At 50.4% G+C, this 48,756-nt stretch carries 33 protein-coding genes and 1 pseudogene; all 34 read left to right on the top strand.

Going from position 1 to position 48,756, the window contains the following annotated elements:
* Positions 1-184: 184 nt before the first annotated feature.
* The 34 genes and pseudogenes from spoIID (at position 185) to flgL (ending at position 48,725) form a co-directional block, all read left to right on the top strand.
* Positions 185-1,216, top strand: a complete 1,032-nt coding sequence (spoIID, locus tag M0651_RS18085; protein WP_248553130.1) for a stage II sporulation protein D — start codon at positions 185-187, stop codon at positions 1,214-1,216.
* A 101-nt stretch (positions 1,217-1,317) separates the two neighbouring features.
* Positions 1,318-2,064, top strand: coding sequence for a M23 family metallopeptidase (locus M0651_RS18080; protein WP_248553129.1), 747 nt, complete (start codon positions 1,318-1,320; stop codon positions 2,062-2,064).
* 569 nt (positions 2,065-2,633) lie between these two features.
* The gene (spoIIID, locus tag M0651_RS18075) at positions 2,634-2,918 is read left to right on the top strand and encodes a sporulation transcriptional regulator SpoIIID (RefSeq protein ID WP_248553128.1); all 285 of its coding nucleotides are present in this window, start codon (positions 2,634-2,636) and stop codon (positions 2,916-2,918) included.
* Positions 2,919-3,161: 243 nt separating this feature from the next.
* The gene (locus M0651_RS18070) at positions 3,162-4,160 is read left to right on the top strand and encodes a rod shape-determining protein (protein WP_248553127.1); all 999 of its coding nucleotides are present in this window, start codon (positions 3,162-3,164) and stop codon (positions 4,158-4,160) included.
* Between the two features lie 76 nt (positions 4,161-4,236).
* On the top strand, positions 4,237-5,136 hold the full coding sequence (locus tag M0651_RS18065; RefSeq protein ID WP_248553126.1) for a flagellar hook-basal body protein: 900 nt from the start codon (positions 4,237-4,239) through the stop codon (positions 5,134-5,136).
* A 31-nt stretch (positions 5,137-5,167) separates the two neighbouring features.
* On the top strand, positions 5,168-5,989 hold the full coding sequence (locus tag M0651_RS18060) for a flagellar hook-basal body protein (RefSeq protein WP_248553125.1): 822 nt from the start codon (positions 5,168-5,170) through the stop codon (positions 5,987-5,989).
* 12 nt (positions 5,990-6,001) lie between these two features.
* Entirely contained in the window at positions 6,002-6,205 is a 204-nt protein-coding gene (locus M0651_RS18055; RefSeq protein ID WP_248553124.1) for a DNA-directed RNA polymerase subunit beta, read from the top strand.
* A 307-nt stretch (positions 6,206-6,512) separates the two neighbouring features.
* Positions 6,513-6,935 (top strand): 3-hydroxyacyl-ACP dehydratase FabZ, encoded by a 423-nt coding sequence (gene fabZ / locus M0651_RS18050; protein WP_155607679.1) that lies wholly within the window; start codon positions 6,513-6,515, stop codon positions 6,933-6,935.
* Positions 6,936-6,972: 37 nt separating this feature from the next.
* Positions 6,973-8,691: a phospho-sugar mutase gene (locus M0651_RS18045; protein ID WP_248553123.1), complete on the top strand. Its 1,719-nt coding sequence runs from the start codon at positions 6,973-6,975 to the stop codon at positions 8,689-8,691.
* A gap of 62 nt (positions 8,692-8,753) precedes the next feature.
* A complete protein-coding gene (locus tag M0651_RS18040; protein ID WP_248553122.1) occupies positions 8,754-10,772 on the top strand; it encodes a DUF5693 family protein in 2,019 nt (672 codons plus the stop codon).
* On the top strand, positions 10,745-11,890 hold the full coding sequence (gene csaB, locus M0651_RS18035) for a polysaccharide pyruvyl transferase CsaB (RefSeq protein ID WP_248553121.1): 1,146 nt from the start codon (positions 10,745-10,747) through the stop codon (positions 11,888-11,890). The genes M0651_RS18040 and csaB overlap by 28 nt, the downstream gene beginning before the upstream one ends.
* Before the next feature lie 14 nt (positions 11,891-11,904).
* Entirely contained in the window at positions 11,905-12,666 is a 762-nt protein-coding gene (locus tag M0651_RS18030; RefSeq protein ID WP_248553120.1) for a WecB/TagA/CpsF family glycosyltransferase, read from the top strand.
* A 112-nt stretch (positions 12,667-12,778) separates the two neighbouring features.
* Positions 12,779-13,900, top strand: a complete 1,122-nt coding sequence (locus tag M0651_RS18025; RefSeq protein WP_248553119.1) for a glycosyltransferase family 4 protein — start codon at positions 12,779-12,781, stop codon at positions 13,898-13,900.
* Positions 13,901-14,460: 560 nt separating this feature from the next.
* Positions 14,461-18,420: an S-layer homology domain-containing protein gene (locus tag M0651_RS18020; RefSeq protein ID WP_248553118.1), complete on the top strand. Its 3,960-nt coding sequence runs from the start codon at positions 14,461-14,463 to the stop codon at positions 18,418-18,420.
* Between the two features lie 140 nt (positions 18,421-18,560).
* Positions 18,561-18,902: a hypothetical protein gene (locus M0651_RS18015; RefSeq protein ID WP_248553117.1), complete on the top strand. Its 342-nt coding sequence runs from the start codon at positions 18,561-18,563 to the stop codon at positions 18,900-18,902.
* A gap of 509 nt (positions 18,903-19,411) precedes the next feature.
* Positions 19,412-22,459 (top strand): S-layer homology domain-containing protein, encoded by a 3,048-nt coding sequence (locus M0651_RS18010; RefSeq protein ID WP_248553116.1) that lies wholly within the window; start codon positions 19,412-19,414, stop codon positions 22,457-22,459.
* A 467-nt stretch (positions 22,460-22,926) separates the two neighbouring features.
* Positions 22,927-24,317, top strand: a pseudogene (gene ltrA, locus M0651_RS18005) (group II intron reverse transcriptase/maturase).
* Between the two features lie 223 nt (positions 24,318-24,540).
* A complete protein-coding gene (tnpA, locus tag M0651_RS18000) occupies positions 24,541-25,014 on the top strand; it encodes an IS200/IS605 family transposase (protein ID WP_248553115.1) in 474 nt (157 codons plus the stop codon).
* 289 nt (positions 25,015-25,303) lie between these two features.
* Positions 25,304-27,829, top strand: coding sequence for a hypothetical protein (locus M0651_RS17995; protein WP_248553114.1), 2,526 nt, complete (start codon positions 25,304-25,306; stop codon positions 27,827-27,829).
* A 104-nt stretch (positions 27,830-27,933) separates the two neighbouring features.
* Positions 27,934-28,443 carry a hypothetical protein gene (locus M0651_RS17990; protein ID WP_248553113.1) on the top strand — a complete coding sequence of 170 codons (510 nt, stop codon included), beginning with the start codon at positions 27,934-27,936 and terminating at the stop codon, positions 28,441-28,443.
* Positions 28,444-28,560: 117 nt separating this feature from the next.
* Positions 28,561-28,830 (top strand): alpha/beta-type small acid-soluble spore protein, encoded by a 270-nt coding sequence (locus tag M0651_RS17985; RefSeq protein WP_248553112.1) that lies wholly within the window; start codon positions 28,561-28,563, stop codon positions 28,828-28,830.
* Between the two features lie 362 nt (positions 28,831-29,192).
* A complete protein-coding gene (metK, locus tag M0651_RS17980) occupies positions 29,193-30,395 on the top strand; it encodes a methionine adenosyltransferase (RefSeq protein WP_248553111.1) in 1,203 nt (400 codons plus the stop codon).
* A 173-nt stretch (positions 30,396-30,568) separates the two neighbouring features.
* The gene (locus M0651_RS17975) at positions 30,569-33,874 is read left to right on the top strand and encodes an S-layer homology domain-containing protein (protein ID WP_248553110.1); all 3,306 of its coding nucleotides are present in this window, start codon (positions 30,569-30,571) and stop codon (positions 33,872-33,874) included.
* Between the two features lie 338 nt (positions 33,875-34,212).
* Positions 34,213-36,978 (top strand): stalk domain-containing protein, encoded by a 2,766-nt coding sequence (locus M0651_RS17970; protein ID WP_248553109.1) that lies wholly within the window; start codon positions 34,213-34,215, stop codon positions 36,976-36,978.
* Between the two features lie 47 nt (positions 36,979-37,025).
* A complete protein-coding gene (locus tag M0651_RS17965) occupies positions 37,026-38,198 on the top strand; it encodes a sensor histidine kinase (RefSeq protein WP_248553108.1) in 1,173 nt (390 codons plus the stop codon).
* Complete coding sequence (locus M0651_RS17960) at positions 38,191-38,919, top strand: response regulator (RefSeq protein ID WP_059041692.1); 729 nt, start codon at positions 38,191-38,193, stop codon at positions 38,917-38,919. The genes M0651_RS17965 and M0651_RS17960 overlap by 8 nt, the downstream gene beginning before the upstream one ends.
* A gap of 922 nt (positions 38,920-39,841) precedes the next feature.
* Entirely contained in the window at positions 39,842-40,261 is a 420-nt protein-coding gene (locus M0651_RS17955) for a hypothetical protein (RefSeq protein ID WP_248553107.1), read from the top strand.
* Between the two features lie 968 nt (positions 40,262-41,229).
* Positions 41,230-43,482 (top strand): ATP-dependent helicase ComFA, encoded by a 2,253-nt coding sequence (locus M0651_RS17950; RefSeq protein WP_248553106.1) that lies wholly within the window; start codon positions 41,230-41,232, stop codon positions 43,480-43,482.
* Position 43,483: 1 nt separating this feature from the next.
* Complete coding sequence (locus M0651_RS17945) at positions 43,484-44,710, top strand: ComFC family protein (protein WP_248553105.1); 1,227 nt, start codon at positions 43,484-43,486, stop codon at positions 44,708-44,710.
* A 115-nt stretch (positions 44,711-44,825) separates the two neighbouring features.
* Complete coding sequence (locus M0651_RS17940) at positions 44,826-45,245, top strand: TIGR03826 family flagellar region protein (protein ID WP_248553131.1); 420 nt, start codon at positions 44,826-44,828, stop codon at positions 45,243-45,245.
* A 129-nt stretch (positions 45,246-45,374) separates the two neighbouring features.
* Positions 45,375-45,662 (top strand): flagellar biosynthesis anti-sigma factor FlgM, encoded by a 288-nt coding sequence (gene flgM / locus M0651_RS17935; protein WP_248553104.1) that lies wholly within the window; start codon positions 45,375-45,377, stop codon positions 45,660-45,662.
* Between the two features lie 9 nt (positions 45,663-45,671).
* Positions 45,672-46,172 carry a flagellar protein FlgN gene (locus M0651_RS17930; protein ID WP_248553103.1) on the top strand — a complete coding sequence of 167 codons (501 nt, stop codon included), beginning with the start codon at positions 45,672-45,674 and terminating at the stop codon, positions 46,170-46,172.
* Positions 46,173-46,196: 24 nt separating this feature from the next.
* Positions 46,197-47,753 (top strand): flagellar hook-associated protein FlgK, encoded by a 1,557-nt coding sequence (gene flgK / locus M0651_RS17925; protein WP_248553102.1) that lies wholly within the window; start codon positions 46,197-46,199, stop codon positions 47,751-47,753.
* 66 nt (positions 47,754-47,819) lie between these two features.
* Complete coding sequence (gene flgL, locus M0651_RS17920; RefSeq protein ID WP_248553101.1) at positions 47,820-48,725, top strand: flagellar hook-associated protein FlgL; 906 nt, start codon at positions 47,820-47,822, stop codon at positions 48,723-48,725.
* Positions 48,726-48,756: the final 31 nt, after the last annotated feature.

The following is a 48,756-nucleotide window of genomic DNA, read 5'->3' as shown; positions in this document are numbered from 1 at the left end:
GGGGGGGGGGGGGGGGGGGGGCCCCCCCGGGGGGGCGCCCCGCCCCCCCCCCGCCGCGGGGGGGGGGGCCGCCCCCCCCGGCGGCGCAGGCGCCGCCCCCGTGGTGGCGGCGCTGATCGCGCTGGCGCTGTTGCTGCCAGCGCTCATCGCGTGGCGCGCGGCGCAAGCGCCCGCCGCGCGCCGCGTGCCGGCGGCCACGGCGCAGACGCCAGCGTCTGCCGCCTTGCCGCCGGCGGCGGAGCCGCGCCCGCAGGACGCGGCTCGCGTCGAGGCGCCGCCCGCGTTGCCGGAGGCCGCGGGCGGGACGCCGGTGCGCGTCTACCTCACGCGCACCGGCGCGGTCGAGACCGTGCCGCTCGAGCAGTACGTCACCGGCGTCCTCGCCGCCGAGATGCCGGCGGACTTCGAGCTCGCGGCCCTGAAAGCACAGGCCATCGCGGCGCGCACATACATCGTCCGGCGGTTGGCGGCCGGAGATACCGGAGGCACCGCGGGCGGCAAAGCCGACGTGAACGATACGGTGGAGCATCAAGTCTATCTCTCCCGGGCAGATTTGGAAGAGTGGCCAAGCCGGGGCAAGTCCGCGCAGCTCGAGAAGCTGCGTCAGGCCGTCCGGCAGACGGAAGGGATCGTGATGATCTTCCGCGGACAGCCGATCACCGCTTCCTTCTTCTCCTCAAGCGGCGGATATACGGAGAACTCCGAAGAATATTGGTCGCTGAAAATCCCATACCTGCGGAGCGTGCCTAGCCCATGGGACGCGACGATCAACCCCAAAAACCGCGAGACCGTTGAGATGCCGCTAGCCCAGCTGTACAGCAAGCTCGGGCAGAAGGTACCAGAACCTGTGCAGACGGCATTGGCTGCCCTGAATCAAGGGGATAATCATGCAAAGGCAGCGACGAAGCTGAGCGCCGGCAAGCTGTTCAAGACGCTTTCCTGGACTTCCGGCCGTAGGGTAAAGGAGGTTCGCATTGGCGATCAGGTCTACACCGGCCGTGAAGTACGGGAGAAGCTGAATCTCCGCTCCAGCCAATTTACGTTGGCGGTGACCGGCGATACCGTCAAGATCACGACATACGGGTATGGCCACGGGGTTGGCATGAGCCAGTGGGGAGCGAATGGGATGGCGAAGGAAGGGTATACGGCGACCCAAATTCTCAAACACTACTATACGGGAATCTCGTTTCAGCAGGCCTCCCATTTTCTCAAGTAGCCGCGCGGAAAACGGACATTCTCTTTTTCTGAAAAAAAAGTATAGAGCCGAAGTATAAAAGAGTTCGCCCCGGTAACACTGGTTACTGAGGTGATGAGCAAATGAATGAAAATCAGAAAAAAACAGGACACGAGGAATCTCCTAAAATTGGATTGGGAGAGCCGGTTAAGCCGGTATCCGCGTGGAAGAGATTATTGTCGAAGAGATGGGTTTACCCGGCAGCATATGTGGCGGCAGCGGCAATTATACTAACCTTAGTGTGGGTCTACCAGGATGCGAGCAACAAGCCCATGGACTCGACCCCCGCCAGCGTGACCGACACCGTAAACCTATCCGGCGAAGAGGAAGCCGCAACTGGGGAGGGAACCAAAGAGGGAGAAGCGACCGAAGTGATCGCCTCCTCGGAAGATCTCACCTGGCCGGTGGCGAATGTCGCCGATGTGACCGTCGTGAAGCCGTTCTATGAGAAGGAAGGCACGGCCGAGGAACATCAGGCCGCCCTGGTGCAGTACAACGATACGTTTACGCCAAACACCGGGATCGACTTGGCTCGTGAAGACCGCAAGCCCTTCGAGGTAACGGCTGCTATGAGCGGGAAAGTAACGCGGGTTGAAGAAGTGCCGCTGCTCGGGTATGTCGTGGAAATTACCCACGCCAACAACCTGAAGACCGTGTACGAGAGCCTGGGCGAAGTGAAAGTGAAGAAGGATGCTGAAGTGAAGCAAGGCGACACGATTGGCAGTGCCGGTCGTAACGAAATGGAGAAGGACCTCGACAATCACGTCCATTTCACGATTTACGAAAACGGCGAGCTGGTTAACCCGGCAACCGTACTTCCGAAAAACTAACGGGTACCCATCTACCCAACTTATGGACTACCGAGCCGGTCCGGCGACCCGGATGGCTCTGGCAGACAAGCGGAGAGCGAAGAGCCCTCCGTTTTTTTTTGTTCAGGTGAGAATTAACGTTATTAAATCATCTTATTTCACAGAAACTCAAGGTAAACAAGGGAATAGGGTTATTTTTTAACGTTATTTCCCCAAAAGCAAGCCCAAAACAGCTCCTATGATCGGAATAAGGTGATCGAATAACGTTAATTCACGAAAGTAACGCAATTACGCCGCAATAAGGTGAATGCATAACGCTATTTCATCATATTGCGAACTTGTCCAATCCACTCCAAACTGCCCGTCCATCCCTTGTACGATTCGCCTTCCCTATCCCGAGTCCCATCCTCAACCTCCGTCGTTTCACCCAACAGACTCTGGCTTGTCCCGCCTTGATGCACCTTCCCTTTAGATGACCGGAGGTAAAATAAATGGCCTCGCCCAGGCTTGTCAGGCTTGGAAACAAAGAATATCTAGGCCCGCCCCTCATATAATGTACCAAACTATCTCGAGTTGAGGGAGGCGGGAGCGTGCACGATTACATCAAGGAACGGACGATAAAGATTGGGCGGTGCATCGTGGAGACACGGCATACCGTTCGAACGATCGCCAAGGAATTCGGCGTTTCCAAAAGCACGGTGCACAAGGATTTAACGGAACGTCTGCCGGAGATCAATCCGGATTTGGCGGATCAGGTTAAGCACATTCTCGAATATCACAAATCGATCAGACACCTGCGCGGCGGGGAAGCGACAAAGATCAAGTATAAGAAAAAAGGTCAATCCAAACGCGAGGTGATTAGCTCCGCCAATTAATGGGTAATTATTTAGTTCACCCATCGAACGATTATCATTGAATCATTCCCCTAAAGTATGGTATTTTTAAATATGGTATAGGATGATGTGGATTTTCATCCATTAATCCCGAAATTTTTCGATATTCATCGACTTTTGTCGATTCACAACATCTTAGTTAGCGGGACACTTCTGCCATGATCACATGGGATAAGGCCGCTACGTCCTTTCCGTGATTTACAAAAATACGCTTTGGGGGATCGAATGATGGGCAAGGATATTGGGATTGATTTAGGCACGGCCAATGTGCTGATTCATGTGAAAGGAAAGGGAGTCGTTCTTGACGAACCTTCCGTTGTCGCGATTGACAGCGACGGAAGACGGGTACTGGCCGTCGGTGAAGAAGCAAGACGGATGGTGGGCCGGACGCCCGGAAATATCACTGCAATTCGTCCCCTGAAGGACGGAGTCATTGCCGATTTTGAAATTACGGAAACGATGTTGAAATACTTCATTGATCGGGTGGGCGGCAGAAGCTGGTACAGCCACCCGAGAATACTGATCTGCGCGCCGACGAACATTACTTCGGTGGAGCAGAAGTCGATTCGCGAAGCCGCCGAACACAGCGGCGCCAAAGAAGTGTATCTGGAAGAAGAACCGAAAGCGGCTGCAATTGGGGCCGGTATGGATATTTTCGAACCGAGCGGCAACATGGTTGTCGATATCGGCGGCGGGACGACGGATGTGGCGGTGCTCTCCATGGGGGACATCGTCACGGCTTCGTCGCTTAAAGTCGCGGGGGACAAGTTTGATGCTGCCATTATTAAATATATTAAAACGAAGTACAAGCTGTTGATTGGCGAACGGACAGCGGAAGATATCAAGATCGGCATCGGGACGGTGTATCCGAACGGACGGGTGGCCGAGATGGATATCCGCGGCCGGGACATGGTATCCGGACTGCCGCTGACCGTGACGATTACGGCAAACGAGATTCAGGAGGCGCTGGCCGATCCGGTATCCTCCATCGTTGCTACCGCCAAATCGGTGCTGGAGCGCACTCCGCCGGAATTGTCCGCTGACATTATTGACCGCGGCGTGATTTTAACCGGGGGAGGCGCTCTGCTGAACGGACTGGACGAGCTTCTCGCCGAAGAGCTTCGCGTACCGGTGCTGATCGCCGAAGATCCGATGCACTGTGTGGTGAAGGGAACGGGCATCATGCTCGATAATTTGGACAAGGTGCTAAGAAGAAAGTTCTAATCGTCCGATATAATAAGAAGGAATGTGTTGCCCGGTGAGTTAGGGTATTGAATATATAGCGTTTGGAGGTAAGGCCATGCTAAGAGGTCTCTACACTGCGGCGTCCGGCATGATCGCCGAGCAGCGGCGGCATGATACGGTCACACAGAATATTGCCAATCTGAATACGCCGGGCTACAAATCGGTGAATACGGTGGCGCACTCTTTTCCTGAAATGTTAATTTCCCTGATGGGGGACAAGCAGGTGGGAGCCACTTCGCGTATCGGGAAGCTGGTGACCGGGGTGTTTGCGGAAGAGAGCTTGCCAGCGTTTACGCAAGGGGACTTGAAAGAGACGGGGAATGGGACCGATTTCGCCTTGATCTCGCAGCTTAGCTTGACCGACCCGGCGACGGGGCAACCTTATGCTTTTGATGCTTCAGGCAAATTCGTCACGGAAGACGGCGAAGTAATTTATCAGCCGCAGGCTTTCTTCGCCGTAGAAGATAACGAGGGTAATGTGCGTTATACGCGGGACGGCAGCTTCTCCGTGAACGCAGCGGGAGAATTGAGAACCTCCTCCGGTTATCGGGTATTGGATGATACCGGTACCGCGATTGTCCTCAACCCTGGTCTGGCCGTGGATACGCTGACCAGCGATGAAGCGGGGAATTTGACGGCGCTCGACAATACCGGTGCCCCGGTGAATCTCGGCGCTCTGGGAATTACAGTGGTCGAACAACCTTACCAGCTGGTTCGTGAGGGTAACGGTGTCTACCGTGTCGCTGATGAAGAGGCGGCGGGCGTACGAGCGTTGGTGCCGGGTGCGGATGTTGCGGGGGTACGTCAAGGCTACCTGGAGGTATCCAATGTGGATACCGCTCAATCGATGGTGGATTTGATGGCAGCTCAGCGGGCTTACGAGTCAAACCAAAAAATCATTCAATATTACGATCGTAGTTTAGATAAAGCGGTGAATGAAGTTGGCCGCGTGTAAGTAAGCGATTGGCTATAACAGGAGGTGCGGCATGAATAACACCATCATCAGCGCGATGGTTTCGATGAGCGGAATTCAACAACGTTTGGACTTGCTCGCCGACAATATTGCGAATGTGGATACGGCAGGGTACAAGCGCAAGCAAGCGAATTTCGAGGATACGCTGACTCGGGTCCAGCAGCAGACTTCCGATCTGAATCTGCCTGGCCGCGCGACGCCGTCCGGCTTCACTCTCGGTTTCGGTTCGAGAATGTCGCAGGTAACCGTGAATTACACCCAAGGCTCCATCAAGGAGACCGGCAATCCAACCGACCTGGCGATTGAAGGGAATGCAATGTTTAGCGTATTGACGCCGGATGGCGTTGTAGCTTATACCCGAGGCGGAGATTTCCACGTACAACCGGATCCGGATGATGCCGGTGCTGCCTTTTTAGTAAATAAGCAAGGTTATGTCGTCCTGAATGCCGATGGGGATCCGATTACGTTTCCGTCCGATGCTAAACTAAGTGTTGATACGGAAGGGAATCTCCTCGCTACGAACGGGGAAGGGACGATCGAGGCGGGACGAATCGCTTTGTTGACGGCTGAACGGCCGGATGTATTGGTTCAGAAGGACGGTAACTTGTTTGTCCTCGCAGCGGGTGTTGATCCGGCTCAGGCTATGGTCGATACGTTGACCCTTCCGCAGGAACAGCGGGCAAGCCTCCGTCAAGGTGCGCTGGAAGCCTCTAACGTGGATTTGACCGATGCGATGGCGGAAATGCTCCAAGTGCAGCGCGCATATCAATTGACTGCTCGTGCGCTGACGTCCGGCGAAACGATGATGGGCCTAGCCAACAACTTGCGCGGATAGGTGGGAGACTTCATGAGTGAAGAAGACAATCAACCGGTTGCCAAGCGGCCCGCCTGGATTGTGATCCTACGTGTTGTGCTTGTGTTGCTCGTTCTCGTTGTAGCACTGGCGGCAGGGACTGTCGTAGGTTACGTCGTTTTCGGCAAGCAGGACGCGTCGGATATCTGGAGCTGGTCGACCTGGCAGCATGTATTTGATTTAGTGTTTGCTTCGTAAATCACCATATATAATAGAAGAAACAGAACGAATTTAACAGAAATGTCCACAAACTCTCGGCTGACGGGAGTTTTCTTTTTGTAGGCGAAAAATGTATAATGATGGGGGACTCTACGGCAAAAACAAGTCAAAAGGGCTTTATCCGTAAGCGACCGAGAGGTCATTTGCGGATAAGCCCCTTATCTTAACCTTCGCTTCTGCAGAGGCGAAGGATAACTACAGTGTGACCGGATACCTACGCTTTTATTCAGGTTTGGTGAACTGCGCAGGGCCGGAACTCATCCGCTAAATGGAAAGGAGATTACATATGCTAAATACGAATGAAATCCAGGAGATTCTTCCACACCGTCCTCCATTCTTGCTGGTGGACCGCATTATCGAGCTCGAGGAAGGCAAACGGGCCGTCGGTATCAAGAACGTGACGATCAATGAGCCTTTCTTTACCGGACATTTTCCCGGTTATCCCGTGATGCCTGGTGTACTGATTACCGAAGCGTTGGCGCAGGTTGGGGCTGTGGCGATGTTGCATGTGGAGGCGAATCGCGGCAAAATCGGCTTCTTGGCGGGTTTGGATGAATTCCGCTTCCGCGGCCAAGTGGTACCAGGAGATACGCTGCGTCTGGAAGTCGAGATTACCCGTATGAAGGGTTCGATCGGCAAAGGCCACGCTATCGCCAAGGTTGACGATAAAATTGTCGCTGAGGGAGATATCATGTTCGCCTTGTCCTAAATGGGCTGCGAGAGAATACTGAGGAGGAGAAACAACCATGACTGAAATCAGCAAGGCTGTAAGAGAGAAGCTGGAGGGCTGGCTGCAAGATCCAACGATTGATGAAGCTACCAAACAAGAATTACGCGATTTGGCAAATAACCCGGCCGAACTCGAAGACCGATTCTATCGGGATCTGGAGTTTGGTACGGGTGGTTTGCGTGGCGTGATCGGCGCCGGGAGCAATCGCATGAACCTTTATACGGTTGGCCGTGCTTCGCAGGGCTTTGCCGAATATATTCTGGAAGCGCATGCCGGCCAAGCGGGGGCGCCTTCAGTGGTGATCGCGCATGACTGCCGTCACTTCTCTCCGGAGTTTGCGCTTGAGGCGGCTTTGGTACTGGCCGGCAACGGGATTGTGGCCAAGTTGTTCCCGTCGCTTCGCCCAACGCCGCAGTTGTCTTACTCCGTACGTGCGCAGAAAGCTACCGGGGGCATCGTCGTGACGGCGAGCCATAATCCGCCGGAATACAACGGCTACAAAGTATATAACTCCACGGGCGGACAGCTGGTCCCGCATGAAGCGGAACAAGTCATTGCCCGGATTCAAGATATCGCCTCCTTCGCTCAGGTCAAGCGGTTAAGCCGGGAGGAGGCGGAAGCAAAAGGGCTGCTCGTTTGGCTTGGCGCAGCTGAGGATGAAGCGTTTGCGGACACGGTGGCGAATACCAGTGTGAACCGCGAATTGATGGCCTCCGGCGCGGCTAAAGATCTCGTGGTCGTGTTCACTCCGCTGCACGGGACAGGGAATCTTCCTGTTCGCAGCGCGTTGGCAAAGATCGGATTCACCCAAGTACACATTGTGAAGGAGCAGGAATTGCCGGATGGCGATTTCCCAACGGTGAAGTCACCGAACCCGGAAGAACGGGAAGCCTTCACGATGGCAATCGAGCTGGGCAAGCAAGTGGGCGCTGATCTGTTGATCGGTACAGACCCCGATGCGGACCGGATGGGTGCGGTTGTTCGGACCCGGGACGGTGAATATGAAATTCTTACGGGTAACCAATCGGGCTCCTTACTCGTTCATTATGTATTAAGCCAATTAAAGGAGAGAGGAGCGCTTCCAACGAATGGCGCGGTCGTCAAGACGATCGTAACCAGCGAATTCGGCGCTGCCATCGCTCGACACTACGGGGCGACGGTGTTTAACACGTTGACTGGCTTCAAATATATCGGCGAGAAAATGAACGAGTTTGAAGCTTCCGGCGAATATACTTATTTGTTTGGATATGAGGAAAGCTACGGATATCTGGCAGGCAACTACGCACGCGACAAAGATGCCGTTGTGGCTTCGACGTTGATCTGTGAAGCAGCCGCTTATTATAAACGCCAAGGCAAGACGTTGATCGACGTGCTGGAAGAGCTGTACGGCCAATTTGGTTACTACCGCGAAGCGTTGGCCTCCCGGACGTTGAAAGGGAAAGACGGCTTGGCTCAAATCGGCGCGCTGATGGAAGCATTCCGCAGCAATCCGCCGCAAGAAGTCGGGGGCGTACGCGTCTCCGAGGTGCTGGATTACTCGCTTGGACTTGATGGTTTGCCGAAGGAGAACGTCCTGAAGTTCTTGCTGGAGGATGGTTCGTGGTTCTGTCTGCGCCCATCGGGCACGGAGCCGAAGATCAAATTCTATTTCGGCGTGTGCGGCACTTCTACGGAAGACGCCAAGTCGCGATTGAGTCGGATTCAAGACGACGTGTTGGCTCGCGTCGATAAGTAAACGGATTTTTCAAGGTTGGGGAAACAAAATAGGATTGATGCATTTTTTGAGGAGGTACCTTTGTGATTCGAAGTTGGCAGCGGTGGAATAACGCTTCCCGCAAATGGTTGTGGGTTTTGGTGATTGTCGGAATCCTGGCGTCCGTGCCGGTGATCGCGCAGCGGGTTCAAACGGAGTCGTCCGCGAATAAGGTGGAGTTCGTCTTTAATTATCGAGGTTTACTGGATATCGCTTCGTATCAGGCGGATCCGCAGGCGTATCTGGACGAACAGCTGGACCGGTTGAAGGAAGCCGGCGTAAGCACGATGGCGATGTTTGAAAGCACGCTCGACGAATTGTCGAAGACGCGTCGGATTATGGTGTTTAGTTCCGTGGAGGCTGCGAAGCTAAACGGAGTCGTCATTACGGAGAACGGGAATTACACGTACCTGGCTTTTACCAATGGGGAGAATGAAGCGCAGTTGAAGCCGATGATCGAAGCGGCATTCCGCAAACTGGACGTGCCGGTGGCGAACTGGCAGTATCAGGATCATGGAGGTCTCGTGATCGGCATGGGGATGGAGGAAGCGGTCATGAAGCCGTTGCCGCTGGATCCGATCGCGTTCGCCATGCTGCGGGAGAAGGGCTTTACGATTCTGCCGCGGCTTTCGGACAATATCCCTTATGATCAGGGAGAGTTGGATCAAGAGCTGGCCTTTTTTGCCGAGAACGGGGTCACTCGCATTTTGTTCGATGGCGAAGCCGTTAAAGGCTATACGGATAACGAGTCGAAGAACAGCCTGCAGGGATTTGCGGATTTGCTGAATAAACACGGTATCGGTATCGCGGCCATCGAAAACTTGAAGGCTCCGCAAAAAGGCTTCAACAAGCTGGCCTACTTGATCGACTATAACGTGGTGCGCCTGCATTCCTTGGCCGATACGGAAGCGACTCAAGATAAGGCGACGTTGGCCGACCGGTTCGTGCTGGCAACCAAAGACCGGAACATCCGGATGGTTTACCTTAACGCTTCGGCTTCCAAGGATCCGTCGAAAGCGGCCATCACGAATCCAATCGACAATCTGATCGGTTCGCTGCAAGCTCCGGGGAAGGCCATTGAGCGGATCGAAAACAATGGGTTCGAGCTGGGACAGGCGGAGGCCTTTACGATTCATGACGCTAGCTGGCAAAAATACCTCAAGGCGTTGGTCGTTCTTGGAGGCGTGGCGTTCGTAGCGCTGCTGATTTCCTGCTTCCTGCCATCGCTTACGCTGGCGGCTTTCGTTCTTGGATTAATTGGTTCGGCTGGACTGTATGTCCTGAAGCCGGTGTTGCTGGAGCAGGCATTGGCTCTGTTCGTAGCCATGAGCGCCCCGACGATCGCCATGATATTGGCGATTCGCAAGGTGCAGGAGCTGCAAGAGAAGCATTCGAACCTGACAGGCGGACGTCGGTTGACGCATACGATCGTGTTATTTATCAAAACCTCGCTGCTGTCGCTGACCGCCGTACCGTTCGTGATCGCCCTGCTGAACAACATTACGTACAGTTTGGTATTGAATCAGTTCCGCGGTGTAAGCTTGTTGCATTTGGGACCGATTTTGCTGATTGCGATCTATGTCTTCTTGTATCGGGGCAACTCGGTCTGGGAGGAATTGCGGAAATGGCTCAGCATGCCGATTACGGTGCTTTGGGTAGCCGTTGCGGCTGTGCTGGGGGTTGCGGCTTTGTATTACCTGTCCCGGACCGGCAATGCGGGAACGTTGCTGCCGGGCGAAGCGGCCTTCCGTTCCTTCTTGGAGAATACGTTTGGCGTGCGACCGCGGAATAAGGAATTTTTGCTTGCGCATCCGTTGTTTATCGTAGGTTTGTTCGCGGCCTTCCGCTATCGCTGGGCGATGTTTGTCATGATTATTGCGGTGATGGGCCAGCTGTCGATGGTCGACACGTTTGCGCATATTCACACTCCGGCAGTGCTTTCGCTGATCCGCGACGTTCTCGGTATGGGACTGGGTCTTGTGATTGGTCTGATTGCCGTCTTGGTTTGGCAAATCATTGAAAGGTGCTGGGATAAATGGTCGCCACGACTGCTAAAACTTTAGTCTTGTCGGGGTATTACGGATTTCGCAACAGCGGGGACGAGGCGGTACTTCAATCCATCTTGCTAGCGCTTGAAGAGGAAGGGCTAACCACAGGTGTGGATATCAAGCCGATCGTGTTGTCGATCGATCCGGAATGGACGAGTCGGACGTACGGCGTGGAATCTGTACACCGGATGAAACTTGGCGAGGTAAGGAAGGCTATTAAGAGCAGCGACGGGTTGATCAGCGGAGGCGGCAGCCTGCTGCAGGATGCCACCGGGATCAAGTCGATCCCGTATTACCTGGGTGTGATCAAGCTGGCGCAGTGGCTCGGCAAGCCGACCTTCGTCTACGCCCAGGGCATCGGACCGGTGAACCGCAAGCTGTTCCGGCCGCTGATTGCTTCGGTGTTCCGGCGCTGCGACTATATTTCCGTACGTGATACGGAATCGGCCAGCTTGCTGCGGGACATGGGGCTTCGCGGGAAGGACGCCGTTCAGGTCGTGCCCGACCCTGTCATGGGGCTGGCGTTGTGGGAGCATGTCGCCGGGCCGGAGGGGAACGGCGGTGGTTCAGGCGATTCCAACTCGGAGCTGCCGGTGGTTGGCGTATCGGTTCGCTTCTGGAACGAAGCGCGAACCGAGCTGACGCAGCTGGCCGAGGGGCTCTCGCTGCTCTGCCGCCGCAAGCCGGTACATATCCGGTTCCTGCCTTTTCATTTCCCCGGCGACGACGAAGCTTCGCGCTTCGTGATGGAACGGCTGGGAAATGTGGCGGAACGCGGCTGCACCGTGAGCATCGCGCCAGAGACGGAGCACCCGCAGGATATGCTGCGGGAAGTGAGCCGGTGCAGCCTGCTGGTCGGCATGCGGCTGCACAGCTTGATCTACGCCGCCTCGCAGAACGTCCCGCTGCTCGGCGTCTCGTATGACCCGAAGATCGACCATTTCCTCGGTCGTATCGGAAGCGTCCCGGTCGGGACCGCGGAGGAGCTGGATCCGCGGATTCTGGCCGCGGAAGGGGAGCGCCTCCTGCAGGAAGCCGGGACGTGGCGCAAGAGCCACGCCGCGCAAATCGCCGAACTGAAGCGGGAAGCACGGGTGCCCGCGCGGCGGATCGTTGAATTTTTACGAAAGTGATGGGTGAACAGGTGATGACCAAGATCAAGGAAGGTATCCCGACGGTTTCGGTATTTGGCGTGCCCGTCTGCAAATGGGGAATGAAAGATACGGTCGCTCATTTGGCGGACGCGGTTGCGGGCAAGGTGCCGCATCATGTGATTACGGCGAATCCAATCATGATGATGGCGGCGATCGAGAACCCGGAATACAAAGCGATGATGCAAACCGCTGAATTGATCGTAGCGGACGGAACAGGCCTGGTCTGGGCCGCGCAAAAGGGCGGCGATCCGGTTGCGGAACGCGTACCGGGGTACGAGCTGCTGCACGAACTAATGAAGCAAGGGGAACGCCGGGGCTGGAAGGTGTACTTGCTTGGCTCTGCGCCGGACGTTGTGAAGGAGACCGCACGCCGGTTGGCGCTGCAATATCCCGGAACGACGATTGCGGGATACCGCGACGGTTATTTTGGGCCCGATCAGGACCCGAAAGTCATCGATGAGATCGTCAAAGCCGCGCCTGATCTGCTGTTTGTCGCCCGGGGGGCGGATACGCAGGAGCCTTGGATCGCGAAGTACAAAGACGTCTTGCGCGTCCCTGTCATGATGGGGGTCGGCGGCAGCTTTGACGTCATTTCCGGGCGCACCAAAAGAGCTCCCATGGCTTTCCGGAAGCTTCGGCTGGAGTGGCTGTACCGGTTGCTAAAGGAACCTACCCGCTTCCGCAGAATGCTTGCGCTGCCGAAATTCGCCGTGCGCGTGCTGCGGGAGAAAGAAAACCTTACGAAAATGGGCTAAATGTCTCGATTTCCATGAATAACTGCAGTTTTTTGCACAAATACGGGGTTGGTGTTTCTCCTTAATCGGAGTATAATCATTCCGGTGCAGAACAATTGGAGGTCGAAATGTAATGTTGATGATTTATATCATCGGGTTTATCGTTTCACTTGGCTTGGCTTTGGGCCTAACGCCGCTCGTTAAGAAGTTTGCAATTAAGGTCGGTGCTGTGGACGTACCCAATGCGCGCAAAGTGCATACACGAATTATGCCGAGACTCGGTGGTTTGGGGATTTTCTTATCTTTTGTCATCGCGTTTTTTCTGCTTCTCCCGTTCCTTCCGGACGTATTCTCGGTACGCGAAGTGAACTTCATCAAAGCTTTCCTGGTCGGTGGAACTATCACCGTGCTGCTGGGAGCTTTCGACGATCGCTTCGATTTACCGGCCAAGCTTAAATTTGTCATTCAAATCGCAACGGCCTGCGTGGTCGTGTTCGTGTTCGATATACGTATTGAATTCGCTAATATTCCGTTCCACACGTATGCTGCAGTAGAGACCTGGGTTGCGATTCCGTTCACCATCCTGTGGATCGTTGGCGTAACGAACGCCATTAACCTGATCGACGGATTGGACGGACTGGCCGCAGGGGTATCCGCTATTGCCATCGGTACGATCGCCGTGATGTCGTTCCTGATGGGGAACGTGATGGTGGCGCTGCTGTGCTTGCTGCTCCTGGGCAGCATTATCGGATTCCTGTACTTCAACTTTCACCCGGCCAAAATCTTCATGGGCGACTCGGGCGCCCTGTTCCTGGGCTTCTGCTTGGCGCTGCTGTCGCTGCTTGGCTTTAAGCAGATCGCGATCGTGTCGTTCCTGACGCCGCTGATTCTGATCGGCGTGCCGCTCTCGGACACGATGTTCGCCATCGTCCGCCGCTGGATGCAGAAGAAGCCGATCTTCTCGCCGGACAAGGGTCACTTGCACCATTGCCTGCGCGAGCTTGGATTCAGCCACCGCCAGACGGTGCTGATCATTTACGGCATCGCCGCTTTCTTCGGCGTGCTGGCCGTCATCCAATCGTCGGCCGCGATGTACAACGCCAACTGGGTGACGTTCGTCGTGATCTGCGTCATGGTCTTCTTCCTGCAAATCGGCGCCGAGGTCATCGGCCTGATCGGCAAGACCAAACGGCCCGTACTCGATTTCCTTGCCCGCTTGCGCATGAAGGCCGGCGCTGAACGCGGCACGAAGTAACAGCAACAAGTAAGCAACAGTACGAAATTATAGCATTCCTAAATGCAGGACGATTATGCATTTCTTGACTTGATGAGTGGACAACCTCTGATTGGCTTGGTGAAGCCGCAGGGGTTGTTTTTTTGCATGCAGCCTGCCGCGTACCGAGGAGTATCTGACGTAACGGACACCAGAGCCGTTATTTGCACGGATGAGATTAGGTTTGGATTCTAACGGACCGAGGAGACCTTATTCCGGTAAAATACGGTGGTTTTGCGTTAGAAAGATCCCAATAAGGTCTCTGTAGTCCGTTAGAACGGGAAATGTCCGGGAAATCGGCGATTAAGGTCATTGGGGTCCGTTACAAACCCAGGAGAGGAATATCAAACCGCTTACCCCCCCCGTCGAAAACGCCGAGGTTTTTTCTCGTCCCGCGATTTTCATTGGATTCTTCTTCATGTTTTCCTAAAATTCTTCCACTTTTTGACCGATAACATATGTAAGTGACGCTTTTGGGCAGTCCCTGCCGAACTTTGACGGGGACATCAACACACATTACACGACAAAGGAGAGATTAATCCATGCAACGCTTTAGGAAGCCGATCGTTTGGCTAATGCTAGCCGCATTGATCATCACGTTGTTGCCGTCTGGGTTTATCCAGAGAGCAAGTGCTGCTCAAGGTAACTACTTTATTCCGGATGATCTGACACTGAGAAACACGACATCCTTAACGCTTACTTCTGGTCCTGACCAGATAGCACGGGACACCCGGATGTATACAACAACGACCCCGGCGCTTACATTCTCGGGCACTTATTCGCAAGTTACCGAGGATTCCCTAAAGGTTAAAGTTGAACGTCTGACTTACAAGCCAACAACTGCCACAACAGGAGTATGGGAGACGGACAGCACCCAATTCAAAAACGGAAATATCGCAAGAGACACTTCCTCTAACTATCAGGATAAGTTTAAAGTCACCAGCCTGCCATTATTTCCTGGGTTTAACCGGATTACGTTATCTGGTTCCCAGAACGGGATTACACGTGAATCCACATTCTACGTTTTGTTTGATCAGGTTCCTTATGTGCAGGATTTGAAATTGCTAGGATCCAGCTATGGGACCATCTATTTGAACGAAGGTTCTGAAGTTGTAGCGGATAAGGACAATGTCTCGATCTCTGGTGAGGTTAAGAACGCTACTGAAGTCACTGTCAGCGTTAATGGGGGAACGGGCTTAGTTACAACCTTAACTCAAACTGGAAAATTCTTCTCGCCTGCCCTGAACTTAAAACCGGGGCTTAACAAAATTATGATTACCGTTAAAAGCGGTGCTGATTCTATTACGATTGAACGCTCCGTCTATTACTTTGATAAAACCAAGCCGTTCGACACGATTGCTATCCAGTATAACGGGGCTGACTATGATGTTTATAACAAGGTGGCAACCATCACAGAGGCTACTATACCAACACTACCAGTTTCCGGAACGCTCAAGTTCTCGATGCTGTTAAATGACACTGGGAATGCATTTGGTGCCTCGCAAGGTACCGGAAAAGGCAGTGTTACTCTGACAGATTCCCTAAACACGGCGAACCCACCGGTAACGACTTTTACGGCGACAGAAACAGAGATTCCGGCGCCGGACGGTCTATCCCGGGCGTACAGATTGGTTGAGGTCAGCGTTCCGTTTTCTTTTGGAAGCGGAGACCAAAAATTTAACTTGAGTGTTCAATATGACGGAACCTATTCGGCTTCAGTGAATATTAACTTTAAGTTTCTTCCAGGCGAAATCGGCGTCACCGGATTGAAATACATGAAGGACAATTCAACTCCACCGGGCACTATTAATGATCTTCCAGATCTGGACGGTACTCAAGCCGATAAAGATAATTTTTATATCTTGGTTACAGCAGACCAAGCTTTTAACAGTAGCGATCTCAAAGCGGTCTACTTGCCAAGAGGGACTACTGGTCCGACGATTACTCCTGTTTCTTCGGGGGCGGCGACTCAGCATGTGTTCAGAATCACTGGTTTTTCAAGTGGTACGCAGCAAGTCAAATTTAGCATTGGAACCTCCAGTGCCTCTAAATCAGCAACGATTACGTACGCTACGAAAAACTACATTTATGTTGAGGGTTTGTATGATGGACAAACCATTTCGGTGGACTCCAGCAAATCGAACCTTTACGTGGATATTAACGGGGAGTATCGCGACTTTGAGAACTTGTCGAACCCGCAGTTTTTTGTGAACGGGGTCTCGAATGACAAGTTGACGCCACCTATCGCCTTTTCTCCGACAGCGACTTCGCCTACATTTGCGATTCGACTGCCAATCGATGTCAACGGCCCCTTATATTACGGTGAGAACCGTATTAAATTCAGCGGGGTATCTATGGATGGTAAAGGGAATTCCAGAACGGTTGTTAAAGAGTTGAGGTTGTATATACTAGATACGAATGTCTCGAATATAACCGTTTTCCGTCCGAAGATTTTCGACCCAGCAGTTACTTTTACAGGCCTGGACCTGAATGATACTAGCGGAGCTAATACACAGTTAACCCAAATTCTTGCGGGATCACCTGAGTTTAAGCTGGTTGGAGAGATTTATGAAACAAGCGCCCAGAACTATGATTTGATCATACAGGGGGCAGGAGCCAGAATCATTAACCTGATGCGAGGTTCTGAGAGCGTCTTTTCTTCACAGACGGATGCTACTGCTGCCGATTTAACATCAACAGCGATGACTAGTACGCAAATTATCACCGGAACCATCGTTCGCAGTGGTAAACCAGACGTTGGTTACGATATGGCTGTATTTAATGGAAAGTTTGTGTTGAGAATCAAAAACATTGCACTCGATTCGCTGGGGAGTCAGGTATATAACCTGGAACTTATCAATTCAACGGGTGCCCGTACTTCGCAGAGGCTGGAGATTTCCCGCGTGCTAGCACCTTACCGGATCCTGTCTCCCGTTCCTACAGTAGGTGACCAAATCATCGTTAATAAAAACTTTGTGCGGTTTGACATTGAAGCCGAAGGAGCTACCCAAGTCATTATTGATAAAGGTGAAGCTACTCGACGTACGGACTTGTCTGAAAATGCTCCGGCAAGATTTATCTATGATTATGTTGGGCTAAAGCCGGATAAAGCAACGAAGATTAAAATTCAAATTGTACGGGGAACTGAAACGCTAAATGATACTCTAGAGGTTTATTATGCAAGCGCGGTTGCGGTGGATTCACAATATATGACGGAGAAACCAGCAACAAAGTATTCGGCATTTAGTAAGGCTTTGGAGTTGACCTTCCCTAAAGGTACCGTATTGAAAACGGCTAATGTACCTGAAGGTGGTGTAACCAAGTTTTATCCGGACAATAAATTGTTATTTGGGATTGCGGATCCTAAGAACGGAATCTTGGAACGCCGAAATGATTACGGAAATTTCTTTAATATTGACAAGGACGAGAGAACTCCAAATGGCTTAGCGACTCTTACTCTGCCAGAAGACTTGTCCGAACTGTTCAACTCGACTGCAAGGACAAGCAATTTTACGAGAGTTTCCGATGTTTATTGGATTAACGGTGGGTATGGTGAATATGGAAGCGGAGATTCGTATAAGCCCGCATCGAACGGATTACCGCCATATTCAATTCTACCGCAGTATTCCGATTCACAGAACTTCCGGGATCTTCTGCTCCGGGAACCGGAAAGAAAGCTTGTGCCTTCACAGCGAGGGACGTTGAAGCTATCCTTTAACAAGAACGTTGTGGATGAAGCAGGGACTACGGTATCAGTGTATCGATTCACTGAAAATTCGGAATGGGAGAATATCGGTGGAACCGTCGATACCAAAAACAATACAATTACGGTACCTTTTGATGATTTCGGTTACTATGTCGTCATGAAGCAAAGTCGTGGATTTACTGATATAACGAATCATCCTTGGGCACGAAATATTTTGAACGCGTTGTATTCCAAGGGAATTATGTCGAATCTGCAGCCAAATACGTTCGGAGCCGACGATCTGACGACCCGTGGTGAATTTGCTACGTTACTGGTCAAGGGGCTCAACATTCCGTTGAACTATGATAACAAAGTGCAAACTTACTTTGACGTTGTGCCGAATGCAAAGACGGATACTTGGGAATTTAAGTACATCGAGACTGCATCCCGGGCCGGTATTATTACCGGAATTACCGAAGGCTACTTTGGGGTAGAGGAGCCTATCACCAGAGAACAGGCGGCTATAATGATTTCGCGTGCACTCAAGCTAAAGCTTCCGATTAATGATAGCAAACTTAGTGCAACGCTGGCCAAACAGTTCCTGGATTCTGGGAGAATCGATCCGTACGCGCGACCAGCTGTGCAAGCTGTTTATAAAGCCAAAATCATGGATGGACAAAGTGTTACGACGGCTGGCAGTAAGAAAGCTTCAATTAACTTTAATCCAAAAAACAACATGACGAGAGCTGAAGCGGGGAAAGTTGCGGTGGAACTTCTTAAGAAGAGCTCATCGATTTTCCCTAAAAATCTAAGCTAATAAACGCTCGAGTACTGGAGGCGGCCAACGTTAACTATGGCCGCTTCTTTTTTTCCAATTACATCATTTTGTGTTTTCTCAAGCTTTACGTTAAAATAAGCAGAGTAATAGACAATACGCAAAAGGGTGAACTTGAACAGATGAAACCGATCCTATCTAAACCGCAGTTGGGTTATTCAAAAGCGAAGCGCAAATTTGAGGATAAATCCAAAGTTTTAGAGAAGCGCATTGAAGAAACTGCAAAGCTGCAAGAAGTAACCCAGGAAATCATGGAAGGACTAGTTATAGAAACTGGCTTTCATGATGCTTTCACCGAGTTGCGCGAAGCTGAAAACGAATTGATCGAGTGGTCTCATAACACCATGAAGCATGAGAAGACATACAAGGACAACAAGCAAGCTGTTGATGAGATGTATGAGAAATTGAATACCGATCCGCAAATGCGGGCTCGTATTATCCAATTGGCCATGAGAGTAAGATAATCAAGAAGCCTTTTGGTACGAGATTACCTATAAGGCGTCCCATTTAGGACGTCTTATTTGTTGTGTCCGAACATACAATGGAGATAGCGTGAAAATGGGAAAAGTTGCTTAATGACTGACATATTCCGGCATGATATACTAATTTCCGTCAGGCGGCAAGGGAGTCAAAAAGGCGTAACTAAGGGGAATCTTAGAAAAAGTTACAATCTCGCAATTTTTTTTAAAACTCCCGCAACTTTTTGAAACCTGCTGCGTTTAAGATGTAGAGCATTGACAATGGCGACCAAATTAGACATGGCAGAGTGTTCCTCATAGGGAAACTTGTCTATCTATTAGAAAAATTAGCTTTACGGCTCTCGGGACCCATTGTATAATGTTTAGGTAGGATTAGGAAACTAGTCTATTTCTACATTCTATCAATTGAATAAGGTTACAAGTTTCTGCAGTTTTGCTGCAGACCTAATTTATAGGAAACTTGCTCAAGCTCTGGAAAGGGGGTGCAATGGCTAATGAGTAACACGAGCTATTCAATTAAAGAAAATTCTCATGCGATAGTTAATCAAGGAGGAGAAAAAAAGGTTATGAAGAAAATTTTGTCCGTAGCTTTGTCTACAGCAATGGCATTCTCCATGTTTGCTTCCGTAGCATTCGGTGCTGATGCTAAATTGACACCTGAACAACAATTTAACGCTCTGAAAGAAGCAGGTATCGTATCTGGTTTCCCAGACGGCCTGTCCCACTTGGAGCAAGCGTTAACTCGCGCTGAACTCGCGAAAATCATCGTTAATTCCTTGAGCTTGGAACCAGTAAGTGGCGTAGCTACTTACAAGGATAAAGGTTACAGTGCAAATCACTGGGCTGCGCCTTACATCGAAGCTGCAACGCAAGCTAAGATCTTGGAAGGCAGCAACGGCTTGTTCAGACCAAGCGATAAAGTAACTGTACAAGAACTTGCTAAAGTTCTGGCAACTGCTTTGAAATTGGAAGTTCCTGCTGATGCTAACAACACAGCATCCGCATGGGCTAAAGGTTATGTAGCAGCTGCTGTGGAAAAGGGATTCATTCCTGAAGGTATCAACTACCAAGCTCAAGCAACTCGCTCCCAAGCAGTTGTAGCAGCTCACGCTATCTACGAAGCTAACCAAGTTCCAACGGTTAAGTCCTTCAAAGTAGTTGATCCTAAGAACGTAGAAGTAACAATGTCTAACGGTGAAGTTGTCAAAGTTGCTTTGGAAAAAGCTCTTGAAGCAAACAAAGAAACTGAGATCAAATTCACGTACCAAGGCAAAGAGTACACTACAAAAGTTACTTATGTAACGACTGTGGCTCAAAAAGTTGCTAGCGTTAAAGCTGAAAACCTGAAAGAAATCATCGTTACTTTTGATGGTACGGTTGACAAAGCATCCGCTGGTGATGAAGATAACTACTCCATCGATGGTAAATCCTTCGATAAAGCAACGGTATCCGAAGATAAAACTTCTGTAACCTTGTTGCTGAGCAATTCAACTGCTTCTACTTTGGTGAACCAAAAACAAACTGAAATCAGTTTGAAAAACATCAAGAATGAGGATAGTACTAAGACATTTACTCAAAAAGTACAATTCACTCCAATTGATGTGACTGCACCAACTGTAAAAGAAGTTGTAGATCTTGGTACAAAAGCAGTTAAAGTGAAGTTTAGTGAGCCTGTCAGAGAGGCTGATGCATTGTCTTCCATCAACTACCGTATCGATGATAAGGCAGTTGCAGCATCTGTGAAATATGCTTACCCTGACACAGTAATCATTTCTACTACTCTTGCTGAAGGTGAGCATACTCTTCGTGTTAGTGGAGTGGCTGATTTCTCTGGATTGAGCGTAGCTCCTGTTGAAAATAAGTTTACAACAGTAGTTGATACCGCAGCTCCAGAAATCAAGTCTATCGAAGCTGATGACTTGACAAAAGTAACTGTTGAATTTAACGAAACAATTAAGTCTGTGAGCAGCGCATACGCAAATGCTTCTTCTAGAAAAGCAGACAAAATTGTAATTAATGACAACAAAGTTACTTTGACGTTTAAAGAGGGCGATCGTTTGATTCAAGGTGAAAACACAATTACCTTGACTGGAGTTAGCGACTACAGTGGTAACTCCGCAGATCGCGAAGGTAAAGTAACTCCTGTATTGGACACTACTCGTCCAACTGTAACAAATGTTGACTTTGATAAAGTAGGGGTTAACTTTGTTGCTAAAATTCAATTTAGTGAAAGCCTGAAGGACTCTACTGCAATCAACAAAGACAACTACAAACTTGTTGATGCAGACGGTAAAGTGGCTTCGATTCCAGGTGTGGATAGCAACGGACATCCAGTTCGTACTATCGGTTATAACGAAACTGATAAAACCGTAACAATCGACTTTGGACCGAAATTTGACAAGAAATATACTTTGCAAATTTCCGAAGTTGAAGATGACGCTTATATCGGTAACGAAATTCTGCCGTACTCTGTAGTTCTGGATCCAGCCGGAACTGAAGAAGGTAAAATTTCTCGTGTATGGCTTGAAACCGTTCCAGGTACTGTAAATGGCAAATATGTTTATGTAGAATTTAACTCTGCGATTGCTACTACAGGTGCTGGAAGTGCCTTGGATTCTGCTAAATATAGCTTTGATGATGCTGCAACTACAGGCACTGTAGAACGTACACGTTTGACAAATAAGGCTGAAAATGTTGAGCCATTCTCGACGAATACTGTGCGTATTTACAGCGAAGATGTTAACCTGTCCGTTGGCGATGAGTTGTTTGCTGATTATATCGCTAATGTTGACGGTGAGTATCTGACTGATGGTGATTACACCCTTAATGCTACTATTAATGCACGTAATACGGTAGTTACTACTAGTGGTGATGTAGAAGCAACAGGAACAGATTCGCTGAAATTGAAGTTCAACAGTGCACTTAACTATGTGAGCGCTCGTGAATTCGCTGTAGTTTACGACCATGATGGTAACACTGTAACTGATGCTACCTACAACCCAAGTGACTATTCCTTGAGTGATGATGGCAAGACACTAACATTGAAGTTTGCTGATGGCAATAAACTGCCTTCTAGCTTCGCAGTTGGTAGCCTGAAAGTTCAAACTGTTGGTGGAGCAACTACTCAAACTCGCGATACGTTTGGTAACGTAGTTAACATCAATACTGCTGTAGTTGACAAAATCGCTCCAGAAGTTACTGGTGATATGGTTGTAGCCGCTATTGGTGCTAACCAATACACTGCAACATTTAACGTAACAGAAGCATTGACGAACAAAGTTGGTTCGGCATACATCAATAGCCTGTTTAGCGTTAAAGTGGTTGATGCAGGTGGTAACGACGTTGACGTTACTATCAACAGTGTAACGGCTGGTTCTACGCTGGTAGTTACCTTTACTACTACTAAAGAAATTGGCGGCGTAGATACTCCTTACACGATTAACGCTGCTGACTTTGTTAAGGTTAGCTTGGATAGCAACCCAGGTGCAATCACTGATGGTGCTAACAACTCCTTGAAAACTTTTGGTCAAAGCCGTCGTTAATAATTAATTCAAGAACCACCCCAAGATTATCTTGGGGTGGTTTTTTTATGTACGCCCAGCATGGGCGTCATCTCTAGGGTGAAAGTCCCGAACGGGGGCTGGCAAGCGCCTACCGTTAGCCAAAGGCAAGGGTGTCCATCGCGAGGTGGAATCTGAAGGAAGCCGGAGGCAAAAGCACGGCCTGAGGTACACGAATCCAATTTGAGGCGGTTGCAGCCGGATGAGTCACCCATACATGACGAAATCCAAAGCTGCCAAGGGCTGCAGCCGTAAACTTGGGCAGGCGCGGGCGGAAAGATGACGTTCTTATCTGGGGAGGCCTGCGGGAGGAAAAAAAAAATGCGAAGTCACTTCGTAACCGCAACCGAGAGGTTGCGCTGAACCCGCAGGAGTCAGCAGAGGCCATAGTACGCAAGTACGGGACGCCGGAAAGCGGAAGGGCTGAACCGAAAGGAGAGAGGGAACCGATGCGTTCGCGTGAAGAGCAACGACAGCCGAATATCCCGCAAGGGAGCTTGCGGCAAAGAGAAGCGGTGAAGCCGCCAGGGTATGCCGGAGCGCCGAGTTCTTCACCGGCACAAGTCGATCCTTCCTCTCGCAAAGACCAGAACGACTTGTTGGAGCGAATGCTCGAAGGAGAGAACCTTCGGCTCGCCTATAAGCGAGTGGTACAGAACGGAGGAGCCCCCGGTGTGGACCGAGTAACAGTAGCGGAGCTACAAGCTTACCTGAATACACACTGGGAAACGGTGAAAGACGAACTCCTAACGGGAACGTACAGACCGATGCCCGTCAGACGGGTGGAAATCCCCAAACCCGGAGGCGGCGTACGGCTGCTCGGTATCCCGACCGTGATGGACCGCTTCCTCCAACAAGCACTTCTGCAAGTGATGAACCCGATTTTCGATGCCCACTTCTCTTGGTACAGCTACGGCTTTAGACCAGGGAAGAGAGCACACGATGCCGTGAAGCAAGCCCAGCGATATATCCAAAGCGCCTGCGATGGGTCGTAGATATGGATTTGGAAAAGTTCTTTGACCGGGTGAACCACGACATTCTCATGGCAAGAGTGGCAAGGAGAGTGACAGACAAGCGAGTCTTGAAGCTGATTCGGGCCTACTTGGAAGCCGGAATGATGGAAGGTGGCGTCTGCCAGAAGACGGACGAGGGAACCCCGCAAGGCGGTCCGCTAAGTCCGCTTCTGGCGAACATCTTACTCGATGATCTGGACAAAGAACTGACAAAGAGGGGATTGCGGTTTGTTCGTTACGCAGACGACTGCAACATCTTTGTAGCGAGCAGACGAGCAGGTGAACGAGTCATGGAATCGGTCACACGATTTGTGGAAGGAAAGTTGAAACTGAAAGTGAATCGGGACAAAAGTGCAGTGGACAGGCCATGGAACCGGAAGTTTCTTGGCTTTAGTTTCCTGTCGAATAAGCAGGCGACGATTCGATTGGCTCCCAAGACAATCTCTCGATTCAAAGAGAAGATCCGGGAATTGACGAGCCGCACCCGATCGATTTCCATGGAGGAACGTATAACTAGATTGAATCGCTACCTCATGGGATGGATTGGATATTTCCGAATCGCATCGGCGAAGAGCCACTGTGAAAGATTCGACCAATGGATTCGAAGAAGACTCCGAATGTGCCTTTGGAAACAGTGGAAACGGGTACGCACCCGAATTCGTGAACTGCGGGCACTCGGGGTCCCAGAATGGGCCTGCTATGTTATGGCAAACTCCCGACGGGGTGCATGGGAAATGTCTCGAAACACAAATAACGCCCTTCCGACTTCCTACTGGGAGGCGAAAGGGCTGAAGAGTTTACTTTCTCGTTATTTAGAGCTTTGTTAACCTTTTGGAACCGCCGTATGCGGACCCGCATGTACGGTGGTGTGAGAGGACGGGGGTTAGTCACCCCCTCCTACTCGATTACGGCTTTAGCCAGTTGAGCTCGCGAAGCGTGCGAAACATAAAACCACCCGCCATGCGGGTGGAGGGAACGAGGGTTTGACCAATAAGACCATTCCGATAGAATTGAGATGTTCAGGCTCAATAATGAAAGGAATGGTCTTAGATGGCAAACAAGAGCTATAGTATAGCTCACACCAAGTGGATGTGCAAATACCACATTGTGTTCACCCCGAAGTATAGACGGAAAGAGATCTATAATCAAGTGAGAAAAGACTTGATCGAGATCTTCAAACGATTATGTAAATACAAGGGAGTGGAAATATTAGAAGGTCACATGATGCCAGATCATGTACATATGTTAGTGGCGATTCCCCCAAAAATCTCAGTATCATCATTTATGGGCTATCTAAAGGGTAAAAGTTCACTGATGATATTCGAGAAGCATGCCAACCTGAAGTATAAATATGGCAATCGTAAATTTTGGGCAGAAGGATACTACGTCAGCACCGTAGGTTTGAATGAAGCTACCGTCGCAAAATATATACGTGAACAAGAAGCACATGATCAAGCAGTTGATAAGCTGAGTGCAAAAGAATACGAGGATCCATTCAGCGGCAACAGTGGCAAGAAGAAGTAAACCAGTTTAACTGGTAAGTGAAAGTGACAAATAACACTGAGCCTGAACAATTTAATTGTCAGGCTAGCGTCTTTAGGCGCAGTTTGGCAACAGGGGGTTATACCCCAAGAGCAAACCACCCGTTGGACGGGTGGTTATGATATAACCATTAACGTAAACATTGTATTAAGGAATAGTATAGTCTCGGTTTTAGGATAAATAATAGATCAAAGAATGGGTCGTAAGTTAAACTTTTTTTATTCTGATGCGTATATACATATATAAGACTTATATATAGGAGGATCTAATATTGAGTAGAACAAAATTGATCGTAGCGTCTTTGGCTGCTGCTGCATTAGTGAGTCAGAGTGCTGCAGGTTATGTAGGCGCTGCTACAACAAATACCAAATCGAAATCTGCAACTCAAACCTCGGTGAAAACACTTAACAACTTGGCAGGCGTAAATATTGGTGCGAAGAGCACCGTTAAATTGACTAACATCAATATTTTGTCTCAAGATGAAGGAAATATTCTGACCTATACGCTAACTTACCATAACAATGGCAGCACAGCCGTATCGTTACTGGATTATTGGTCCAAAGTTAAGACAAATACAGGTGTTGTTTATAGTGTTTCTGCGATAAATTCTGATAAGGATAAGAAGAAGGTTGTGCCGGGCGCATCGGTTGCTATCACATACACCACCAAAATTGCAAGAGGTTTGAAGTACAGTGATCTTAATTTCCAGGTACTAAAGTGGAACTTTAGTGTTTCTGGATACGAACAGGTCCTCGGAACAATAAAGATTCCTACGTCTTATGTGGTTGCAACACCAGTAAATACAACGCGAAAAATAAGCTTTAATGAGAATACCGCAAATGCTAAAGTCAGCACTGTAAGTGTGATTGGGCTAGGTGCTTATAATTATGTAAGCGTAACAGTGCAGCTACATAATTTAGGTTCCAAGACAATTGAAAATCCTAATCTGAAATTTGTTATTCAAACTTCGAGCGGAACACCATTTGCGTTAACTGCAGATGCAGCAAGTGCGAATTTGCAGATTTATCCACAAGAAAGCAAGACACTTAATCTGATTGCAAAATTACCCAAAACAGTTAACCTGGCAAACTTACAGCTTTTAGTCGTTCAGAACGATGAATCGACAAAAGCGGATTTGCCTATAGCCACGATGAATTTAGGGACGAAGAAAGGTCAGAACTCGGTTACAGCTGTTGATAAGGAAAAACTATTAATGATTGATAATAGTCCAATTGCGACTAGAATTGATAGTGTTTCTCGTAATCAGAGCTTCGGACAAAGTAATTTGTCAATCCAGTTTGCTTTGACAAATAAAGGGGATCAGGCTGTTGCGGTACCGAACTACGGCTTTGAAATTCAATCCGGTTCAAAGAGTTACTCGCTGACAGCAAGTGGCCTATCTGGAGTGATCTTAGAACCAGGACAGGAACAAATGATCTCTGTTGATGGAACAATCCCGGTTATTGCGAATTCAGATGACCTGGAGTTGATTTTAAAAACAGTAACAGGCTCGTCAACTTCTACAGGTGATACGCCTTCCACAAATACGGTTGCAGCTGCGTATCCTATAGCCGGATATAAGTTGCCGAACTATATAGAGATGCAGCATGCCATCGGTCAAGAACGGATTGTCAAAAATAATGATGGAACTTTTGGTGTTACCCTTGATGCGATTCAAAAGCTTCCTTGGGAAGATGGAAATATCTTAGCTACAAAAATAACCATTACGAATAAAGGGGCAAAAGCGGCCAAAATTCCGGAATTTGCTGGATCTTATAAACTAGATTTAACAGCTTTAAACGGCTCAGTACAACTGATAAATAGTAATACAACCCAAATTCTTGGTGTTGGTGAAAAGGCAAGTGTCTATGTTGCTGCTAACGTACCATCAAGCTTGAATTTCTCTCAATTACAAATTCAATTACTGCAGAAAATAGGTACTGATAAAACAACCAACTGGGTTATGTTCTCGAATTACGGTAAAACTAGTGAACTAAGTACTGTTGAGGAAGGCTCCTACTTTAATTTAGATACTTCTGGTAAGAAGTCGGATCTGCAAACACGTAAAACCTATATGTATAAAGGAAGTTCGAACGATATTATCTATACGGAACTTATTATGAAGAACAGAGAAAATAAACAAACGGTACCACCACTACTAACGGGTTACTTCTTAACTGATCAGGGCCAATATTATAAAGCTGAGGCTAATCAAGTAAAACGTAGTGTAGGCCCTGAAGCGGCAAGCATTGTTTCTTTCTCAGCCAAAGTTCCGAAGGGAACCGTAGTATCTAACTGGAGACTTGTCATTGGTGAGAGTATTACAGATAATAAATTTACTGCTGCTGATGGAACTCCAACAGGATACGTTAATGCTTCGGCAATGGAGTTAAATCTTGACAGTAGGGATATCAAAAGCACGCTGAAAGATGTTCAACTGTTCCCATATACTTTATCTGTGAAAGAAGTTATTGGGAATACAAGTTCTTCTGGACTCCAGGTTAAAATGAAATATGACCTAAGTCGTGACCTGGCTTTTGAAATGGGGACCTTCCAGCATAAGTTTATTCTCGAAGTGGTAGATTCTAGTGGGGCTCGTTTCGAGAAAGAAATTGAGTTGGAAAAAGACTTCGTGGTTGGCGGAAATCAATCCTACTCCTACGTTATTAATGATCCAATCTTTGCAACATCAAGAACTGGTGGTTTCCAATTCTCGATCTATGATGCGTATCAAGGGGAAAAGACTAAGATTGCTACCCAATCAACTTACTATAGCAACTCGTCACTATTCGAGTAATTAACTGAACTTAAGCAAGCCCAAATCCCCTCCGGATTTGGGCTTGTTCCTTTCTACCAAAACCTCTATCATAGACTGTAACAGAGTCATAGAGGAGGAACATGATGAAGACGGGTTGGAAAGTAGCAACGGCCGTGGTGTTGATTGGCGGCAGTGTTTGGGCAGGTTCGTTGTTGAGTATGCAAGCAGAAGGTGCTGGAACGACGCCAGGTACTGCAGATGATCCGGTAGTTACCAAGAGCTATGTGGATCAGGCGATCCAACAGGCGATTGGTGGCGGAGGAGGTTCGACTGCACCAAGCACACCTTCTACAGGAGGTTCTGGCAGCAGCTCTAGCGATGCTGGAATTCAAATCGTGGATGTCAAACCAGGTAAGATCCTAGTCGCTGCTGCAGGGGCGGAGTTTATTGTTCGTTCCGGGAAAGCAGTTATTTATAGCGCTGACTCCAATGGGGTAGCTGATCTCACGGATGGGAAGGATATTACGAATGGAGGTGCCGTGGCGAACAACCATTTGTTATCTTTTCCAAGGGAAGGCCGGGGGATTCAAGTGCAGGATGGGGATACCCACAATCTAACGGTTATGGTTCGTGGCGGGTATCAAATTAAATAGTCAGCTTGTGGATTGGTATGATTGGGCAGAAGAGACAAACATTCCTGAGCGTAGGGAATGAAGAGGATGCCATACTATCTCTTGAAATCAATTTTTTTTCAGGAGGTGTCTGGAATCATGGCAAGAAGTAATCGAAAGATCGTACCGGAGAGTCGTCAGGTGTTACAACAATGGAAATATGAAATTGCCGCTGAGTTCGGATTGCCTGTTGGTTATGGGGCAACAGGAGCAGCGGATACGGAGTTTGCCGGTGAACTTGGAGCTTTAGGTGGCGGACAAAACAGTGGTGGAGGCTGGGGACATCTGACATCCCGTGAAAACGGCTCCGTTGGCGGTGAAATCACAAAACGCTTGATCGCTCATGCGGAACGGAATTTTATCTTATAAGTGAAAAGTTCAAGAAGACAGGTTATCGGGACCGAGAAGGTTGGATGAAGCTAGGGACTGAGTAGCGGAGCGTAGACAGATCTACGTGAGCAACGCAAGGCCCGGCTGAATTCAAGATTCGACGTCGAATTTACTTCAAGTGCTCTACTTCCTCATGAAAAGATGACTTTTTGAACAACCATTATAAATTATTCCACAAAAGCCATGAATTATTTTGACATGACTTGGCAAATGCGATACTATTTCCTTTGAGGATGCTAATCCAACCTTTTCCGATTTGGGAAAGGTTCATTTTTTGATTGGGCTTTATATTGTATTGGATAGATAGGCTGCAGCCATACTATCCATGGGAGGTTGAATCTATGTCCGTACAAGGGCGACACCTGTTTACTTCCGAATCCGTAACCGAAGGGCACCCAGATAAAATTTGCGACCAAATTTCGGATGCGGTGCTTGATGCTTTTTTGACGAATGATCCTTATGCTCGGGTTGCCTGCGAAGTATCAGTAGCCACGGGCTTGGTGCTCGTGATCGGGGAGATCAGTACGAAATCCGAGTATGTCGATATTCCGGCCATCGTGCGTAAGACGGTGAAGGATATCGGTTATACGCGTGCTAAATATGGTTTTGATTTCAATACCTGCGCGGTACTCACTTCGTTAAACGAGCAGTCGGCTGACATTGCGCAAGGCGTGAATGCCGCTCTGGAACATCGGGATCCGGCTCAGGTCGATAAGGAAACCGAAAATATCGGGGCTGGCGACCAAGGCTTGATGTTCGGGTTTGCTACGAATGAAACGCCGGAACTTATGCCGCTTCCGATTGCACTTTCGCACCGGATCGCACGCCGTCTGTCTGAGGTGCGCAAGGACGGCACGTTGGAATATCTTCGTCCCGATGGCAAAACGCAGGTGACGATTGAATATGTTGATGGCAAACCAAATCGAGTGGACACGATCGTGGTATCCACGCAGCATGCCGAAGAGATCAGTTTGGAGCAAATCCAAAGAGATATTAAGGAACAAGTCATCCTTCCCGTTGTTCCGGCTGAGTTGTTGGACGGGGATACGAAATATTTTATTAACCCAACGGGACGATTCGTGATTGGCGGACCTCAAGGGGATGCCGGTTTGACCGGACGAAAAATCATCGTCGATACGTATGGCGGTTATGCCCGTCATGGCGGGGGTGCTTTCTCGGGTAAGGATCCGACGAAGGTGGACCGTTCCGCAGCCTATGCCGCTCGTTATGTAGCGAAGAACCTGGTTGCTGCAGGCTTGGCCGATAAGGTAGAAATCCAGCTGGCGTACGCCATCGGGGTAGCGAACCCGGTTTCCATCAACGTGGATACGTATGAAACTGGTAAAGTATCGGAAGAGAAGCTGGTGGAGCTCGTTCGTGAGAACTTCGACCTTCGTCCGGCGGGAATCATCCGTATGCTGGACCTGCGTCGTCCAATTTATCAGCAAACCGCTGCTTACGGGCATTTCGGCCGTACGGACATCGACCTTCCTTGGGAAAGAGTGGACAAGGCTGAGGCGTTGAAGGCGCAAGCAGGGCTGTAATATTTCTTAAATGATATGGATACTCGCCTCAATCTTCTGAGCGGGTATCTTTTTTTATTCCCGGGATCCTAAACTCGGTGAGAGCTTTTGCCGTTAATAATTATAGGTATGTCTTGATAATTTACATGTTCAATTTACATATATGATTGCAACCGGGGAAGGGGAAAGCAAATATGAAGAAGCAGCTCTCGTTATGGATTGTGTTTACGATGATGTTAAATGTGCTTGTAGGAACATTGGGGGGGGATACTGCAAGTGCAGCAAGTGTAACAGCACCGGCGCCCTCAGTGATTCCAGCAAACGGTACTTCGAATGTTCCAGTTGATACTAAACTGCAGATCAGTGTTCCAGGGGCGAAAATCAAGACGAACGGAACACAGATGTATACGATTTCCACAAGCGCGGGCGGGGTGACGGATAAAAAAGAAGTTACCGTTACGGAATCTACATATGCAGATTCTATTGTGCTGATACCGCCAACGTTATTGCAATATAACGCAGTATATACCGTTTCTTTGCCTGAGGATGCTTTTATCATCGAAGGGAGCGGAGAAACAACAGCAGCATATAGCTGGTCTTTTACTACTGCCAATTCTTCAACGACGGCATTAACGGCGTCCTTTAGCCCAGGCAATGGTACCTCGAATATCAGTATCAGCACGAAGCCAACCATCACTTTTAACCGAAATATAAGGTTGAATCCAGGTGTTGCAAATGGAGGGATTACGCTTAAAAAGACCAGCACCAATACAATCGTACCCATTACGGTGTCAGCGAGCTCGAATATAGTTACGATCTATCCATCAAGTTCAACGCTGGAAGCGGGTACAGGTTATTATATTGAAATTGCTGGGAACGGGATCTATGATGCCCAGAATGCATTAATCTATTATGCCGGAATAAGCGGAAGTACTCGCTGGAGCTTCCAAACCGCGGCAGCTGATAAGACGGCTCCGGTACTCCAGAGTGCAACAATGTACAGCAACACCGCCATTCGCCTACTTTATAACGAGTTCTTATATTCAACTTCTTACTTGTCTTCTTCAAACTTCACAGTAATAGTAAATGGAGAAACACGTCGCATTAGTTATATTACGGTATCCGGGGATGCTGTATATGTAAATCTGGAGACTGGAGTTGCGGTAGGGCAAGACGTAAAAATAAGCTACATAGGGAACTCGGGGGAAGGGATTCAAGATCTCTCCGGAAATAAAGCTGCCGCGTTTAACGGCAAAGTTGTTACCAACGGCATTGACTCGGTAATGCCAAAGCCAAAAGACGGGTATGCAACAAGTAATTCGGTCACGCTGTATTTTAGTGATTCGTTAAAGAGCCCCTCAAGTTATGCGTATCAGCAGTTCACGGTTACGGCTAACGGAAGTTCCAAGGGGGTAAGCAGTCTATCCCATAGCGGCTCAACCATAACCTTATATTTATCTAGCTCGATATCAAACGGTGATGTTGTAAAGGTATCCTACACACCGGGCTCTTATCCACTGCAGGATTATCGCGGTTTTGATATTGCTGGCTTCACCGATTACTTTGTCCGCAACACATATGACTCAGTGGATCCTGTTTTTCAAGGAGTCGAGGGATCCGGCAATAAAGTGACTCTGACTTATAACGAAGCGCTACGTACAAGTCCGATTCCTTTAAAAAGCCAATTTTCGATATTGGTGAATAATGCGCCGGTATATGTCAACACGGTAGAAATAAGTTCTAATCAAGTCGTACTTACCTTAGCATCTTCGTTTACGAAGGATCAAAACGTAACCTTATCTTATGTTTCTGGTACAGGAGGCATCGCAGATTTAAATGGGAACTTAGCGGGGTACATTAATCTGCAGCCGGTGACATACAGTACCGTAGTCGAGGGGGTTCGTTCGGCAACGGTGACGGGTGATACGTTAACGATTACGTTTACTACGTTAAAGTCGGCGTCATACGTTCCTGTGAACCAATTCTACGTCAATGTGGATAACGTAAACCGTGGGGTTCAATCAGCGACAATTAGCGGCAATACGGTGATCTTGAAGCTGAGCTCTGCTATATCCGCAGGACAGGCTGTAACGTTGTCCTATCTGACAGGTGCGGCACCTTTATATGACAATCTGGGCAATATGGTAAAAAGCTTTAATAATTTAACGGTTCAAAACTTGATGGGAGGTCAAGCTACAACGCCAAACGGAGTTCAACCGGATTATCTGACCGTCATGAGCAATGCTCAGTTTGGAGTTAGCGGTTATCAGCTAAACTTGAATACAGCCCAAGTCACTGACAGTCGTTCGCGTCTAGGTGTAGGATCCAAAAAATATACAATTGACAATACCAAATTGCAAACAGCATTTAAATATTTAACAGACAACAACGTATCCGTTCGTAAGTTGATGTTTGAGGTTCCTTCATCCGATAAAGCAGCAGAGGTAGTTTTGCCGATTAGCGCATTGATGGAGATCTACGGTCGAGGGAAATCCGCATCTTTTATGGTTAAGCATAACAATGTGATGTATGAGCTGCCGGTCGAAAAGATTCCATTCACGGAGATCTCCAGGTCGCTTAATGTAAGTTCCTTGACCTCTGCATACCTTACAATCCAGTTGGAGACGGTCACGAAGTCACAATTACCGGGGGCGAACTACAGCAATGGTGTGACCACAACCCCAATGACCGATCCTGTACAAATTTATTTGTCGGCATATAACGGAAATAACACACAAAATGTGGTCGATGTATCCCATGGTGGGCAGCTATACATCAGAACGACGAATACTTCACCAAACAGTCAGTTTATGCTTTTGAAATATGATATAAATACACAAGCCACATCCTTTGTTCCTTCCAAAGTAACTACCAGTGGTAGTGCCATTATCTTTAACGGGAAAATAAGCGGAAATTCCGTAGTTGGTCCGGCAGTTGGGTATAGCTACTTTTCTGATACGGCCAAGCATTGGGCGCGGACAGATATCACTGAACTGGCCAGCCGGTTAATCGTTTCGTCCTCATCGGGGTCTAAATTTGGACCAGATAAGAAGATCTCTCGCGCAGAATTTGCAGTTTACATTGCAAAAGGCCTCGGACTGGCTGGTGATGAATCTTATGCCCGCCGCTTCCCGGACGTGTCGTCCGGAACGACGGCGGCATACATCGGGGCGGCGGCGAAGGCCGGGATCATTAACGGTAACGCCGACGGCACGTTTAAGCCGAACAACAACATCACGCGGGAGCAAATGGCGCTGATGATGGTGCGGGCGATGGAATACGCCGGGTACGATACGTCGATGAACGGCGCGAGTACGGCGACGTTAACGAAGTTCAAGGACGCGGCGAAGATCCAATCCAAGGACACGGTGGCCAAAGCCGTGAAGGAAGGCATCATTCAAGGCGTGACGACGAATACTTTCCAGCCGCAAGGCAATGCGACGCGCGCACAGGCTGCCGTCATGCTGAAGCGGGTGCTGGATAAACTGAACTACATTTAATCCGCAACTTTTCCCGGCACTGGGGTGCGAAACCTGGTGTCGGGATTCTTTTTGCCCACAAGTTATCCACGAAATTCACATTATCCACAAGCGTCGAAGCTATTGATCGGGACTTGCGAAAAAGTTATCCCAGTTTCCCACAGGTTTTATCCCCAATATCCACATTACCCACACGCAACATCCTCCGAGTTTCAACGATTCAATACATTCCTTCAACAATCTTGCTATTTTTCGTAACTTTTCCGCTTAAAAGTAGTCTATTAATAAGAGGCTAGCTTTAATAGAAGCACGTTAAAAGCACGTTAGAAGCACAAAAGATGGGAGAGTTGTCGAACAAAATGGTAGTCAGACGAGAGGATACCGGAAGACATCAAGCGGATGCGGATGGGGAAGTTGTCGTACGTCAAAACTCGAAATTGGCCCACCTGGTGGCAAAGAGCGGGAAGCGAATTGCCCTCGTCACGCTGGCGGGATTGATATGGATTCAGCCTGTAATTGGTGTTGGGCCAATTGCAGGTCCGGCTTTAACCGCGGAAGCGGCGGCTAGCCAAACGGTTAAGCTAGGGGAAGAGATGATCACGTCCGGAGCCAAACTCGTGAAATACGAGTACACGGTGACCCGGTCGGGTAAGCCGGTGAAGGTGCTGGCCGATGTGATCGAGGTGGATTTGACGAACCTATACGTTCAATTGGACGTCATGACCGGCAAAGGGGGACAAGTAACGACAAGACAAAGCGTGGAAGGCATGGCTAAGGAGACGGGCGCCGTCGCCGGCGTCAACGGCGATTTCTTTGCGACGGGTGGCCAAGGCGTACCGATGGGGGCCGCGGTGTCGGACGGAACGCTGGTAACGAGTCCGGCCCAACTGCAGGGGATGTACGCGTTTGCCGTACGCAATGACGGGACGCCGCTAATCGACCGTTTTGGCTTTAACGGCACGGTGTTCGCTGAGGACGGCTCGACATTCCCGCTCACCGGGATTAATCAAGAATCTTACATGACGGAGCCGGACAAAGCGTACAGCCACGTCAACAATATGTTCATTTATACCAGCGCTTGGAAAGCGGAAGAACGTCCGGCTGCCAGTGCGACAACGCCAACAGAAGTCCTGGTGCAAGGCGGCGTGGTTACGCAGATTTCCATTAAAACAGCGATTCCGGGACCGGTGCCGGCGGATGGGTTTATTTTGCGTGCGCATGGAACGGCAGCGGATTACGTGGAGATGCACCTGGCCGTAGGTCAGCGCGTGGACGCGGTCTATGAGCTGCGTTCCCTAACCGACGGGCAAATTATAAATCCGGCGGATCTGAAAATGATGATCGGCGGCCACACGTTGTTGGTCGATCAAGGTCAGGCCTCGGCGTTTACCCGCTCGACGACTTCCATCAGCGGCGGCAGCGCCGTCGCACGGACGGCCGTTGGTTATTCCAAGGACGGTAAAACCGCTTATATCATTACCGCCGAGGAAAATAGCAACAGCACCGGCCTCACCCTGAAGGAGCTGCAGGGCTTCATGACGGGGATCGGCGTCTGGAAAGGGATGAACCTGGACGGCGGCGGCTCCACGACGATGGTCACACGCCCTCTGGCGGAAGCGTCCGCTCAGCTGACGTTTACAACGTCCAATGGGTCGGCGGGGCAACGTGCAGTCGCCAACGGGCTTGGCGTATTTACGACGGCACCGCAAGGCACGCTGCTTGGTCTCAAAGTCAGCGGCGCTTCCTCGCTGTTCATTGGCCAAACTGTACCGTACGCTTTAAAGGGATACGATACGTATTATAACCCGATCGATACGAGCGGGATTCATGCTTCCTGGCAAGCCAGCAACGGCAACGTGGTTTGGACTGACAACGGTTTTAAAGGCGTGAAGGCAGGGACTACGAAAATCACGGCCTCCAGCGGCCAAGCCAAAACCAGCATGGACGTGAAGGTGCTGGGCGGCACCGATTTGGCAAGCCTGACGGCGGGAACAACGTTCGCGCCGCTGCAAGCAGGGACCAGTGTAACGGTTACCGTGTCTGCGAAGCTGAAAGACGGACGCACCGTGGACGTTCCGGCGGAATCAGTCAAATGGGCGTTCAGCGGGATGAAAGCCAGCGTGCAAGGCGGCGTACTTACCGTGCAGTCCGTCAACAACGGTGCGAAATTCGCGTATGCGACGCCATCTTATGATGGCTTTACCGGAACTCCGGTCGTTCTGTCGGCTTCGACGGAAACCATCTGGGAAAGCTTTGAAAATATCGCCTACCCGATTTCCTTCACCGGATTGCCGGCTGAAGCAACAGGATCGGTGTCCGTCCTACAAGGCGAAGGCGAACGTGCGAATTCTAAGGTGTTGAAGCTCGATTACGATTTGACTGGCGGCAGTGGCAGCAAGTTTGCTTACGCTCAGATCAACGGGACGAGCGGCAAAGCGATTCCAGATAATGCAACAACCCTGACGATCGACGTACTTGGCGATGCTAGCTTGAACTGGGTACGGGCGGAGTTGTCCGATGCCGATGGCAAGCCGGTTTACATTGACCTCGCTCGTCCAATGGACTTCACCGGCTGGAAGACACTCACCGCCGATCTGACGGCGAGCAACATCAAGTTCCCGGCCAAGCTGAAGCGGCTGTACGTCGTTAACGTGGAAGAAGGCCAGGACGAACGGGCGCTGACGGGCAGCGTATCTTTTGACAATGTGCGGTTTACGGCTCCTGAAGCCGGCGGCGACAGCACGGACTTCCCGAGCGCGACAGCCGTGATGGTGCTGGGCCAGAAGTCGATGACGGTAAACGGGAACAAGCAAGCCCTGGAGGTTGCGCCGCTGCTCAAAGACAATACGACGTACGTGCCGATCAAATACGTGCTGGACTTGTTTGGCGGGAATGCGGCTTGGAACGGTGCGGCCAAGAAAATCACCGTGACTCGCGGAGCTACGATCCTGGAGCTGACCGTTGGGCAGAAGGCATTTTTGCTCAACGGGGTTTCTTCCAAGGCCGAGGTATCCCCGATCATCGTTAACGGAAGGACTTTAGTCCCATTACGTTTGGTCTCCGAACAGCTTGGAATTGGCGTAAATTGGGAGAAGAAAACCAAATCCATTACCCTCGAATCATGATATGATTAGTCTGGGACTATACGGACTAAGAAACGGAGAAGGATTGCGTGGATTTTCAAGCGGATGCCATAGATCGAGTTATTAATAATGCCGTAAACGTGTTGGAAAATAGCAAACTGCAGATCCTTGAGATCCTAGATTCGGCCCGTAATGAGCTGAAGACGCTCAGCAACGAGCTGCAGAATGTCATGAAGGAAACGGCGGAAACGGTAGAGAAGGTCGACCAGCTCGAGGTGAACTACCGGAAATCCCGCATCCGGCTGACGGAAGTCAGCCGGGACTTCGTGCGTTACAACGAAGAGGACATCAAGCAAGCCTATGAGAAAGCCACTCAACTCCAGCTTGATCTGCTCATCTATCGCGAGAAGGAAATGTATCTGAAGGCTCGCCGCGACGAGCTGCAGAAGCGAGCGCGCAATGTGGAGAAGTCCGTGGAGCGTGCCGAAACGATCAGTTCGCAGATGAGCGTCGTGCTGGAGTATTTTTCCGGCGAACTAGGACAAGTGACCCGGATCCTGGAGTCCGCGAAGAACCGTCAGTTGATCGGATTGAAGATTATTTTGGCCCAGGAAGAAGAGCGAAAGCGCATTTCTCGGGAGATTCATGACGGTCCTGCTCAGCTGCTGGCGAATCTAGTGCTAAGGACGGAAATTGTAGAAAGAATGCTTGCTAAGCAGGAATTTAAGCTGGTGCAGGACGAAATAGTAGATTTAAAGGCGCAAGTCCGCTCGAGTCTGGAAGAGATGCGGAAGGTGATTTTTAACCTGCGTCCGATGGCTTTGGATGATCTTGGATTGATTCCGACGCTGCGCAAGTATGTGCATGACTATGAAGAAAAAACGAAAATCAGAGCAACCTTCGAAACCCGGGGCAAGGAGCACCGAATGTCCTCTCCGATGGAGGCGGCGGTATTCCGACTGGTCCAGGAAGCGCTGACCAATGCCGCGAAGCACGCTTTTCCAACCTATGTGGGCGTCGAAATTACATACCAGGCGCAAATGATCCGCATCGTGGTGACGGACAACGGGCTGGGCTTCAAGGTGGAGCAATTGGAACAGAAGACGAAAGAGCATACGCACTTTGGCTTAATCGGCATGCGGGAGAGAGTGGAACTGCTCGAAGGCCGGATGGAAATCGAATCGGCGGCCAACTTGGGCACGAAGATCATCATTCATATCCCAACCAACTCAGATAAGAGAAAGGAGTACCAGGATGGATAGTCTTACTAGTGGAACCAGACAAGTCATTAAAGTTCTCCTGGCTGACGATCACCAGTTATTTCGTGAGGGTCTGAAGCGGATTTTGAATATGGAGGAAGATATCGAGGTCGTTGGTGAGTGCGGAGACGGCACCCAGGTACTGGAAAGCTGCCTGCAGCTTCATCCGGAAATCGTACTGATGGATATCAACATGCCGCTTCTTAACGGGGTGGACGCTACTGCCGAGCTGCGCGAGGCACTGCCTGATGTGAAGGTCATTATTTTATCGATTCATGATGATGAAAGTTATGTGTTCGAAACGCTGCGCAAAGGCGCTACGGGTTACCTGCTGAAAGACATGGAGGCGGAATCCCTGATCAATGCGATTCGGACCGTAGCGGAGGGGAATGCGTTTATTCATCCGAAGGTGACGGGCAAACTGATCCAGCAGCTACGCCGAATGGAATACCTGAGCGAGACCGGAGCGATTGCGGAAGATACCGCGATCCGCGAAGCGGGCGTGAAATTCGTAGCCGGTGACGACAATCCGCTGACCCGTCGGGAAGCTGAGGTACTTCGTTTGATGGCGGAAGGCCGCAGCAACAAGATGATCGGCGAGCATTTATTCATTAGCGAGAAGACCGTTAAGAACCATGTCAGCAGTATTTTGCAAAAAATGGACGTAGACGACCGCACCCAAGCGGTAATTAATGCAATTAAGTTTGGTTGGGTGACCCTGTAAGTAACAGGTTCAATGTGATTGAATGTAACGTCCCGCGGCCGTGACCGGAGTGCTTCGCGGGATCAGGATCCGAGGGCTTTTGCTGCCCAAGGTTACCATTTTATTCATGATCTTGAAAAGTGAGGCGGGTGCCTCGTTGGCGGTTGAAACGCCCTACCCGGAATTCGGCACCAGCCAAATACATAGTTGGCGGAACACGGCCTTCGCGCCGATACGCCTTGCCATGCGGTTCCTTCCGTAGGAGCCCAGTAACCGACCTTTGTGCAGCGGCATATATTGTCGCTATAAGGGAGGGTTCAGAAAGATCTACTTCGTGAACGAAAAAGGACTTTTTGGGCTACCTCGATGAAGATGAGGGTTCAAAAAGACAGGTTTGGAGCACCAAGAAGGTTGGATGAAGCTAGGGAGTGAGTAGCGGAGCGTAGGGAAACCTACGTGAGCAACGGAAGTCCCTGGTGAATTCAAGATTCGAAGTCGAATCGCCTTCATGGAGCTGCATCGTGATCCGAAGATGACTTTTAGAACTACCTCGTTTAAGATGAGGGTTCAAAAAGACAGGTTTGGAGCACCGAGAAGGTTGGATGAAGCTAGGGAGTGAGTAGCGGAGCGTAGGGAAACCTACGTGAGCAACGGAAGTCCCGGATGAATTCAAGATTCGAAGTCGAGTCTCCTTCATGGAACTGCTTCGTGATCCGAAGATGACTTTTTGAACTACCTCGTTTGAGATGAGGGTTCAAAAAGACAGGTTTGGAGCACCAAGAAGGTTGGATGAAGCTAGGGAGTGAGTAGCGGAGCGTAGGGAAACCTACGTGAGCAACGGAATCCCGGATGAATTCAAGATTCGAAGTCGAGTCTCCTTCATGGAACTGCTTCGTGATCCGAAGATGACTTTTTGAACTACCTCTAATAGGAGGTGGGTACGGTGGTTCCTTATATTGGCTGGATCCTGCTCAGCTACGGAATGGCCGCGGCGTTGGTCCATGTGCTGCGCGGCCTGGTTCAGCAAGGGAAACGGAAGGATCGCGCGATTCATTATATTCTCGTTACGAGCAATCATGAGAATCAAATGGAATGGTATTTGCGGGCACTCTCCTGGTATGCGCGGCTGCGCGGTTTACCCCTGAGGGTAACGGTACTCGACGAGAGTTCGCAGGATGACACGCTGGCGATCATGCGGAAGCTGGAATCGCAAGGTGAGATGGAGCTGACCGTGATCGGCTTGGCGGTGGTGCGGCAAGAAGATGTGGAAGCGCATGCGGCTTTATTGACCGAAGAGATGCCTGTCTGCATCGATCTTCGCATCCCGCGGGAGGCGGACAAAATACCATATGTCCATGTGTAAGACCCTTTCCGGGGCGAATGGTTCCGGAACTGATGACCGGCAGTGGATGCAGGAAGGACAACCGCATATGACCAGGCTGGCGCATAGCAATGCGCAGTGTAAAGTGTGAAGCACACTCTTGATGGCGATAAGCCGAGGAGTGTGCTTTTTTGCGCTTTGGGGGGAGTGGGGGAGATGAGGAATGGAGAGGGAAGAGGTCATGAGAAAGGAAGGGCTGGCTGACTGGTGGGAGGAGGAGTAATGGTCCATGGCGAGGGAGTAGCGGAGGGTTAAGAGAGGCTGAGAGGGCTATTTGCGAGAACCAGGTGGGAGAGAGGGGAGGGGAAGGAAGGTGATGACGCGGAATAATGGGGGAGTGAGAGAAATTAGTTTGTGAGAGGGATGGAGGGAGGTGGAGGTGAGCGAGAGGAAGTAGATGATTGTGGTTGAAGGCTAGAGAGTAATGAGAGAGTGGAAAAAGCCGGTGTATGAGGGGAAGGAGGGAGTGAGCTGAAGGGTTTGAACAGGAGAATAGAGGTCATATGCATCCATCCGTCGGAGTTGCCCCTTCAAGTTCGTGTGTTGGCAACTCTAACGGAACTCAGGGACGTTATTTCCCTAGAAATGCGAGTATTCAAATTGTAACGGAACGAGGAGACCTTATTTGAACTGAACTTGGGGAAATTGCCTGTTTTATGGTCGAATAAGGTCTGTAGGTTCCGTTAGCTTGGGAAATAGCCGGGAAATGGGCGAATAAGGTCTCTCAGTTCCGTTACGTTGAGTAACTTCTAAGCAGGCATGGTGAAGGCCGTTATTGAGGCGTTTTTAAGAGACAAGATGCGACACGGAGTGTGAGGATTTTGATGAATGAAGTCGAAGAAACGGAGCGAAATAAGATTTCAAAAAAACAAATATCAGAAAAAGAGGAATTATCTGATAATTGTTGAAATATGGATATTACTGCTAGATTTTAGGAGGAGAGTGGAAATGTGAGGGGGAGTCTATATGCCGTAAGATCCAAGGCTGGCTGGGAGCTGCGCGTGAGCTTGGATCTGCAGGTTGATTTGTTTTGGTGGATGGATAGAAACGCTGAGTGTATGTATTTGTTATCCAACGGAATGCCGCTGGGGTGGGCTGTTGAGGTAAGGGATCGGTTCAAGCCACTAAACGAGATGAAACGCTGGTCGACGCGAGAATGGGATCAAATGTTGAAGCGAGAGTTGCAGGAGGAGTTGCGGATCGAGGCGAGGTTGACGAGTTCAGGGAAATCAAGGGATCTGGGGGAGTCGTTGAAGGAAACTTCCTTATTGGGCGAGCTCCGGGGGTGGTTGTGGAAGGAAGGGCGGTTGACGGAGCTGGGACGGGCTGTTTTGAGAAATGGGGGTTCAAGGATGGAGGGGAGTTTGTTGGGACAAGTGGAGTTGGGGGTACGGACGGCGGAAAAGATCGAGGCAATGAGGGAGAGTAACCTGTGGAGAGGGGATAGAGCGCGGGATGAGAACGGAGCTTGGGGCGAAGAGGCAGGCGTGGGGCGAGACGGGGGCTGGGAGAAGGTTGCGGCGGCGGGGAACGAAGCGGGGGTTTGGGAGAAGAGCGTGACGGCGGGGAACGAAGCGGGGGCGGGGGGCGGGGCGGGGGCGGGGGGCGAAGCCACGCCCCTAGCGGAAGCCGCGCAGCGCCTTGCGGCTGCGCTGGAGGGCCGCTCGCTGCTGGAAGCGGAGCTCCAGCAGCTGCTGGCGGAACGCCTGCCGGGCTTGGCCCCGGCCTGGCGTTCCGCCGTCCAGCACGCGCACCTGCAGGGGCGCGTGCAGCTCACGGCGGGCGTGGCCTCCGCCCGCCGCCGTGAAGCGGGCCCGCGCTGGCGCCGGGCCCGGGCCCCACGCTGCCGGCGCTGCGGCAGCGAAGTGCATCGCCGCACGCCCTGCGGGTCGTGCGGCTCTCGCGGCTGCGCCTACTGCGAGGCGTGCCTCGCGCTCGGGCGCAGCCGCTCCTGCGCGCTTCTGCTGCGCGGCAGCAGCGCGGGGGCCGTGCCGCCGCCGGGGGCGGGTGGCGGCACGGCAGCGGGCCTGGCCCCCACCGGGTCCCTGCTGGACCGGTGGGGGCTGAGCCCCGCCCAGCGCAGCGCGGCGGGACAGGCGCTGAGCTTCCTGGCGCAAGCACAGGAAGCTCCCATTCCTGGTGCGGCCCACGGAAGGCCTTCACGCCCATTGGCACCGCGACGCCCCTACCTCACGGTCTCCCGCCCATCCCGCTTCCTCCTCTGGGCCGTCACCGGCGCCGGCAAAACCGAGATGATCTTCCCACTCCTGCGTTATGCATTGGACCGAGGGGGGCGGGTCCTGGTCGCCACGCCGCGGCGTGACGTCGTACTGGAGCTGGCGCCGCGGGTGGCGAAGGCTTTTCCTGAAGAGCCCATGGCCGTCCTATATGGCGGGAGCCCGCAGCGTTGGGGGGATGCTCGGTTGATCCTAGCCACAACCCATCAGTTGTTGCGGTTCTATCATGCGTTTGATCTGGTCGTGATCGACGAGCTGGATGCGTTTCCGTACCATAATGATCCGATGCTTGGCTTCGCAGCAGAGGCCGCCTGCAAACCCGACGGTCGTTTTATTTTCCTCTCCGCGACGCCTCCCTTACCTTTGCAAAAAGAGATCCGCGCGGGCCGTCTGCCGCACGCCAAAGTTTCAGCGAGGTATCACGGCTGCCCGCTGCCTGTCCCGGAACGCATCACAATGGTTAGCGTAGAGCTTTGCCTACGCCGCCATTCTCTGCCGCCCGCGCTGCTGCGCCCACTTCGGTTTTCGGTTCAACGCGGGGCGCAGATTTTTATCTTCGTAACGCGGATCCGCCAGATTGATGCCTTCTCTCAGCTCTTGCGTTCCTATTTTCCCGGCCTCCCTATTGAGGGGACATCCTCCACAGATTCGGGCCGGACGGAGAAGGTGCTCGCCTTCCGGGAAGGGCGCATTCGAATGCTGGTCACAACGACCATTCTGGAGCGCGGCGTGACCGTGCCCAAAAGTGATGTATACATAGTAGACGCGGACAGCGACCTGTTCGATGAAGCATCTTTGGTGCAAATGGCCGGGAGGGCCGGTCGTTCCAAAGACGATCCAAACGGAAAAGTCGTCTTCGCTGCCCCGGCTTGGACCAAATCGCAGCGAGGCGCCATTCGGCAAATCCGGATGATGAACACCGCTGCTTATAAAAACGGGTTTTTAAAGGTAAAGGAGGTTCAATAATATGATGAAGTCATCCCTGAGTGTTGCGAATCGCGAGCCACGGGCGAGGGGCCGTAATTGGGATCGGGCAATGGGTTCCCGGATTCCACAGCATAGTCCCTATGTACGGTCCGGCGGCAGGTTTTTCCCGGGGCTAGTGGATGTTGATGCTTATGCCGAGAGTTGGCACACCCCGAATCAAGCACGTCAGGCTGGGCAGTCTGTTTCGGCAAAAAAAGGGGGACAAACGGCGAATGGCGTCCATTCTGCGGATGATTTCTTATCAACTTCCTTGTCCTCAAGTATTTATAACTTTTCTGAAGGGAAGAGCTTTACCTGGACCAGCTTATTATCCCCGCTGCATCAATTGTTGGCGCCTCCCGCGATTCCCTGCTTAACCTGCGGGAAGACGATTTCTGATCGCGTGCGGGGTTACCCGGAAATCTGCATGTCTTGCTATATCTCGATTCCCTGGATCAAAAGCCCCCGCTGCCGGCTCTGCGGCCGCCAGGTCGGCTGCCCGGACTGTACCCGTTTGGGTCAAGCCCCCCGCAGTTTTGTGATGAACCGGAGCGCTGTCGCCTACAGTCCGGCCATGCGCGAGTGGCTCGCGCAATACAAATACCGCGGCAATGAGGCGTACGGCGCTGTCCTGGCACGAATGACGGGGATGGCTTACCGGCGGATGATCAAAGAACTAGATGAAGCCGGCTATAGTGGCAACGGGAATGGCAACAATGGAACCTCCTTTCGTTTCCATGCCGTAACCGCCGTCCCGGTCAGTAAAGACCGTATGCAGGAACGGGGGTTTAATCAAGCCGCCCGGTTGGCCTATGGGGCTGCGTCCGCAGGACGAATTCCCCTGCTGAACCTGCTGGAACGTTCCCGGCATACCGAAAAACAAAGCTTCAAAACCCGCTGGGAACGCCTGCACGATCTGCATGATGTGTTTCAGCCTACATCCCAGGCAGCGGACAAGCTGTTAGCAGCAGTAGATGCGGTGAAACGGAATCAGAATCGGAGTAACCCCTCCGCTTGGTCGGTGACCTGGCTTCCTCAAGCTGTGAAGCCGGATCCTTTTTCCAAAATCCTACCCGATCCTTCTCCTGAGCCAGTGCGTCTACTTCTGGTTGATGACGTATATACGACGGGAAGTACGCTGGAAGCCTGTTCCCGAGTCCTGCATGAACTCTGCGGCCGAATCGGGCGAAGCGCCGAAATTTATTGCTTGACCTGGGCCCGGTCTTAACCTAATTTCTTACAAATTTCTGCAATTCTGTTGACAAAGATATAGACGAACCCCCCTCAAATAAGGTAATCTAACATCAAATGAAGATTTGACGAAAGGACGTAAGAGCATGGGGTTGAATCTTGCGAATTGTCCACGCTGCGGGAGATTGTTTACCAACAATTTCAGAGACATTTGTCCTTCTTGTATAAAAGAAATTGAGGAAGAGTACGAGAAATGCCTAAAGTTCTTGCGTGAGGAGAAGCTGGCTACGATTCAGGACGTCTCCGATGGCACAGGGGTTTCTATCCGACAAATCACCAAATTCATTAAGGAGGGGCGTATTTCGGTTGCCAACAACCCGAATATGATGTACCCCTGCGAGGTGTGCGGCGTGCTGATTCGGGACGGAAATATGTGCGATTCCTGCCGTAACCGGTTGACCCGTGATCTTGCGGCAGCTGCCAAGGATGATTCCGGGAAGAAGCCAGGACCGGATGACAAGTCCGGAAGCGGGGCTTATAGCGCCGTCGACAAATTCCGTAGTCCCAAATGACTAAATCCGTGATTCTTTGGCATAATATTCTCAAACATCCAATGCTTCGCTATTAAAAATGATTTCAAAGCCGCCGATAAACTTATTAAAGATTATCGGCTTTTTCTATTTGGAAGGAAGGTGGAGCCCATGAAAATTAATGAAACCGGACGGGTTGGAGCCATCAATAATTATCAACGTCAAATTGAATCACAACGTAAAGATACAGACAGCAAAGCTCGCCGCAAGGACGAAGTGTCCATTTCGGCGGAAGCCAAGGAATTGCTTAAAGCGCAGGAGGTTGGATTTAATCCCGAGCGAGCTGAGCGGATAGAGGATTTGAAGTCGCAAGTCACCTCAGGTACCTATCATGTGGAAACGGGCAAAATTGCTGACAAGCTTGCTCCGTACTTCAAGTCTTTTCTGAACGAGAAATAGGGGGCGGCTATGGCTATACAACGACTGATTAATGCGTTGAATCAACAGGTTGATGTCCATCAAACCATGTTAGCGTCGGGACAGGCCAAGAAGGAAGCCATCATGAAGGACGACATCGAGTCCTTGATTCAAATCATGAATCAGGAGTCCCGGATGATGAAGCGGATTGCCGCTTTGGAGGAAGAACGGGTAGCCGCCTGTCAAGTTTTTCTGCAGGAGAAGGGAATTAAGTCGGCGCTCAGTCTAACGATTACGGAGTTGGCTCGGCTTGTGTTTGATCCGGAGGAGAAGAAGGCGTTGCTGCATACCCAAGAGGCGTTATCCAAGACGCTAAATGAGTTGAAGTTCATTAATGATTTGAATCAGAAGTTGATCGAGCAGTCGCTCGCATTCGTCAATTATTCGATGGATTTGTTAGGGGCTTCGCCGATGCAGGAGGCAACCTACAAACCGCCGACAGATAAACCGACAGGCTCCAAGGGGCCGGGCTTTTTTGATGCTCGGGCTTAACAGTAAGCCGACAAGGAGGAACTTATGACATCGACATTCCATTCGCTCGAAACCGCGAAGCGAAGCTTGTTTACACAGACGATGGCTCTAAATACAACCGGCCATAATATCGCGAACGCCAACACGGACGGTTATTCCCGGCAAACGGTGAAAATGAGCGCGGCCCGTCCTTTGGAAGCTTACGGAATCAACCGTTCTGTAAATCCGGGGCAATTGGGAACCGGGGTGGAAGTCGTTTCGGTTGAACGGATCCGGGAACAGTTCTTGGATGAGCAATTCCGCAATGAAAATAAATCGCTTGGCGCTTGGAATATCCAATACGATACGCTCGATAAGCTGCAAACGATTATTAACGAGCCTTCCGATACCGGAATCAGCGCACTCGTAAATAATTTCTGGAAAGCATGGTCCGACTTGAGTAAGGACCCTGAGAACATCACGAACCGGAAAATCGTCAAGGAAACGACCCTCGCTCTGACGGATGCATTGAACCATACCAGCAAACAGCTTAGCGATTTGAATTCCGACTTGACGAACAACGTCGCTGTGAACGCGTCGGATATGAACTCGATCCTCTCTTCGATCGCTGACCTGAACCGTCAGATCACCCGGATCGAAAGCTTGGGCGATAAGGCAAACGACCTTCGGGACCAACGGGATTTGCTGACGGATCAACTGTCCAACCTGGTCAATGTCGAGGTGACCGAGCTTCCGGAAGGCTATCAAATTACCATGGGCGGACAAGTGCTGGTTGCGGGTGAGAACCCGACGCCAATCACGGCTGACTTTTTGCAGAATGCCTATGCTGCAGGAACACTAAACAACGGCGAGATCTATGGAATGATCTATTCCCGCGACACTTATGTACGGGATTATCAGAACCAGCTTGATCAATTTGCCAATACGTTGGTCAATGGGGATATTACCGTAACGATCCCGGCTGGGGCGATTTTGCCGGAAGGTACGGTCATCGGGAATCAAACCTTCTCGGGGCCTACCCGAACACTGGCTACAGACCTGACTGTGACAATTAAAGGCATTAACGCCCTGCACAAGCTCGGCTACAGCGCGAATGACGGAGCCCCTGTCCCGGGCGGAGATTTCTTTGCCGCCAAAGACGGCGGAACGACGATCACGGCTGGCAACATTACCATGAGCCAGGCCATTTTGGACGATCCCAGCTTGATTGCGACCTCGCTGAGAACGACCGGCTCCGGCACCACGGAAACGGTCGTCAAAGGGAACAACGGTCTGGCGCTGATCATGGCCGATCTCAAGGACGTGAAGTTCACCTTCGGCGGCGGCCAAACGGCAACGTCTACGATTGACGATTACTTCAAGGCCATCGTCGGCCAGGTCGGCGTACAAGCCAATGAAGCCAAACGGCAGGCCGACAACGCCCTGATCCTAACCGACCAGGTAAACGCCAAACGCCAATCGGTCAGCGGCGTATCGCTCGACGAGGAAATGTCGAACATGATGATGTTCCAACACGCCTACTCTGCGGCTGCACGCTTCATGACTACCTTCGATGAAGTGCTGAACAAGCTGATTAACGGTACCGGCGTGGTTGGACGTTAAACAATATAAATGATTTTTGAAGGTATTCAAACCTAACATGTTCCGCAAGCTAAGGAGGTTGAATCAATGGCTTTACGCGTCACATCCAATATGATGAGCAACCAGGTGCTTCGCAACCTGAATCGCAACCTAAACAAAATGGCTGACTTGCAAAACCAGCAGTCTACTGGTCGAAAACTAAACAAACCCTCTGATGACCCGGTAGGGGTGACTTATGCCCTTCGCTATCGTTCTGAATTATCTGCGAATGACCAATACGGTCGGAATGTCGACACAGCATTGGGCTGGTTGGATACGACGGATTCGGTAATGTCACAGGCAGAAGATGTGATGAATCGCCTTAAGGAACTTACCGTTCAGGCAAGTAATGGTACTAATCCACAAAGTGCTTTGGACAGCATTAAATCCGAGATTCTGGAACTTAAAAAACAGCTTGGAGATCTTGGAAATACGCAAATCAACGGGAAATATATCTTTAATGGACAAACCTACAATATTAAACCGTACGATTCTAGTAATCCGGATTCCTTTGCCGGGGTTGAAACTGACCCGGGTGCAGTAGAATACACGGTTGGTCAGGGAGTAACTTTTCAAATTAATACTGCCGGTAATGACTTCTTTGGCGGTAAGAATGGAACGGATAATGTCTTTAACATTATCGATAAACTTTCTGTTGCAATGAAGAATAGTAGATTTGATGATATCTCTAAAGAAATTCCTAATATTGAATCAAGATTAAATACAATGGTTTCTGTACACGCTGAGACGGGAGCCAGAACTAATCGTGTTGAATTGATGCAAAACCGACTTAGTAATGAGAATTATAGTCTTACTCAATTGCAGTCTAAAACGGAAGATGCTGATATTGCGGAAGTTATGATCCAAACTAATATTCAATCGAATATTTATCAGGCGTCTTTATCTGCCGGAGCCAAGATTATTTCTCCAACGTTAGTTGATTTTATTCGTTAAATTATTATGTTTGATAGATAATACCATATAA

Source organism: Paenibacillus mellifer, assembly GCF_023195895.1.
Classification (GTDB): domain Bacteria; phylum Bacillota; class Bacilli; order Paenibacillales; family Paenibacillaceae; genus Fontibacillus; species Fontibacillus mellifer.
The sequence above is the reverse complement of the archived record's forward strand: the minus strand, read 5'-3'. Positions and strand labels throughout refer to the sequence as shown.

Coding starts and splice junctions, on each gene's coding strand:
- M0651_RS18015 (WP_248553117.1), top strand. CDS start 18,561: ATGAAACCGATCCTATCTAAACCGCAGTTGGGTTATTCAAAAGCGAAG.
- M0651_RS17930 (WP_248553103.1), top strand. CDS start 45,672: ATGGCTATACAACGACTGATTAATGCGTTGAATCAACAGGTTGATGTC.
- flgL (WP_248553101.1), top strand. CDS start 47,820: ATGGCTTTACGCGTCACATCCAATATGATGAGCAACCAGGTGCTTCGC.
- M0651_RS18025 (WP_248553119.1), top strand. CDS start 12,779: ATGTTGATGATTTATATCATCGGGTTTATCGTTTCACTTGGCTTGGCT.
- fabZ (WP_155607679.1), top strand. CDS start 6,513: ATGCTAAATACGAATGAAATCCAGGAGATTCTTCCACACCGTCCTCCA.
- M0651_RS17960 (WP_059041692.1), top strand. CDS start 38,191: ATGGATAGTCTTACTAGTGGAACCAGACAAGTCATTAAAGTTCTCCTG.
- csaB (WP_248553121.1), top strand. CDS start 10,745: ATGGTCGCCACGACTGCTAAAACTTTAGTCTTGTCGGGGTATTACGGA.
- M0651_RS18045 (WP_248553123.1), top strand. CDS start 6,973: ATGACTGAAATCAGCAAGGCTGTAAGAGAGAAGCTGGAGGGCTGGCTG.
- flgK (WP_248553102.1), top strand. CDS start 46,197: ATGACATCGACATTCCATTCGCTCGAAACCGCGAAGCGAAGCTTGTTT.
- tnpA (WP_248553115.1), top strand. CDS start 24,541: ATGGCAAACAAGAGCTATAGTATAGCTCACACCAAGTGGATGTGCAAA.
- M0651_RS18060 (WP_248553125.1), top strand. CDS start 5,168: ATGAATAACACCATCATCAGCGCGATGGTTTCGATGAGCGGAATTCAA.
- M0651_RS18055 (WP_248553124.1), top strand. CDS start 6,002: ATGAGTGAAGAAGACAATCAACCGGTTGCCAAGCGGCCCGCCTGGATT.
- flgM (WP_248553104.1), top strand. CDS start 45,375: ATGAAAATTAATGAAACCGGACGGGTTGGAGCCATCAATAATTATCAA.
- M0651_RS18080 (WP_248553129.1), top strand. CDS start 1,318: ATGAATGAAAATCAGAAAAAAACAGGACACGAGGAATCTCCTAAAATT.
- metK (WP_248553111.1), top strand. CDS start 29,193: ATGTCCGTACAAGGGCGACACCTGTTTACTTCCGAATCCGTAACCGAA.
- M0651_RS18030 (WP_248553120.1), top strand. CDS start 11,905: ATGACCAAGATCAAGGAAGGTATCCCGACGGTTTCGGTATTTGGCGTG.
- M0651_RS18070 (WP_248553127.1), top strand. CDS start 3,162: ATGATGGGCAAGGATATTGGGATTGATTTAGGCACGGCCAATGTGCTG.
- M0651_RS17975 (WP_248553110.1), top strand. CDS start 30,569: ATGAAGAAGCAGCTCTCGTTATGGATTGTGTTTACGATGATGTTAAAT.
- M0651_RS17985 (WP_248553112.1), top strand. CDS start 28,561: ATGGCAAGAAGTAATCGAAAGATCGTACCGGAGAGTCGTCAGGTGTTA.
- M0651_RS17990 (WP_248553113.1), top strand. CDS start 27,934: ATGAAGACGGGTTGGAAAGTAGCAACGGCCGTGGTGTTGATTGGCGGC.
- M0651_RS17970 (WP_248553109.1), top strand. CDS start 34,213: ATGGTAGTCAGACGAGAGGATACCGGAAGACATCAAGCGGATGCGGAT.
- M0651_RS18010 (WP_248553116.1), top strand. CDS start 19,412: ATGAGTAACACGAGCTATTCAATTAAAGAAAATTCTCATGCGATAGTT.
- M0651_RS18065 (WP_248553126.1), top strand. CDS start 4,237: ATGCTAAGAGGTCTCTACACTGCGGCGTCCGGCATGATCGCCGAGCAG.
- M0651_RS17945 (WP_248553105.1), top strand. CDS start 43,484: ATGATGAAGTCATCCCTGAGTGTTGCGAATCGCGAGCCACGGGCGAGG.
- M0651_RS18020 (WP_248553118.1), top strand. CDS start 14,461: ATGCAACGCTTTAGGAAGCCGATCGTTTGGCTAATGCTAGCCGCATTG.